Origin of the sequence: Bacillus sp. 123MFChir2 (genome assembly GCF_000383235.1) — a bacterium.
GTDB lineage: Bacteria > Bacillota > Bacilli > Bacillales > Bacillaceae_G > Bacillus_A.
In genome coordinates, this window is the sequence record NZ_KB910929.1 from 1 (window position 1) to 57,671 (window position 57,671).

Sequence of the window (57,671 nt, forward strand, 5' to 3'; positions counted from 1 at the left end):
GCTATTTGGCACAACATCAAATGCGGTGTTCAATCAGTTGTTCACAGCTATGATTGCCTACGTTTTACTAAAATTTCTTCACGTAAAAGGTAGTAAGAAAAAACATATCAAACCGTTGTCATTCGCAGGTTTCACACGCCTGTTTCTTTGTGATACTCTGCCGTTTGAGTGGAGAATTTGTTTGAAAGAAATACTGGCATTCCATCGGCAAATAAGTCAAATGGATACTGTATAATTTTGGTTAATCAACACGTGTGATAAAAGTATTATTTTGTTTTGAAATGTTAACGGTTCTTATAGTTTGTGTAAGAGGCTATGTCCGCTGGGAATGGCCTCTATACTTGTCTATTGGAGTGGGAGCTTTAGCAATCGTACTTCTCTATTATTTTCATTATCAATATGGAGAAAGCGAAGAAAGGACATCTGTCAAACGGTAGAATATCAATATGAAACGGAGGATTCTATATGAGCATTCGGTGGCATGAACCGAATTGTCGTCAAGATCATACGGTTTTTGACACGCTATGGGAAGCAGAAGAGTGGGGAAATTCTATCAGTAACGATATGTATGCAGGAGCTTTTGATGGATATACAACCCCAGATGAGAAGGTTGCCTATGTTTTGGCTTTTCGCTTGGCGAGTGTTGATCAGTTCCATGCTCATACGGATACAGTTTGGCTTGGAGATAAAATGGTGTATAAAGTGTGGGTTACTCCATCTATTTAAAATAGGGGGCCAGAGATATGGAAGATGGGGTGGCTTTATATAGTATTTTTTCAATATTAGGATTTGTTTTTTACGCTGTAGCAACAACCTTTGTAGTATGTGTTGTATTAATTGTATTAAAGAGAATGAGAGAACGAAATGCGTATTTAAAAGATATACGAGATGAACTTAGAAAGAGGAATAATACTTCGAACTAAGTTCATTTTTCATAATTAGGAGGTTTTCACATGAATAGAATAGGGATTATTCGTCACGGAAGTACACCGTGGAATAAAGAAGGAAGGGCACAGGGTAGTTCAGATATTTCCCTTGATCAAGCTGGAATAGCAGATGCATATAAACTAGCAGAGCGTTTGCGTAAGGAGAATTGGGATTTCATATATTCTAGTGATCTATTAAGAGCAAAGCAAACTGCGGATATTATTGGTAAAAAACTTCCGAATATCCCTCTTTATTTGGAACCTAGACTTCGTGAAGCTGGGGGAGGACAGATTGAAGGGACAACGGAAGAAGAGAGAATTTTAAAATGGGGCAAGAATTGGAGAGAGCTGGATTTAGGGATTGAAAGTGCTGATCGTGTGATAGCAAGAGGTCTTTCGGTCATTGAAGAGGTAGCATCTAAACATGAAAATAAGAATATATTAATTGTTAGTCATGGTGCATTTATTAGACACATGTTAAAGGAATTAGTGCCCCAGTTACATATGGCAGAATCCCCGAAAAATACGTCTTTAACGAAACTTATTCAATTAGATAATGGTTGGGGTTCAGAATTATATAATTGCACCCTGCATCTAGAATAGAGCGTTATATTTTATTCCGGAATAATAAAACAAAGTATATATTTCTGCATACAGGAACGTTTGGTGGTGCATTTACATGTAAAGAGTCATAATTAATACTTATTAAACATTATAATTAATCGATATTCGACTTATTGTATTTGGTACCATAAAATGAAAGAGTGTTTAGAAAACTTGAAAAGTATTGGTTGTAGGAGAAAAATAACACAAGTTCAATTGATAATGGGAGTGGATTTTATGATTCTTGGTTTACATCACGCTCAGATAACTATTCCAAAAGGTGCTGAACTAGAGGGAAAAAATTTTTATTGCGAAATTCTTGGTCTACCTGAGAAGGAAAAGCCCGAATCACTAAAAGGGCGTGGAGGATTTTGGGTAAAGGTGGGAGATAGAGATGTACATATAGGTACAGAAGATGGTTTTAACCGATTAAAAACAAAAGCCCATATAGCCTATCAAGTAGAGGATATATCGCATTGGAGAAATGTGTTAGAACAAAATAACATTCAGATAATTGAAGGAGTACCTATACCTGGTTTTGAACGTTTTGAGTTTAGAGACCCATTCGGAAACAGAGTGGAAATGATTCAAGAAATTTAGTAAAGATAAAGTAATCACTCAGTCACTCGATGAAAAACCACTTTCTTTTTAGGCTGGCGAGTGCATCTAGCCGCGTGTTGGAGCGGTCAGGGCCTATTCCTACCACGTGCAAAGTTTTAAAACAAAGACAGGTAGCAAGGTGTAGTTACATTTTTATCTTCATAACAGCAATTTATATGCTGGAAAATGAAAATAACTTTCTATAGATAATGGGACGTGTTTTCGCTGGAATCATACTCCTTACCAAATTTCTAAATGAAATGTATGCCGGAGTAGTTACTAAAAATGACCAAGAGCTTAGGGGGACTCCTAAGCTCTTGGTCTGTAATTTATACTGAGAAATGGTATGTTTTTAATCGTTTTGTATAACAAATGCGAACCCGCTAGAACAAAGTCTGGCGGGATTTCTTATTGTATTACACAATTTTTTTAGAGGCCTTATTATTTGAATAGAGACGATCCCAGAGTTCGTACATTTTGTTTCTCCCATTATCAATTTCAGGATTAAATTGAATCGCAGCTTGTTTACGAACGGTGCGGACATGCTGCGCTGCTTGCTGAAGTCTCTGATCAATTGTGCCGGGGCCCTTTCCAGCATGTTTGGCAATTGATACTCCTGCTGTTGTTCCTTGGGCCATGGCGATTTTTCCACTTTCGATACCGGTAATGTTACCGGCGACAAAGAGCCCATCAAGAGGAGTTTCCATCGTTTCTGAATGGTGAGGAACGTGGCCGCCAAGTTCAGGAATGTATTGAAACGGGCATCCGGCAACAGCAGCAAGCTCTGCTAGCGGATATAAGCCGCCGGCAATGCACACGAAATCTGCATCATAAACTGTTTCAGATCCCTGAATCATATTGCCATCTGCGTTAATATCAGCGATGCGCACTCCTTCCACTTGATCCTTGCCGATAATTTCGAGTGCTGCTTTCCGAAGTTGGAGAGGCGTACCATTTATTTTCATGCCGTTTTTCGGATAAAAGTTTAAGCCGATCCTTCTCATCCAGTCACTTTTCATAAAACGACTTCCCATACGTAACAGCGGCGATGGAGCGAGATGTGCTGCATGTAAGAGTGATTTCATAACTTCTTCAGGTTCTCCGGCGTGTTTACTAAGGGCACTTTTTTCCGGAAGGACAATGCGATCAACTGTAATGCCAGCTAATTGTAATTCATTTAAAATTGCAAATGATAAAATATTCGCTCCGATAATGATTCCTTTTTTGCCGACTTGGACGCGGTGCACATTTGTCATGACTTGCGCTGCGCCGATTGACATGACACCAGGAAGGGTCCAGCCCGGCAGCGGGATAGGGTACTCCGCGGCTCCGGTAGCCACTAGTACAAATGGTGCTTCAAGCGTACCGAAACTTGTATGCACATTCCATCGGTTATTTTCTTTCGTTAAGTTGTAAACAGATATGCCGCAACGAATATCGACCGCCAATTGCTGTGCTTTTTGATAAAGGCGTTCTGATTCTTTTATTCCATTCCACCACTCACCAGAAGGCTCTTGATGAAGTTGTCCGAGTAATCTGCCGCCTGGCTTTACAAATTCATCAATAACGGTCACTTTGAGACCAAATTCCGCACAAGCAATAGCTCCTGCTAATCCTGCCGGACCTGCTCCAATTACAAGTACGTCAATCATCGCTTTTCCACCATCCTTCTCACAATATTCGGATGCTGTTTCCCGCTTTCAACGACCATATCTTGCTGGGCGACTGTTAAGCAGGCTCTTACGTTTGGCTTTTGATTGACAGTTACACGGCATTCTAAGCAGTGACCAATGTTGCAATAAATTCCTCTAGGTGTCCCGGTATCTTCGTGAACGCGTAGTTTTCTTATTCCGTTTGCTAAAAGAGTAGCGGCAATCGTTTCATTTTCATATGCTTCATATTCAACTCCATCAAATTGAAAAGAAATGCGTTCTCTATCATTTAAATTCCCTAAAACGGGATGATTCATGATTCTAGTCATTGTTTTTCACCTACTGTTCCAAATGTCACCGGCCGAATTGGCGGCTGATATTTTAAAGGAATTTCACTAGGTGACACATTAGGGATGATGCTTTCAATAATGTTATCTAATGTTAGGCGGCACGTCCGGCCTCCACAAAAACCCATTCCCGCCCGGGTTCTTAATTTTAATTCTCTCGCTGTGCATTGATGTTGATTTGCTGTTTCATGAAGTTGTCCGTAAGTAACTTCTTCACAACGGCAAATTACAATGCTATCTTTGTTCCCCATTTGAATTCCTCCTCCATTGTCGTTCATAAAAATACTATGCAAAAAATGTGCCAACATAGAGGAGGAAGAGGGTTAATTTAAGCCAAGCCGCTTTAATCGATTATATAAAGTGGCTCTTGTGATACCAAGCTGTTTTGCACACTCTAATTTATTTCCATCTAATAGATGTAACGCTCTTTCAATCACTTTTTTTTCGTGCTGATTCATTTCTTCTTGCAATGGTAAGATGGTGCAATCATTTTCTAGCAGGACATGATTTGCAGACTGCACTGAACTTTCAAATCTAATACTTTTTGTATGGAAGGGTAAATACTCTCTTTTTATTACACCATCTGTTGCGAATACGATAAGCCGCTCTATGCTATTACGCAGTTCGCGAATATTACCAGGCCAATTATAATGAAGCAGTTCATGCATGACTTCTGGCGGGAATTCATGAATTGGCCGCTGATAACTCAAAGAAAAATCATGTAAAAAATAATGAGTTAATTCAATAATATCTTCTTGCCGCTCTCTTAAAGGAGGAATATGCAAACTAACTACATTTAGCCGGTAATATAAATCTTCACGGAACAGTCCTTGTTTCATTAATTCTTGTAAATCACGATTTGTGGCAGCGATGATACGAAAATTGATGTTGATTTCTTTTTCTCCGCCGACCCGATAATATTTTCGTTCCTGCAGCACGCGTAGAAGCTTTACTTGCATTTCGAGCGGCATTTCACCTATTTCATCAAGAAATAATGTTCCTCCTTTTGCTAGTTCTATTTTTCCTTTTTTTCCTTTACTGTCAGCACCGGAGAAGGCGCCCCGTTCATATCCGAATAACTCACTTTCGAATAAAGATGCTGGTATCGCACCGCAGTTAATCGAAATAAAAGGAGCTTTCGGTTCCTCGCTTGCTTCATGGATTGCTTTGGCAAACACCTCTTTTCCGACACCGCTTTCACCTAATATAAGAACAGTGGATTTCACAGAACATACTCTTCTAGCTAAATCCACTGTTCTTTGCAGGGCGGCACTTTTTCCTTTAATGGAATAAAAGGGATCAGATGAATCCTTATATTTTGCTACTTCTTGTTCTAAACGGTGTACTTCATTGGACATATTAAATAATTTCTCATTCAGTACAACTTGATTTGTAATATCTGTTTCTGAAACGACTGCACCGATAATCTGATCGTTAAAATAAACGGGGTTAGAGTTAATTAAGACAAATAAATCAGACTGAGGCTGATGGTGCTGCCTTGCAATGCGTTTACCTGTATGTAGAGATTGCAAGATTTCTAGATTTTTGTAATCAAAGAAATCCGTAATTGGTTGGCCGATTATGTCTTGCCGTTTGACTAAGAATATTTTTTCTGCTCCTTCTGTCCATGTACAAACACGCTCGTTATTATCAATGACCGTGACAGAAGAATCCGTCGTTTGAGTGACGGTTTCATAAAATACCTTTAATTGATTGTAAGAGTTATGAAGAAGATGAATGATTTGTGCTGCTGTGATACATCCTAATGGATTTTTGTTTGTATCAAGAATAATAGCTGTGGAATGATGATGAAATGCCTGAAGTAAGGTGAATAATGAATCGTCCTCGTATACGACTTTGCATGGAAGTTTAGGCATTTTTGGTGTTGAACGATAATAAAATTCTCCGTTTTTCTGCTCGATCTGCTGTGTATCTATTAGAAGATGTTTTATTATTTCCTTTATTGATGGCAATGAAAACATAATGATCCCCCTTCCGCACTGTAAAAAAATATTAACACTGTAAAGGGAATTATACACTTATTTGCAAAAAATTTAAAATGTTCCGTAATAAGGTAAGGCTTTCATCAGCGAGGAAAGAAATAATGATTCATTTTGCAAGTTTCACATTAATTGGCACACGAATTGCATTTTTAGGTAATGAGGCCATTTCATCGAGAGGAGGAATGCCATGTGAAACATTGTGACGTGTTAGTCATTGGCGGAGGAATTATTGGCTGTTCGATTGCTTATTATGCTTCTAAATACGGAAGAGACGTAACGATCATTGAAAAAGGAGAATTTGTTAGTGGCACGTCTTCACGATGTGACGGCAATATTTTGGCGATTGATAAAGAGCCAGGTTTTGATAGTCAGATGTCGTTGTTTAGTCAAAATTTAGTGGATGAATTAAGTAAAGAGTTAGAGCATTCATTTGAATATCGTGCTCCGGGAAGCATTCTCGTTTGTGAAACAGATGAGGAGATGGAAGCAGCGCAAAAATGGGTAGATCGTCAAAAAGCAGCTGGTTTACCATTTCGGATGCTGGACCGGCAGGATATTCGGCAGGAGTCTCCCTTTTTTGCAGATGATTTATTAGGGGGGCTAGAATGTGCCACTGATTCCACAGTGAACCCTTATCTTTTAGCTTTTTCACTTTTGGAGGAAGCAAAAAAACTAGGGGCCAAAGCGTTCAAACATACAGAGGTAAAACAAATGAAAAAAGAAGAAAGTGGTTCATTTATTGTAGAAACGACAAACGGAGTTTTTACTACGGATCATGTCGTTAATGCTGCTGGGGTATGGGCACCTAAAATAGGAAAGATGCTCGATCTTTCAATACCGATTGAGCCGAGAAAAGGGCATATTATCGTTGCTTCGCGGCAGCAGCATGTAGGGTCCAGGAAAGTTATGGAGTTTGGGTACTTAATTTCTAAGTTTGGCGGAAAGCGCATTGTTGATCCGTTAACCGAAAAGTATGGAGTCGCTCTCGTCTTTGAACCAACAGAAAGTCAAAACTTTTTAATTGGCAGCAGCAGAGAATTTGTTGGTTTTCAAACGGCAGTAAACAATGAAGTCATTAAATGTATTGCGAACCGAGCAATCAGATTTTATCCGAAAATGGCGGATATGATGGTCATTCGTTCATATACAGGGTTGCGTCCATGGACGGAAGATCATTTGCCAATCGTTTCACGCGTGGATATAATTCCAAATTATTATATTGCGGCGGGACATGAAGGGGACGGCATTAGCCTCGCAGCAGTAACAGGGAAAATAGTAGAAGAACTTATTAACGAAAAAGAAACGTCTATTCCCGTTGATTCGCTTAGCTTTAACCGATTTACAGAAAGGATGTTGAGCAGATGAGGGCACAAAGAGTCTTTACAACAATTGATACACATACAGGCGGGAATCCGACGAGAACATTAATTAGCGGACTTCCAAAACTAGTTGGGGAAACAATGGCAAAAAAAATGCTCCATATGAAAAAAGAATATGATTGGATTCGCAAACTATTAATGAATGAACCGCGCGGCCATGATGTCATGTCTGGTGCTTTATTGACGGATCCTTGTCATCCAGAAGCAGATATTGGCGTGATTTACATTGAGACAGGTGGATATTTACCGATGTGTGGACATGACACGATTGGTGTGTGTACAGCTCTAGTTGAGTCTGGATTGATTCCTATTCAGGAACCCGTTACTTCCTTAAAGTTAGATACGCCTGCTGGACTCGTTGAAGTAGATATTTCAATAGAAAATGGAAAAGCAAAAGAAGTATCTTTTTGCAATATTCCAGCATTTCTTTTAAAAAGTATTTCCGTTGATGTTGAGGGAATTGGCCGTGTAGATGCCGATATTGCGTATGGAGGGAATTTCTACGCAATCATTGAGGCAAAATCAGTTGGATTGGAGTTAATTCCAGAAAATGCTTCTCACATAATTGAAACTGCAATCGACATTAGAAACACCATTAATGAAAACGTTGAAATCGTTCATCCGCAATATTCGTTTATTAAAGGGCTAACCCATGTTGAGTTTTTTACGGAACCAACTCATGAGGAAGCGGATGTGAAAAACACAGTGATTGTTCCTCCAGGGGGAATCGATCGTTCTCCATGTGGAACAGGTACCTCTGCGAAATTAGCTGTCCTATATGCGAATCAAGAAATTTTAATTGGCGAAGAATTTGTTCATGAAAGCATTGTCGGTTCTTTATTTAGAGGACGCGTACTAGAAACGATGGATGTGGAAGGGGTTGAGGCTGTTGTAACTCAAATTACTGGCTCCGCTTGGCTAATGGGAATGCACCGATTCTTCTACAATGAGAAAGATCCACTTAAAGAAGGCTTTCTGCTCATTCCGCCAATGGAACATGAAACGGAGGACGTGAAATGAAAATTCAGAAGACGTATACAACGACAGATGTACACGTAGCTGGGGAAGCGTTTCGTGTTATTAAAGATGTCCCGTTCATTCATTATCAAAACTTAGAACAGTTAAATGAACGGTTTATGCATGTATTTGCAGATGAAATTTACCTTTTATTAAATGAGCCGCGCGGATTTGCTGGGTTGAATGGCTGTCTTGTTGTACGGGCGATTAACGAAGAAGCGGATGCCGCGGTATTATTTTTCAATCATGAAGGAACGGTTCCGATGCATTACGGCGGCATTGTTGCTGTTATTACAGCTTTATTGGAATGCGGTCATTTGCAGCCTAGAGCGTCAAATGAATATAAAATCGAAACGCTCAAAGGTGTGATTTCCGTTAGCGCTATGATGGAGAATGATGAAGTAGTTTCAGTGTTGATCGAAAGTAAACCGTGTCATGTAGTGGAAACAAACATTCCATTGTCTCATTCGAATGTCAATACACAGTTCGCTCTCGTAGAAGCCGATCAATTATATGCAGTGTTTGAGAAAGGTGATATTGCCACAGAGATTCGTATTGAGGAACTGCCTGAATTGAAAAGATGGGGACAAACGATGTATCAAGCTCTTAAGTCGAAATTTCCAGTAAGAGGTATCATTTTAATGGATGATTCGCATGTAAAAGAGGGCCGAATTAAAACAATCACGTTTCGTGAAGACCGGTATATCGTTCGCTCTCCCGGCTTTGAATCGACAACGGCGTGCTATACAAGTTTACTTGCTAAAGAGAGAGTGTACATGGAACCGCCATTTGTAAATGAAAGTATTTTCGGTAGTACTTTGACAGTACAAGTAGCGAAACAAACAGAGGATGGATACAAATTCACTTTAAAAAGCCGCGGTTTTATTACAGGAATGCAACTATTTGTATTAGATCCGACAGATCCGTTACCTGCTGGATTTTTACTAAAATAATAAAAAGGATTGTTTAACTTATCCCGCATTAACGGGCAGTAAGACCCCCACCTCAAGATTCAGAGAGAAGCAAAGAAGATAGGTGGGGGAAACTGCCCGTAAAAGCCCGATTGGTTCAACTAACCGTCAGTTGGGGATGAAGAAAACCCCCACTGACGGAAGTTTCACTTTATCTAAGGTTATTATGCCAGCTATATATACATTTTCATTTTTCGGCACATAAGTTGCTGTATGATTTCTCCTTTTGTTTTAAACGTTGCCTGTGGTAGGAAAAGGCCCTGACCGTTTCTATGCGCGGCTAGTTGCTCTCGTCCACCCAAAAAGAAAAGGGTTTTAATGACTTGTATATATAGTGAAAAATAGTAAGGGGGAAATACAAATGACAACAATTAGAGGAGCTTATCCAGTATTAATTACACCGATGACTGAGGCGCAAGAGATTGATTGGAGCGGTGTGAAAAATAATGTGAATTACTTCATAGATCAAGGCGTTGCAGGGATTGTAATTAACGGAAGTACTGGAGAGTTTGTAAGTTTATCGAAAGAAGAAAAGTTCCAAATGGTTGAAACTGTATTAAAAGAAGTGAATGGCCGTATTCCGGTTATTGTAGGAACAGCAGCTGAAACAACGAAAGAAACGATTGAATATACGAAACAGGCGGAAGCACATGGTGCAGATTGTGCGCTCATTATTAATTCTTATTACTGCAAACCGAAAGAAGAAGAAATTTATTTTCACTTTAAAGAAGTATCAAATGCCGTAAATATACCGATTATGCTGTACAACAATCCTTTTACATCAGGCGTTGATATGAGTACAGAGTTGATGATGAAAATCGGCAAAGAATGTGAAAGAGTTACCCACATTAAAGAATCAAGTGGAGATATACGCAAAGCAAGAGATCTTGTTAGACAAGGTAAAGGAGACATTGAAATTTTCTGTGGTTCAGAAGATTTAGTTATGGAGTCTTATTTAGTCGGGGCAACAGGTTGGATTTCTGTTGCAGGGAATATTGTACCAAAGCTTGTTACACAAATGTTTAATCATTTTCAAAAGGGTGAGTTAAAAGAAGCTTGGGAAATCAATGATCGTATTTTACCACTTTGTGAATTCCTTGAAGGATCAGGAAAATACGTGCAAATTGTAAAACGTGCGATGGAATTGAATGGACAGGCAGGAGGACCTTCACGCTATCCTCGTTTAGGATTGACACCTGAGGAAGATCAAAAGCTTAAGGATATTTTAGCAAGTTTAACTGTACAACGTGTATGAAAGGAAAAATTGATCCATAAGGGGGATTCACCCCCTATTTATGGTTAATTGCAGATTTTTTTTGGTTTCTCATACCACAAATAGCAGGATATAAAATGTAAAGGGGAGAGGAATATGTTAACAACACAAATCGAATTAAAGCCGAGGGTAAAAGCTTTTTTAGAAGGAAATATTGAACTCTTTATCGATGGGAAATTTGTACCAGCGGTAAGCGGCAAAACGTTTGAAACGTATAATCCAGCAACAGAAGAAGTACTTGCTTTCGTAAGTGAAGCCGAGGAAGAAGATATTGATTTAGCAGTAAAGGCTGCACGCAGAGCATTTGAAAAAGGAGCATGGCCTGACTTAAGTGCGGCTGAAAGAGCGCATTTCATTTACAAGTTGGCTGATTTAATTGACGAGCATAAAGAAGAACTAGCGCAATTGGAAGCGCTTGATAATGGAAAACCATATCAAGTAGCACTAGAGGACGATATTCCAGCAACAGTAGAGCATTATCGTTATTATGCTGGCTGGGCAACGAAAATACTTGGTCAAACAACGCCAATTTCAAAGGACTATTTAAACTATACACGCCATGAACCAATTGGAGTTGTCGGCCAAATTATTCCATGGAACTATCCGTTAGTGATGGCTGCCTGGAAAATGGGAGCAGCACTGGCAACAGGATGTACAATCGTTTTAAAACCTGCTGAGCAAACACCATTATCTCTGTTATATACAGCACAGCTTTTTAAAGAAGCTGGCTTCCCGGACGGCGTTGTCAATTTCGTTCCTGGATTTGGTCAAACAGCAGGAGCAGCAATTGTGAATCATCATGATATTGAAAAAGTCGCTTTTACAGGTTCGACTAATACTGGTAAATATATTATGCGCCAAGCAGCTGAAACAATTAAACATGTGACGTTAGAACTTGGAGGAAAATCACCAAATATTATTTTAGAAGATGCAAATATAGAAGAGGCAATTACTGGTGCCTTTAACGGTATTATGTACAACCATGGACAAAACTGTAGTGCAGGATCTCGCGTGTTCGTTCACCGAAAGCATTATGAAAAAGTAGTGGAAGAATTAGCGAAACGTGCGAACGCTGTAAAACTTGGTGCAGGAATGGAAACAGGTACGGAAATGGGACCACTTGTTTCGAAAAAGCAACAAGAGCGCGTGTTACATTATATCGAAAAGGGAAAAGAAGAAGGCGCAAGAATTGCAGCTGGCGGTGCGAAGGCATTTGAAAAAGGGTACTTTGTCAAGCCAACTATTTTTGCTGATGTTACAGATGATATGATTATTGCCAAAGAAGAAATTTTTGGTCCAGTAGTGGCAGTTCTGCCGTTCGATACGGTAGAAGAAGTAATTGAAAGAGCGAATAAAACACCATTTGGACTCGCTGCAGGTGTATGGACAGAAAATGTTAAAACTGCACACCAAGTAGCGAATCGCTTAAAAGCTGGTACAGTATGGATTAATGATTACAACTTAGAAGATGCAGCAGCGCCGTTTGGTGGGTATAAGCAATCAGGTATTGGCCGCGAAATGGGATCTTATGCGCTTGATAATTATACAGAAGTGAAGAGCATTTGGGTGAACTTGAAATAAAAATTGGGAAAATCCTTTCTTTTTAGGGTGGGCGAGAGGGTCTGGCCGTGTATGGTAGCGGTCAGGGCCTATTCCTGCCACATGCAAGGTTTAAAACAAAAACATAGAAAAGAAGGAGCGCATAGAGATTGAACTGTACCCCGAATCATGGACACTTTTTTTAAAAAGTCCATGATTCGGGGGTTTTGTGTATTAGACTATAAGTGTTGTCAAACGTTCCAATCCCTTCAATTGGTAATCGATACTTATTTATGAAGGAGTATAATTATGATCTTTATCAATGGACACTCAAAAGGATGGCTCCGGTACAATACCGGAACCATCTATTGAGTGCTTGATTTCTAAAGGTCTTTTTATTAAACTGTCTATTTTGTAGGGGCCAGTTCAATCCTCTTTTTTATGTGATGGAATGAATCATTATATATTAAAAGTAGTGGAAATCTCCTTATTTCACTTCAACTATTGGTACGTTTTCATGTTTAACGAAACACGCTGCAAGTAAGCCTAGACCGAGTATGGCTGCAAGTAGAATAAACGTCGCAGTGAAACTGAAAGCCTTCATAAACGTAAAAGAGATAATTGGACCAAAACTTGTTCCAGTAAATAAAATGACTGTGTACATTGATATTGCAATACTACGAGCTTTACCTCCTAATTGACCAACAAGGGAAACTAAAGAAGGTACGGAGAGTGCAATGCCACTTACAAAGACTATACTCATTACTGTTGAAAAGAATATGTTTGTAAGAAAGCCCATGGAAGCTAGAGCAAAAATGGAGAGAAGTAGCGCCCACCGAAGTACAAACAGAACGCTAAAACGTTTTGCTAATTTACCTGCTAGTGGAGACAATATCATTCCTAGGACCCCAAATGAACGAATATACAGAAGTTCGTGATTGTTCATTTGGAAAGGTAGATTAGTTAAATATTGTCCTAAGGTGGTGTACATACTAACGAAAGACATGAGTAGAACAAACGCTATTACGTAACTAAATATTAGATTTTTATTAGTAAAGACAATACCGAGTTGCTTCATTGGCTCCCAAATATTTTTCTTGTGATCATGACTTATACCTTTTGGAAGTAACCAGAACACTATTGCTGCAGTAAGAATATAAACTGCAGAAAGAGAGTGAAAAACAAATTGCCAATGAAATTGTTGGCTTACGTAAGCACTGAATACTTGACCGACGATTCCGGCAACGAGGAATCCTGTACTAATAAAACCAACAGCACCAACCTTTCTTTCGTTAGGGAATACTTCTAGTGTGTATGCTAACGCTACTGGTGAAAACGTTGCAGCAGCTAAACCTTGTAGACCTCTTAATGCAACAATATATGAGAAAGAATGAACCATTCCAAGCAGTAATGAAATGACACTTAAAGAAATTAGTCCAAGACATATAATGTTTTTGCGGCCATATTTTTCAGAAATCGCACCGTAAATAAAACATCCACTAGCAAAACCTATTGAAAATATACTAGAAGTTGTAGCTGCTTGCGATAGAGAAACATGAAAATTATCACTAAACATGGTAATGAGTGGGATACTTACATATAAACTGGACATAACAACCATTCCAGTCCAGCATAATATGAGTGTCATAAGATTATAGTTGTGCTGTTTTTCAAAATCGATCGCGATCATAAAATCACCTTCACCTTTATTTTAATTATATTAGATTATAGTTAGGTAACCTAATTAAATGGATGGAAAAGAGCTACTATCGTTTTGGATAGGTAGCTGTTAATTGTTATTTATCGCCCAACGCCAAGTCGTACTTGCATATTTTCATTTAATTTCTTGATGATTTTCTCAAATACTCGGCGTTCAGTAGGATCTAATTCATCAAAAATAGAGGCACAAACGGACCAATATGTTGGCAATACTTTTTCAACAAACGTACGGCCTTCTTCGGTAATACTGACATGGATTTTTCTACGATCAAACGAGCTGTGTTTTCGTGTAACAAGGTTTCTTTTTTCCAACCAATCAATCATAGAAGTTGCAGATGCCCGCCTAATTCCTAAACGTTCAGCTATTGCTGAAGGAGTTATCACTTTGTTATCATGCAGAGTTATTAAGATTAGCAAATCAAGTTTGCTTTCTGTAATCCCGAAGTGAGCTAACTCTTGATCCATTACATCTAAGATATTATCGCTTAACCATAACATGATTAAGCCCATAGAGGCATCATTACGGTTTGTGCTTGCTGCTGCTGAGTGATTAATAAGCTCTAAATAAGGGTGAATACCCAATTTTGGTAAGGTATCATCTGAATATGTTCCTTTTCCATTCTTACGCATTTTCTTTATGTCTACTCCTTTTAATTAGATTACCTAACTATAATTTATTCTAACTATAAGAAAGGAATTACGCAAGAGGGATTTCAGGGAAATTTATGTTTTTTCTGAATTTACTAATTTTTTGTGATATAATATGGATGGAATTTGTTGGGAGGCGGATGGGATGCGTGAGACTTTACAACAACGCTGGAGTTTGGAAGAGATTTTTCCTGGAGGAAGTGATTCTACTGACTTCAAATATTTTCTTATGAAACTAGGAGAAGATATTTCTAAAGAAATAGCGACAACGATGGAAATTGAGGAACTGGAATCAATAAGTGGATACGAAGAATGGATCAAACGAATGAATCGAATCCAAGAATTATCTATTCGCTTGCTTGAAGCAACTCACTTTGTGGAATGTTTGAAATCAGAAAATGTGGAAGATGAGCAGGCTATTATGTTAAGTGAAAAAGTAAGGAATATCTCATCACAATTTGAGATTGTCGTAAGCGACGTTGAACGAACATTGGTGCATATACCAGACGATACTTGGGAGCAGTTATTACAGCTAGAACAGATCAAACCGATTGCTTATCCACTTCAAGAAAAAAGAGAAGAGGCGAGAGGGAAATTACCAGCAGCACAGGAACAGTTGATTCAAGATCTTTCTATTAATGGCTATCATGCATGGGTTAATTTACATAACTCTGTCATTGGAAAAACAAGGATTGTTCTTGAGGAAGACGGACAAAGGGAATACCTTAATTTTGGACAAGCATATAATCGATTACATTCATCTATCAATCACCATAGTAGGAGGAATCTCGTAAATGCTTTACATAAGGAAAGTGAAAAAATAGCTGAGACATGCGCAGCAGCTCTAAATAACATTGCCGGTTTTCGATTACAGGTGTATAAACACCGAGGAATAGATTCCATTATAACAGAACCGCTCCGTTACAATAGAATGTCACAAACAACGATTGATTCTATGTGGGAAGCTGTTAATCAAAGTAAGCCTATCATAACTTCGTATTTAACAAGAAAGGCACATTTACTAGGGTTAGAAAAAATGGATTGGTTCGATATATATGCGCCTATAGGCGAAGTAACGAAGACTTATACATATGAAGAAGCTGCTGACATAATCCTTACTGGGTTTCATTCTTTTAGCCCTAAATTAGCGGATTATACAAAAAGAGCATTTCAAGAAAGCTGGATTGATTCTGAAAACAGGAACACAAAAGCAAGTGGAGGATTTTCAGCTAGATTTCCGCTAACGAAACAAGCTCGCATCTTTATGAATTTTCAAGGAACACATAATAATCTTGCTATACTTGCCCATGAATTAGGACATTCTTTTCATCAAGGTATTATTTCAAATGATGTTCCACCATTTGCCCAGCAGTATACGATGGCTGTTAGTGAAACAGCTTCTACCTTTGCTGAAACGATTATTTTAAATAAGGTCATTCAAGAGACTTCAAATGAACATGAGAAATTGCTCCTTCTAGAGGCAAAAATACAAAGTGCGCTTAGTTATTTAATCGGAGTACAGGGAAAGTATAGATTCGAAAAAGACTTTTATGAAATCCGAAAAGAGCGGATTGTAGGGGTCGATGAATTGAACCATTTGACGGAGAAGGCTCAGCGGTATGCATTCAATGATTCTCTTGCTTCTTATCATAATTTTTCGTGGGTTTGGAGTCGGCATTTCTATTTCACAGATAAACCTTTTTATAATTTCCCGTATACATTTGGCTTTCTATTTAGCCAAGGCATCTATGCAAATGCCCTTCAAGAAGGACATTCATTTGAAGAGAAATATATAGATTTGCTTCGCGATACTGGCAGAATGACTGCTGAGCAATTAGCATTTCACCATCTTGGCTTTGACTTAACAAAACAAGAATTTTGGGAGAAAGCAATGCAAATTGTTTTACAAGATATAAAAGATTTTCTTGCTTTAACAGAAAAGCCCTTGAGAGAGGAGGGAATGAAATGCTAAATGTAGCATCAAAAACAGAAGAGTTAAGAACGAAATTACAAAACATATTAACGAGAGAATATAAAGAGTTAGGGATTGGAAGCTTAGAAGTAGCAGGAAGCGGCGTCCAAAATATTGTGTTTCGAGGGGATTCTGAAACAAGTTCCTTTGCTTTTCGTGTACCATGGGAGCGTGAAGTTGCTAATATAAATGAAAATTCATTTAGCAGTCGCCTTTCATTGCAAAAGGAAGCAAAGCTCTCTGCGTTTTGTCATTCTCAAGGAATTGCTGTGCCAGCTGTTCATGGACTGCACCTTTCTGAGGAACTTGATTTTTTAATTTCGGATTATATAGTTACTGACGCTACTTCGATTTCTTCTTACAAAATTGGAGAATTAACCAATACGCTTCATCATATGTCGATTGAAGGTCTAAATTACGAAAATGAAAATAGAAGATCAACAGAAAATCATATAGCCGAGCGCCTCGTTAAAAGACTACAATCATTTAACGAAATTACTTCTTTACGTATCTCATTTCCAAAAGCAGAAGAAATTGAAGCGATTTTAAAGGAGGGAGAACAGGTAAAGAGGCTGCTCCATATGGATATTCGACCTGCCAATATAATTGGCCAAGGCGGAGAAATTCAGGCAATTGTCGACTGGGATAATGCTCTCATTGGTCATCCGCTTCTCGAACTAATGAGAATAGCAGAAGTAAATGAAGTGAATTGGAGCGAATTTAAAGCCGGGTATAAAAATGAGCATATTTTTGATTCTCTTCCTAAAATTATTTGTCTGTTTTACAGGCTTGATACGGCAGTGATGCTTGCAAATCTTTTTATTGCTCAGCTTAAACTAAAAGATAAAGGCCTTTATTATAAAGAACGTGTTGAAGCAATTAGTAACGAAATACATAAAATTTTATAAAGTGAAGTTTTATAAAAATAGAAATTTGAAAACCGAAATAAAAAGCATCTTTTTTTAGGTGGGCGAGAGCATCTGGCATGCGTAGAAGCGGTCAGTGCCTATTTCTGCCACGTGCGAAATTTAAAACAAAGGGAGAAAGCTAGTAGAGATTATGCTGTGTCTTCCATAGCAGAGATTTGTATGTTAGTAAATATATATAATGATTGCTTCTATGAAGGGAGAGGGAATCGTGAAACAAGAAAATCTAAAAGTGTATGATCAGAGATATCAACTAATTTATGAATCAGGGATACAATTTTGGAATCAGCATGAACCGCCTCCTCAATTATTGCAACTTGTTGAAGAGCTAGCAGAAGGAGATAAATGTATTGAATTTGGTTGCGGGGAAGGACATGAATCTCGGATGTTAGCTTCAAAAGGGTTTCATGTAACGGCGATAGACTTATCCCCTACAGTTATTAAACATGCTATTAACAATACACATAAAGATTTAGATGTTAAGTATTTAGTTGGTGATGTTACAGATCTTACTAATCTTGGGATAGCAAGTCATACATACGAATTAGCCGTTAATGTAGGATGCTTACATATGATGGCAGAAGATGAAGATCGAATTGCACACTTAAAGGAAGTGAAACGAGTTCTGAAAAGTGGTGGATTATTCTTTTTACAAAATGGATTAGCTTTAGATAGTGTGGTGCCTAAATCAACCGAAGAGGAACATATATTAGAAGAGTTACGATCATTTCACAAACACCAACCTAATCCTGGTGAATTAATAAGTATGCAGGTCTCTACTCCTGAAGGTATAAAAGAGGTTGAAGTGCCTCTATGTCCTGCCGGAAGAACATTATCAATACAAGAATATGTAACAGAATTAGAGGCGGTTGGATTCTCTATCGTATTTGCAGAACAAGGCGGCGGAGCAAATATGCCTTTTGAAGCTATTATTGTAGCGAAATCCTAGATTAAGACATTTTATATGGAATATATACTATAGCTAGGAGAAAAAAACATGGATGTCAATTTAGAAATTGAAAAAGTAAAACTAGAGGATAAAACAGTTTTAAAGAATTTGACGGAACTATATAAATACGATTTTAGCGAATTTGATCCGGAAGATGTGAATGAGCATGGTTTATATGAATATATGTACGTAGATCATTATTTTACAGAGGAAGGTCGCTTTCCGTTTTTTATAAAAGTGAATGGAAAGTATGCAGGATTCGCGCTGATCCGAGAGGTTGAGGAAAATGGCCGGACATACTATTCGATGTCAGAATTTTTTGTTATGAAAAAGTATCGTAAAAGTGGTGTAGGAAGACACGCAGCCTTACAATTGTTTTCTAAATTCCATGGGGAATGGGAAGTCGCAGAGATGGAAGAAAATGTTCCAGCTCAAGCATTTTGGAGGAAAGTCATTTCTTTATACACAAATAATGAGTATCGGGAGATTAGGAAAGCAGATTGGGACGGACCGATTCAAGTGTTTGATTCGAGAGGGAGTATGTAAGCGTTGTAAAGTTATTTAAATTCGATATGGAAATATAAGAGCCTTGCTATATTTTCTTGTAGTAAGACTCTTTAAAGTTGTTTAATTCTTATTGTACTAAAGCACCCGTTACTCTATTTAGTTAGATAAGTTATTTATTAGAAAAATTATCAATCGCTTGAATAGCTAGTTTCAACGCTTTTATTCTTCTTTCTAAAAGCGTTCTTTGGGGACTACCAGCCTTTGACTTATCATAAATGTTCTCAATTGATGGAAGCAAACCAGTAAGAACATTGCGAGCTGCTGTTAAATCTTCATGAGTGTAATGATGGGGTCTTTGATTCCAAACGTTTTCTAGCATTGCTAAGCCGATGCAAACAGCTTTGAGTCGTTTCTTTACTAAGGTAGTATTTGCGCCTTTCTGAGTCATCTGTGACAAGGCATTTTCGCGTTTACTGATTGTCGATTGTAAAGATTTTATTGATTCCAATTTATCTACATTTGATATGTTTTCCATGTTAGTACTGTCCCTTCTTCATTTTTGAATTATTTTTCTTGATACTTGATAAAATCGTTAAGAATCTAATTTCACTCGCAATATTTTAACATAAATAACCAACTTTATTTGAGATGGATTCTCAATAATTTGGTCCAATTGTTGAACACAAGTTAATTAACACTCTTCAACTAACCTGCCTGTTAGTCCAATAAGAATTAAACAACTTTATTATTTTTTTAACAACTTTTTTGCCACTTAACAAGTGTTTCTATACATTATGGAGGGGATATCATGGTACTGCAAAGAGTAAGCTTAATAACAATTGGTGCGTTTAACTTACCGGTTCTTCGCACGTTTTATAAAAGCTTAGGATGGGAAGAGACAGAAATAAGTTCAGATACTTACGCTGCGTTTAAAACGGCGGGTGTTATTCTTTCGATTTTTCCTATTGAGGAGTTAGCAAAGGATGCTGGTGTTTCCATTACTCAAAATATAGAAACTTTTCGCGGTGTAACGTTTGCGATTAACGTAGATCACCCTGAACAAGTTGATACTACAATCGAGGAAATTCGCAAAGTAGGCGGAAGAATTTTCCGTGAGCCAAGCGATGCTTTCTGGGGAGGACGAACAGCTTATTTTGCTGATCCTGAAAACAATCTTTGGGAGATTGCTTGGAATCCTGATTCTGTATTTGATGAAAGAGGAGCTATGCTTGCGTTTTAATTATTAGAAAGGGAATTTTATATGAATATGAAAACTTATCCTGTAACATCAGATGATTTGAAGTTAATTTAGGAAGCGACGACGAAAATTAAGACCTTATATAAAGAAAATTGTCATCATGTGGGTGCAGCATTGCGTACTATATCTGGTGAAATTGTATCAGCTGTTCATATTGAAGCGTATGTAGGGCGAGTTACGGTTTGTGCGGAAGCAATCGCAATTGGTAGTGCAATATCAAATGGTCATAAAGGGTTTGGTACCATTGTGGCTGTTCGTCATCCCTATTCAGATGAACCGAATCAAGAAATTACAGTAGTAAGTCCGTGTGGCATGTGCAGAGAACTTATTTCAGATTATGCGCCTCATTGTTTTGTACTTTTAGAGGTTGGCAATGAAATTATTAAAACGACAGTTGATGAATTAATTCCTTATAAGTATAAAAGAAAGTCAACTTAATAAATGTAGTCTATATATGTATGACGAGAGCATCTGGCCGTGCATAGAAACGGTCAGTGTTTTTTCATGCATTTAGAATGTTGAACATTGTCGAAGTGTCTTTATTTCTTGTCGAAGCGCCGATATATTGAGAAAAGTGGTCGATATATTCGAAAACTCCTTCTTATATATTAGTAAACATATAAGAAGGAGTTGATCAAAGAGATATCTACATCTTTTTGATCAACTCCTTTGTCTATCTTATTTCAAGTTCTCAGGGTTTAATGCTTCTAATTCAGGTACAACGAAGCGGCCGTCTTTACGGATTAATACGTCGTCGAAGTAAATTTCACCGCCGCCGTATTCAGGGCGCTGGATGCATACTAAATCCCAGTGGATGTTAGAGTTGTTGCCATTCCATGCATCGTCATATGCTTGTCCAGGTGTGAAGTGGAAGCTGCCGTCGATTTTCTCATCGAATAGAATATCGCCCATTGGATGTAAAATGTATGGGTTTACGCCGATTGCGAATTCACCAACGTAGCGTGCACCTTCGTCTGTATCGAAAATTTTGTTAATGCGCTCTGTATCGTTTGCAGTTGCTTCAACGATTTGACCGTCTTTAAATGTAAGTTTTACATTTTCGAACATGTAACCGTTGTAAGGAGATGGTGTGTTGTAAGAAACTGTACCGTTAACAGAATCGCGAACAGGCGCAGAGTATACTTCGCCGTCTGGAATATTTAAGTGACCAGCACATTTAACTGCCGGGATGTCTTTAATAGAGAATGTTAAGTCAGTGCCAGGTCCAACAAGACGCACTTTATCTGTTTTGTTCATGAACTCAACAAGGTTGTCCATCGCTTTATCCATTTTCGCGTAGTCTAAGTTACATACGTCAAAGTAGAAGTCTTCAAATCCTTCTGTGCTCATTTTTGCAAGCTGTGCCATTGCAGCATTTGGATAGCGCAGTACAACCCATCTTGTTTTTGGAACACGAATGTCTCTATGTACTTTTTTGCCTACTGTGTTACCGTAAACTTTCATGCGCTCACTTGGAACGTCCGCTTGTTCATTTACGTTATCACCAGAGCGAAGTCCGATATAAGCATCCATATCTTTCATTACGCTTGCTTCATATGCAGCGATTTGCTCGAAATGTTCTTCTGTTGCGCCCATCATTAAAGAGCGGTCTACTTGATGATCTTTTAATAGTACGAATGGATAACCACCAGCTTCATATGCAGCTTTTACAAGTGCTGTTACTAGCTCTTTTTGTAAGCCGAAGTTTTCGATTAATACTTTTTCGCCTTTTTGTAAACGAATAGAGTAATTAATTAAATTTTTTGCTAATGTTTCAATACGTGGGTCTTTCATATGTAAAACCTCCCTTATATATGTATCCTTCCTTATTGTAACCTACTTATCTAAATTTGTTTAATGATTTATCGAAATATTGGCAAGAAAATTATAAATGTACAACGTAAAATTCATAGCCAAATATGGAACAATTAGAATGAAACGGAAAATGATTGTATAATAGAAAAAAGCATAAAAATATAAAGGAGTGATTCGGATGCAAATTCTTTTATACGTCAGTGTAGCCATTATCGCAATTGCGTTTGCTGTATTAGTTGTTTATGTATGTCGAACATTACTATCTGTTCAAAAGACGTTAGAAAATGTCGCAAGTACGATGGAAGGCCTGGAAAAACAAATGCAAGGCATTACAGTGGAAACAGAGCAACTTCTTCATAAAACAAATGCATTAGCAGATGATATTCAACAAAAATCACAGTCATTAAATAAAGTGATGGAAGGTGTGGAGGGAATCGGAACAACGATTCATTCCTTAAACACACGATTACGCGGCGTTTCTGACTCTGTTGCCCATCAAGTAGAAAATAATGCTGATAAAGTAGCACAAGTTGTGCAATGGAGTAATGCAGTCATTGATGTGTATAATCGTTTCCGGGCAAGAAAGAAAGAAGAGGAAGTAGAGCAGTTTGAAAGAACAGAGAAAAAGCCGAAAAAAGAGAAGAAATTACCGCGACTTCCGATTCGAATGAGAGGCGAATAATATGAGCATGACAAAAATTGAAACAATGGAACAGTTTGAAGAAATCATAGCAAGTAAAGAGCCATATATCTTGTTTAAACATAGCACAACATGTCCGATTAGCCACGGTGGTTTCACAGCGTTTCAAGAATACCTTGATGAAGAGCAAGCTGTGCCAGCCTATTATTTATATGTACAAGATGCACGTCCAGTTTCTAACAAAATCGCGGAGTGCTTTGGAATTAGACATGAATCGCCGCAAGTATTATACATAAAAGGTGGAAAAGTGCTCTGGCATGCATCGCATTGGAACATTACGAAGCAAGCGTTAAAAGAAAATATTAAGTAAGGTAAAGCAAGCAAATGCGCTTGCTTTTTTGTTTGCTGAAAATAGTATTGATGGTCTATATTTCTTTACGGTTAAATGAAGGGAAAATAACAATTCCACACGCAGTCTCATGCGATGTGTATGAAGTGACATCTGCATATGTATCATATATAATAAGTTATCTTATGAATGATATTTATATTTGTTAGTATACATATAACACTTGAAAGAGGTGGCTTTATTATGGCATCACAGGAGTTTGATCGGTTACGTTCTCAAATTGATGAAATGAATTTACAAATTTTAAAATTATTAAATGACCGCGGTCGTCTCGTACAAGAAGTTGGCAAGTTAAAAGAAGGACAAGGTGTGAAACGGTTTGATCCAGTACGTGAACGCAAAATGCTCGATTTAATTGCGGAAAATAACGATGGACCATTTGAAACATCAACGCTTCAACATTTATTTAAACAAATTTTTAAAACAGGTTTAGAACTACAAGAAGATGATCATCGTAAAGCTCTTCTTGTATCACGTAAGAAAAAGTCAGAAGATACGATTGTTGACATTAAAGGTGAAAAAATTGGTGACGGCAATGCGCATTTCATTATGGGACCATGTGCAGTTGAAAGCTATGAGCAAGTTCGTCAAGTAGCTGCCGCAATGAAAGAACAAGGCTTAAAGCTGATGCGCGGCGGAGCATTTAAACCGCGTACATCACCATATGATTTCCAAGGTCTTGGCGTTGAAGGGTTGAAGATTTTACGCCAAGTAGCAGATGAGTATGATTTAGCTGTTATTAGTGAAATTTTAAATCCGAATGATATTGAAATGGCGCTTGATTATGTAGATGTTATTCAAATTGGTGCACGTAATATGCAAAACTTCGAGCTGTTAAAAGCGGCTGGTTCTGTGAAAAAACCGGTATTATTAAAACGAGGATTATCGGCAACAATTGAAGAGTTTATGCATGCGGCAGAATATATTATTGCACAAGGAAATGGCGATATTATTTTATGCGAGCGGGGTATTCGTACGTATGAGAAAGCGACGCGAAATACGTTAGATATTTCTGCTGTACCAATTTTAAAGAAAGAAACGCATTTGCCAGTTGTTGTGGATGTAACACATTCAACAGGGCGTCGTGATTTATTGTTGCCAACTGCAAAAGCCGCAATGGCAATTGGTGCAGATGCGGTTATGGCAGAAGTACATCCAGATCCAGCTGTTGCACTTTCTGATTCAGCACAGCAAATGGACATTCCAGAGTTCAATGCATTTATGAGTGAATTAAAAGCATTTCGTATGAGATAGGGTGAAACTTTAATCAGTGGGGTTTTTTTCATCCCCCACTGATTATTAGCCCTCACCAATCGGGCTTTTATGGGCAGTTTATCTCCCACCTAACTTCTTTAGAAAAGCGGAAGCGGCTCGCTCAGAATCGCAGGACGTTGGAGCCCCTGACAGAGAGGTGTTCTCTGCCTCGTCCGAGGGGGCGAAACGACCGGAGATTCTAGCCGCTGGAGAGCTGGACTTTGTTTTTGCTGAATTTTGAGGTGGGGGGTATTACTGCCCACGAATAGCGGGATAGATCAGGATAAAGGCTTCAAAAATCTATGTAGCTGTGTGCTGCATAGATTTTTTTCTTAAAAATGGGTATTTTTCTATTAAAAATATGAAAATATAAGAAAAGGAACGAATTTTTTCGAAACTTTTGCGGGAAAATATTGTCTCAATCCTTAGTTGTGTCGTATCATTAGTGAAAGGGCTCGGAAGTGACATCTTTAAGTAGAGTGGATGTCTTTTTTTCATTCAAGTTAACTGATACATATTATATAGATGAATTTTATAAAGGAGTGTGTGAAAAGATGAACGTAACAATATATGATGTAGCGCGCGAAGCGAATGTCTCAATGGCAACAGTATCACGTGTTGTGAATGGCAACCCAAATGTAAAACCAACAACAAGAAAGAAAGTATTAGAGGCAATTGAGCACCTTGGTTATCGTCCAAATGCAGTAGCACGTGGATTAGCAAGTAAGAAAACAACGACAGTTGGGGTTATTATTCCAGATATTTCGAACACGTTTTATGCAGAACTAGCACGTGGTATTGAAGATATCGCAACAATGTACAAATATAATATTATTTTAAGTAACTCTGACCAAAACAAAGAGAAAGAATTCCATTTATTAAATACAATGCTTGGGAAACAAGTAGATGGTATCGTATTTATGGGAGAAGATATTACAGAGGCTCACGTAGAAGAATTTAAAAAATCTCCTGTACCAATCGTACTTGCGGCATCGTTTGATGATCAAAATATTACACCATCTGTAAATATCGATTACACACAAGCAGCGTATGATGCGATGAAGCATTTCTTAGAGCAAGGTCATACAAGAGTTGGTTTCGTATCTGGACCTTACGTTGATAAAGCAGGCAGTGCGAAAAAATTACAAGGTTACAAGCGAGCATTAGAAGAAGCTGGCATTGCTTACGACGAAGAGCTTGTTGTGGATGGCGACTATACATACGATTCTGGTATGGAAGCGTTAGACAAACTATTGGAACTTGCTGAAAAACCAACAGCGGTATTTGTGTCTTCTGATGAAATGGCATTAGGTGTCATCCATGCAGCACAAGATAAAGGTTTAAACGTACCAAATGATCTAGAAGTACTTGGTTTTGACAATACGCGCCTTGCCCTTATGGTACGCCCGCAGCTTTCAACAGTTGTCCAACCAATGTATGACATCGGAGCAGTTGCAATGCGTTTATTAACAAAATACATGAACAAAGAAACGGTAGAAGATCATACAGTTATTTTACCGCACCGCATTCAGTTTAGAAATTCAACGAAGTAATAAGATGAAAACTCGTGGAAATATTACCACGAGTTTTTTTCTTTTGAACAGAGAGAGTTGTTTTGAAAGGGAAGTTTCACTTTACTACTATTTCTAATGTATAATGGTACTAAAGGCTATGTGAGGGGGAGATGAAATTGATCATTCTTTGGGGGATTACACTTTGCGTGACGGCTCTATTTGCTTATATGACATTAAAACAGAGTGGTATGAGACGCTTTATTCCTGGTAGTACTTTGGCAGGAATAGCCCTAATCACATATATTACTTCCATTTTTTTAGAAAGCGCTGGAGAACAAGTACATGAGAAATTTGTGTTTTTTTCTACTACATTATTTGTAGGCGCTATCATTATTTTACTTGTTGCAGGAATTATTTTGTTTATTCATACAAACTCAGAAACATTATAAAAAAGAGAGCAGGCATACAATACCTGCTCTCTTTATCTATGTTATTATGCATTATCTCGTGATGCATTTTGTTGTTTTAATAAATCGCGAATTTCTGTAAGAAGTATTTCTTCTTTTGATGGTGCTGGTACTTCTTCTTTCTTTTCTTCTTCTTTTTTGAATGTTAGCTTATTAAATAGTTTAATAAATAAGAAGATAGAGAATGCGATGATGAAGAAGTCAACTACAGTTTGAATGAAGGCACCGTATTTTAAAGTATCTTTACCAAGCGGATAAGCTAGTTTTGAAAAATTAATGCCACCAAGTAATAATCCAAGTAATGGAATAATAATATCATTTACTAATGAAGAAACAATTTTACCAAACGCGCCGCCAATTACAACCCCGACAGCTAAGTCCAAAACGTTTCCTTTCAAAGCGAACTTTTTAAACTCGTTCCACATCTATAATTCCACCCTTTCCACGATTCACTATGAAGTTTATAATTCCTATCAACATATTCTATACAAAGTTTAGATAGAAATAAAGGGCAGAAGAGAATGAAAATAAATTCGGAAAACTAAACGAGTTTTCCTTTTTTGTTGTTATTTTCCAATAATATATAAATACAAGTTGACTTTTTAACATATAAGTCGCTGCTATGCAGAACAAAACATGGCCGCTGCTTGCTTTCTACCTTTGTTTTAAACTTTGCACGTGGCAGGAAAAGGACCTGACCGCTTCTATGCATGGCCAGTTGCTCTCGCCCACCGAAAAAGAAAAGGGTTTTTATATTAGTTTTTTAATTCGCATATATATATAACAAAATAGATTCCAAGATGTACTTAGTGATTCCTTTTTCATAAGCGAAGAAACTTCTTAATAGCTAGCGCATATGCTTCTGTTTCTTCAATATCTGGAAAATGAGCGCTATGCTCAAAGAATACAAAGGAAGCGTTCGGCATATTGTTAGCGAGCCCTTTCGCCATTTCTGCTCCTGTATTCCGGTCATGTTTTCCGACGAGGAAAAGGGATGGAATAGTAATTTCGGATGTACGCTCTTTCAAAGGAATAGCAGGCGGAGATTGGGATAAGACTTTCGCCATCACACCTGGATTTGTTAATCCGCTTTCTTCCCAAAGTGAACGATTATGTTTTGCGTATTGTTCATTATGAAAAAGTAGGCAATCGACTGTTGTTGTATCAACAATACTCCACACCATATCGTATTTTTCCTTTAAAGATATCGGGATTTGTTGAATATGCTGAATCTGTTGTTTCATGTCTTGATGGGCAATCTTTTCAAATCCAGTAAGCTGAATATGATACGTATGTTCATAGTCACCGGAAGAAGGAGCTTGTAGAAGTAATGTTTCGACTCGATTTGGATAAGTTAACGCATATTCTAGACTAAGTTGTCCGCCAAAAGAATAACCAAGTAGATGGAATTTTGGAATCTGTAATGTCGCCCTTAGTTTTTCTAGATCATCGACTAGAATACCGATAGAGTAATCTTTTTCATTTTCGGGAGCATCAGAACGCCCGCACCCGCGTTGTTCATAATAAATGACAGTCGCAAATTCTTCTAGTTTTGGACCAATTGTTCGTTCAAATGTATAATGGTTTCCGCCTGGACCACCGTGAACGACGACAATTGGTATTGTTTTATGTCCTGCACCGGCAATTTTACACCAATGGCGTATGCAATTCACTGTTATGTAAGTCGTTCCATTTTGCAGCATTATAAATGTTCACTGCCTTCCTTCAAAGAATGATAGAATGTTGTAATCACAGATGCAAATTTCTTTTCCTCTTCTAAAAATGGATAATGATTGCTGTTTTCGAAAGGAATGAACGAAGAACCTTGTATACCTTGGTGTATTTGTAATGAGGAGGCAATTGGGCATTGCACATCGTGTTTTCCACAAATGATTAACGTTTTTGTTGTTATGTTAGTAAGTTGTTCGCTTACATCAAAGCTGCGAAATTCTTTGGCAAAATAGTTCATACGGCTTGTGGCCATCGTTTTATAGATTGCTTTTGAGAAGTATGTTTCATATTGCTCTGGCTTGTATAAGGATAACTTTGTACGCTCGGTTGATAAAGTAATTCTTTCTTCTTTTGTAAGCTGCGGCAATTTCAAATCTTCAATAAGCTGCTGCATATAGGAAAACTGCGGATGTTCTAGATGATAAATGCAGTCTTTTGTTTTTGTATAATCACTAGCAGCAGCGCCAATGACTACTAACGATTGTAAGGACTTTGGATAATTTATAGCATATAAAAGTCCAAGCATGCCGCCAGTAGAATGCCCTGCAAAATGCCATGACGAAATGTGCAGTGCTTCTCGAATTGCTTCTAAATCTTGAATTGTTTCTTTCATACTTAATTCATCTTCTTCAGAAGCAGTTACTGAATTTCCTGCATCTTTTAAGTTAATTAATATAACTTTATATAAAGATGTGAAGCTATTGGCAAAATAATCGCCCGTCTCATTGAATTGTGAGTAAAGGTGTGTAATGCAAATCGGCTCTCCGTGTCCTTTTGTAAATAGTTCAAAAGTTCCACGGTCTGTATGGATAAATTGTTGTTTCCACATAAGCGTATCTCCTTTGTATATAAAGTAAAACTGAGATCTTACTGGACGTAAATGCGGGATAAAATTCAACATAAAAGACAGCTACGCAGACAAAACATGCCATCTACTTGCTTGTTCTTTTTGTTTTAAACACGGCAAGTGGAAGAAAAAGGCCCTGACCGCTACTACACACGGCCAGATGCTCTTGTCCCCCTTAAAAAGAAAGAGGTTTTTATCTTTAATACAAAACCTTTTTCATATTATTCCGAATTATCTCCAGACACTTCGCTACAGTTAATTCGTTTTTCTCTTCTATTTCTTGTTTGCGTGGAATCGGGTTATACATGTCGCCCTGGTCTTCCCATGTGAGCGGGAGATCTGTCTTAGCTTGTCCTTTCCAAGCTTCAATCCATTCTGGTGGGAGATGCCCTGAGATGTTTTGGATGTTGTTCATTTCGAGCCAAATGAGTGCCCAAGCTCTTGGAACGACGCGCCAAATATCATAGCCGCCGCCACCGACTGCAATCCAGCGGCCGTTGCAATATTTATGGGCAATTTCATGAGCGATCTTCGGAATTTCACGGTAAATTTGTATTGTTGAACAAAGGTGTGTGAGAGGATCGTAATAATGAGCATCAGCTCCGTTTTGCGTTAAAATAATATCTGGTTTGAAATAGTCAGCGACTTCCCTGATAACGGTCCGATATGCATGTAGAAATGAATCATCTTCTGTAAAGGCATCGAGAGGAACGTTAAAAGAATAGCTGTATCCATTGCCTTGTCCACGCTCATTTACGGCCCCTGTTCCTGGAAATAAATAACGGCCTGTTTCATGCAATGAAATTGTACATACGTTAGGATCGTCATAAAAGGACCACTGCACGCCATCACCGTGATGAGCGTCTGTATCGATGTATAAAACACGAAGACCGTATTTTTGTTGTATATATTTAATGGCAATCGAGCTGTCATTATAAATACAAAATCCAGAGGCTTTCCCGCGAAAGCCATGATGTAATCCGCCGCCGAGATTGAGAGCATGTTCTGCTTTTCCTTCAAGAATGGCATCGACCGCAGTTAAGGTGCCGCCAACGAGAAGGGCACTTGCTTCATGCATGTTTGGAAATATGGGTGTATCGTCTGTTCCAAGCCCATAGGATATGGCAAGTGATTGTTCTAATGTTCCTTTTCCAGCACGTTTTACTGCATTTATGTACTCTTCTGTATGAATCAAAGCAATTTCTTCATCCGTTGCCATTCGTGGTGGAATAACTTGTGAAGGGTGGATAAAGCCTCCTTTTTGCAGCAAATCATAGGTCAGTTTTACCCGAAGCTGATTGAAAGGATGATCAGGGCTAAAGGAATAGCCCTGATAATCTTCTGAGTAAATGAATACATTTTTCATGATTCCATCCCCGCAATATTTGGCCATAAAACATGGTAGCCTTTTTGTTCTAACTCTTCAATTGCTTTAAGAGGATTCATTGTTTGAATACGGAAAACAAGAACTTTGTCGCTCTCTTCTTTTGCTGGATAGACGAGAACGCTCACAATGTTAATTTTCAATTCGCTGAAAACAGCAACAACTTTTCCGAGAATACCAGGTTCATTTTTCACTTGAATTTCAATTTGTGAACTTGGTTGATGAGCACCTGTTAGTTTGACAAGTGTATGTAATACTGTTGATTCCGAAATAATGCCGACAAGCTTACCGCTTTTTGTGACAGGAAGACAACCAATTTTATTTTCAAAAAATAACGTGGCAATTTCTTCAACGAAATCAAGAGGATGACATGTCATAACGGGATGCTTCATAATACGTTCAATCGGCTCTTGAAGAGCATCCCTTGAAACGTGTTCATCAAGAATGGACGGACTTGCATCGCGAACGTCACGGTCGGAAATAATGCCGACAACTTCGTATTGTTCATTTACAACTGGAATGTGCCGAATACTATGTGCTGCTAATGTTCTTAAAGCTGTTTCAATCGTGTCGGTTGGGCGCAGCGTTGTTACATTTTGATTCATGATTTCTTCAACGATCATGATGTAATCCCCCTTTTAGTACATGAAACGATTTTGGAAGCGTAAGCGGTCAAATTGTTGGATAGATGATGTATCAACTCGTTTTCCAATGCGGACCATTAAGCAGTTTGCTGGATGTGAACAAATTTCTGGATCATCTGTGGCCATCCATTCCAGCCCACCAGCATTCATCATTTTCTCCATTACTTTTCGATATTCCCAGACATTGAGTCCGGTTTGTTTTAAATCCCAGTGCCAGTAATATTCAGTTGTTAAAATAATGTAGTCTTCCATATGATCATCCATCATAGAAACTTCTAATAAGTTCTTTCCAACAGCACAGCCGCGAAAATCAGGGGCAACTTCAATTGCGCCAAGCTCAATTAAATTGTTCATTTTTCCTTCAGACCATCGTTCAAGAGGGTCTGGGTATAAATATGTTGCATAGCCAACAATTGTATGTTCATGACGAGCAATAATAATTCGAGCTTCTGGTAGTTTAGAAATCTCGACAATTGCTTTATATTGCTGAGCCGCAGGTCGAAAGGCAACTAAATCAGGATGAAACTCATATGTTTCTAAATTATGCGTCTGGACAGGGCCTTCAATAATTAAGGTTCCTTTTGGTGCTTTTAAATTTCTTACATTGTAAACTTTACTATGAATCAATTTTAGGCTCACCACCTTCAGAACTTTGTGAATCTACTATCTATTTTATACTACTGTACTCAGTATGCGATGTGAATCGAAATTTGTCAGTAAAAATTTGTCTGAAATTCTTAAAAAATACTGAAAATTATAAAATATATATTTATAATAGATTTATATGGTACATAGAAGGGGGATGTAAAGAATGAAAGTAGAAACACTTCCAGTTATTCAAGGGGAAAATAATTTGTTAAATTATGATGAAATATATCAAAATTTTAATTGGGAAGAGGTTAATCAAAATTTTTCTTGGCATGAAACTGGGCGAGTAAATATGGCTTATGAGGCCATTGATCGACATGCCCAATCCCACCGTAAAAATAAAGTAGCATTGTATTATCAAGATGGTGCGAGAAAAGAGAAATATACGTTTAAAGAAATGAAAGAATTGTCGAATAAAGCAGGAAATGTTTTGAAAAATTATGGGGATGTCGAAAAAGGCGATCGGGTCTTTATTTTTATGCCTCGTTCACCGGAATTGTATTTTACTTTACTTGGTGCCACAAAGCTTGGAGCAATCGTTGGCCCATTATTTGAAGCTTTCATGGAAGCGGCTGTATGTGACCGCCTGGTGGATAGTGAAGCAAAGGTGCTTGTAACAACACCAGAATTGTTAGCACGTATACCTTTTAATGATTTACCAGCATTAAAAACAGTATTTGTTGTTGGAGAAGGTGTAGAAGATGGCGGTAAGGTTGTAGCATTTAATCCACTTTTTGAACAAGCCTCTAATAAGCTGAAAATGGAATGGCTTGGAAGAGAAGATGGGCTCATTTTACATTATACATCTGGCTCAACAGGGAAACCAAAAGGTGTGCTGCATGTTCAAAATGCAATGGTGCAGCATTATCAAACAGCAAAATGGGTGCTCGATTTAAAAGAAGATGATGTGTATTGGTGCACAGCAGATCCAGGCTGGGTAACAGGAACATCCTATGGTATTTTTGCGCCTTGGTTAGTTGGAGCTTCTAACGTCGTGTTAGGCGGACGCTTTAGCCCGGATGCTTGGTATGAAACGCTTCAAGATTACGGTGTAACAGTTTGGTATAGCGCTCCGACAGCATTTCGTATGTTAATGGGTGCTGGTGACGATACGCTAAAAAAATATGATTTATCAGCTCTTCGTCATATTTTAAGTGTTGGGGAACCGTTAAACCCAGAAGTAATTCGCTGGGCGATGAAAGTGTTCCATCTTCGTATTCATGATACGTGGTGGATGACGGAAACAGGCGGACAAGTTATCTGTAACTACCCTTGTATGGAAATTCGTCCAGGATCAATGGGAAAACCAATTCCTGGCGTGAAGGCAGCGATCGTTGATAATGAAGGGAATGAATTGCCGCCATACACAATGGGGAACTTAGCAATTGGAAAAGGATGGCCATCGATGATGCGTGCTGTTTGGAATAACCCGCAAAAATATGAGTCTTATTTTATGCCAGGAGACTGGTATGTGTCAGGTGACTCGGCATATATGGATGAAGATGGCTACTTCTGGTTCCAAGGGCGTATTGACGATGTGATTATGACGTCTGGTGAACGTGTTGGTCCGTTTGAAGTAGAAAGTAAATTAATTGAGCATACAGCAGTTGCAGAAGCTGGTGTTATCGGGATTCCAGATCCTGTACGCGGAGAAATTATTAAAGCGTTCATTGCACTGCGCGCAGGTTATGAGCCATCTGAAGAACTAAAAGAAGATATTCGTCAATTTGTGAAAAAAGGACTAGCTGCTCATGCAGCGCCGAGACAAATTGAATTCCGTGATAAATTACCGAAAACGAGAAGCGGTAAAATTATGCGCCGTGTATTAAAGGCATGGGAGTTAAACTTACCAACAGGAGACTTGTCTACGATGGAAGATTAAACAAGAAAGGTCTGAACATTCTTCGTTCAGGCCTTTCTTGTTTAGCGTATAATGAAATTATGCAGCGTTACAGATAAATATATAAATACAAATTGAAAAACTAACATAAAAACCCTTTTCTTTTTCGGTGGGCGAGAGTAACTGGCCATGCATAGCAGCGACTTAGATGTTAAAAAGTCAACTTGTATTTATATATGTAATGTATAAAATGCAGCAGAGCATGCAAGAAGGGTAATACAATGGTATAAAGTGAAACTTTAATCAGTAGGACTGATTATTAGTTGAACCAATCGGGCTTTTACGGGCAGTTTATCTCCCGCCTAACTTCTTTGCTTTCGCTGAATTTTGAGGTGGGAGTATTACTGCCCGTTAATGCGGGATAAAGAAAAGATTTAATCTTTTGGAGGGATGTTAGTGACGCAATATTATCTTTTTGTTACGATGTCAATTTTTCTTATTATTTTGCCAGGACCTGATACGGGATTAGTAACGCAGAATACAATACTGCAGGGGAAACAAGGCGGAATGAAAACTGTTTTTGGTATTTTATGTGGTTTAAGTATCCATACATTAGCATCTGTACTTGGGATTTCGACAATTCTTGTTAAATCGGCATTTTTATTTTCTATTTTTAAGTATATTGGTGCTATTTATCTTATTTATTTAGGATGTGTCTCATTATGGTCTTTACGGAAGAAAGGAAAACAAACAGAGGATCTTACAGTTGAAAATAAGTATCGAGGTGCTTCTTGCTTTAGGCAAGGTTTTCTTACCAATTTGTTAAATCCCAAAGTAGCTATTTTCTTTCTAACGTTTTTACCGCAATTTATACAGCATAATGGAAATGCGTTTTTTCAACTTTGCATTATGGGAATGACATATACAGTTTTAACCCTTTTGTGGTTTATACTCTACATTTATTTAATCAATGCAATTCGGACGTGGATGAAAAAGCCGTCTACAGAGCGGGCAATTCAAGGCATAAGCGGTTTTGTGCTTGTGGCATTTGGTATTAAATTAGCGCTGGAAAAACGACCGTAATCATGAAAGAAATATAGTAAAACTTCCCTTAGTGGGGGAGATTCATTCTCTTCGCTTTCTTTGAATCGTGAGGTTATGGTATTTCTGCCCAAAAGTAGCGGGATAAAAAAATAAAATGTTTTTTGAACCAATTGCTCCCATCATTTGTATAAGTTTATGAAAAGTAAATTAGGGGGGCACTTTAAATGTCGAATAAATGGATGCTTTCATTCGTTTTGATCAGTATTATAATCGTAATTGCTTTAGGGACACTTTTGCCTATAGCGATAGGATTTAAAGTTTCAATGATTACGTTAGCGTGTATGATGCTTATTATATTTTCAATTCTTATCCCATTTGATAAGAAATATATCGTACGAAAAGCCGGGAATAAAATCGATTTTACAAAAACAAAAGTATACTTTCGCTGGAATGTATTTGATACCATATCTGTCTGTATTGCGGTGTACGCTTGTATATGCGTATATGTGTTATTTTTCTTAGTTTCAAGCGGATTAACAGTTCAAAATCCATATGTGCAATTTTTTGCGAATCAAGCGCTGGTTTGGACATTAGTCGCAAGTATGTATTTAATTAGCCGCATCTCTTTAACATTAAAGGGGATAAAGGAGATTAAAAAACATGGCGCAGATTGGGATTGAGGAGGAGTTGATGCTCTCCTATCAAAAAGGAGATGAACAAGCCGGGGAACGATTATATGTTTTAATCAAACCTGCGTTATATACTTTTTTATATCGTTTTAATCGTGATGAACAGTTGAGTCAAGATCTCGTTCAAGATACGTTCCTTACATTAGAACGTAAGAAGCAAATGTATGATGTTGAAAAGGGGAAAGTGAAAACGTATTTGTTTCAAGTTGCATATCGGTTAATGATCAATAAGCTTAATCGTAGAAAAAAATGGCGTTCGCTTCTTCCTTTTTTTATTTCGATTGAAGAGAAGGGGATTTCAAAAGAAGACCGTTTTACGATTCGAGAAGCTATTTTAAAAGTTCCAGAAGAGCAGCGAGCTGTGCTGATTCTTTCGTATTATCATGATATGCCTCATAAGGAAATTGCTGATGTATTATGTATTCCGATCGGGACGGTTAAATCAAGATTGCATCATGGAATAAAAAAATTGAAGCAATTGTTGGAGGTGGATGATATTGAACGAAAATCCCTTTGATAAAGAATATAGATTGAAACAGCATTTAGAAAGTGATTATGTGGAAGTTCCTGATTTTCCGCAAAAAGTGAATAGGGGAGATCGATTTTTACGCTTTCTTGCGTCTCCGGCTAAAGATCCTATTGAATCGACAATTGGGAATGATTTATCAATTGTGTTTCACGTCTCTCTATTAGCAGGTGTGCCGATTCTTTCTATACTAACGATACTCATTGCCAGCTAGTAAGTATAAGAGAAAAAACTGTATTTGACAGGCATATACAAATGATGTTATAAAGAAAAGTATATAAATAAACGAGCGTGGAAAGGGAACAGTAGTGATCATTTCCCTGTTTTAGAGAGCTGATGGTCGGTGAAAATCAGCACATAAATGATCGCGAATTACGACCCTGGAGCATCTTTCTTCGATTGGATTTCATCTAAGAGGGGAAAGACGGTGATGAGCCGTTATGTGAATGAGGTGGCAGGTTTTTTTACCTGCAACTAGGGTGGTAACGCGATGATTAAAATCGTCCCTTATTGAAGGGGCGATTTTTTTATGTTTTTAAATTCCGCGCACAAGTTATTTTTAAAGGAGTGAATATGATGAACATTTTACAAGATCTTGAGTTTCGTGGTCTAATTAACCAACAAACGGATGCAGAAGGTTTGCAAGAACTATTAGAGAAAGAAAGTGTGAAATTATACTGCGGTTTTGATCCAACAGCTGATAGTTTACATATTGGTCATATGCTACCAATTTTAATATTACGTCGTTTTCAACAAGCAGGGCACCAGCCGATCGCACTTGTTGGCGGAGCTACAGGTTTAATTGGTGACCCAAGTGGTAAGAAAGCAGAGCGTACATTAAATGAGAAAGAAACAGTTGCCTTTTTCAGTGAGCGTATTAAAGAGCAGCTTTCTAACTTCCTAGACTTCAATAAAGAAGGTAATCCAGCAACGATTGCAAACAACTACGATTGGATTGGTTCTTTAGATTTAATTACATTCTTACGCGATATCGGTAAAAACTTTGGTTTAAACTACATGTTAGCGAAAGACACAGTTGCATCTCGTTTAGAAACGGGTATCTCATTCACTGAGTTTAGCTACATGATTTTACAATCATACGATTTCTTAAACTTGTACCAAACGCACGGTTGTAAATTACAAATTGGTGGTAGTGACCAATGGGGGAACATTACAGCTGGTTTAGAATTAATCCGTAAGTCAGAAGAAGATGCGAAAGCATTCGGCTTAACTGTACCGCTTGTAACGAAATCTGATGGTACGAAGTTTGGGAAAACAGAAGGCGGCGCGGTTTGGCTAGACCCAGAAAAAACAACGCCGTACGAGTTCTACCAATTCTGGATTAATACAGATGATCGCGATGTTGTGAAATACTTAAAATACTTTACATTCTTATCTCATGAAGAGATCCTTGAGTTAGAAAAACAAGTTGCAGAAGCACCTGAAAAGCGTGAAGCACAAAAAGCATTAGCTTCTGAAATGACAAAACTTGTTCACGGCGCTGAAGCGTTAGAGCAAGCAATTAAAATTTCAGCAGCATTATTTAGCGGTTCTGTTGCAGAATTAACAGCAGCGGAAATCGAGCAAGGTTTTAAAGATGTACCATCTGTAGAGCGTAGTACAGAAGATACATTATTAGTAGATGTACTTGTAGAAAGTAAAATTTCACCGTCAAAACGTCAAGCACGCGAAGATATTACAAATGGTGCGGTTTATGTAAATGGTGAGCGTACACAAGAGTTAGACTACACGGTAACAGAAAAAGACCGCATTGAAGGTAAATTTACAATCATTCGCCGCGGGAAGAAAAAATATTTCTTAATTCGTTACTAACATGCCAAAAAGCGTAAGAATTCTTACGCTTTTTGCATTTTAAAGGAGAGGAGTTAACATTTTGGATATTCAGAAAATTGTAGATGAGTATATTTTAAATCCGGAAAAATTAATTAGCTTTGGGGAAACCATCCTAAAAATTATTATTATTTTTATTGCGGCAAAAGTGATTATTCGCGTAGCTTCTGTAGGGATTGAACAAATATTTAAGATGAGCAGTAAAGCGCCTGTACGTACAAATGAAAGACGTGAAGCGACATTAACGAAGCTTTGTCAAAATATTGTTCATTATGTTGTGTATTTCATGGTCATTATGACGGTTTTAGAAACAGTAGGAATCGATATTAAAGCGCTTCTTGCTGGGGTGAGTGTTGCCGGTTTAGCAATTGGGTTTGGAGCACAAAACTTAGTAAAAGACGTTGTAACAGGATTCTTTATTATTTTTGAAGATCAATTTTCAGTTGGCGATAAAGTGAAAATTAATGATATTGACGGTATCATCGAAGAAGTAGGGCTTCGTACAACGCAGCTCGTTGCAGAAACCGGTGAGATTTACTTCGTTGCGAACAGTTCAATTACAAAAGTTGCGAACTACTCTTTAGGTGAAAAACGTAAAGAGATAGCGTAAGGGAATATGGTTGAAAAAGGACTTCGGTGATGCCGGAGTCTTTTAAAATAGAGAATAAAATGTGTATGAGGACTTTCTTATACCAGAAGATACGGAAGGGATATTTTGTGAAAAATATAGTGGGAAAACAAGACAAAATTGTCTTGTTTTTTTGTTTTTAGGTACTTAAATAGGGTGCATTTTAATTTATCAAAATAATTCTCATTTTTCTGTTATTTATAACGTATTCAAAACTTCTAAAAATCCCCCTTTTATTTATCTAGTGTTAATTAAAAATTTAGGAATAAAAAATAAAAAAAATAAAAAAAAATTCATTTTAATAATATTAGTGTCGATTTTTGTCTTGTTTTTAATATTTAAAATAAAATTTAATGCGTATAAACTTCTAACTGTAATATTTATGCAAAAAAGGTAAAAGTATTTTTGGGGTTAATATGGGTGTTTTTCTGTGATTACATGACGTCAATAAAGAGATGGTGATTGTGAAAGAATCTAATCATTTCTTTCATCATGAACAAAGGAGGAGATTTATTGTTTAGCACTTCAATATTTACAAATTTAGAGAAAACGACAGATTTTATCCCGAGGAAAGATAAACAAATAAAGCAATTAGGACAACTAAATAAAGTTGTATCTTTTGCTAACGAACAATCGCGATTTTATCAGGAATTATATGAAAATGTAAATGTGAATGTAAGCAATCTTAGAGAGTATGAAGAAATTCCTATGATTAGTTCTCGGGATATTATGAAAGAAATTCCGCCAAAGCATATGCTGACCAGTTCTCTTCACAATTCTTACGTATTTACAAGTGGGGGAACAACGGGAGAACCTAAACTGATTTATTTAACAGCAGATGAGTTAAAAGAAAATATATTTTTTCATGGTAAAGGTTATGCAATGGCTGGAATTAATAAAAGTGATACAGTTGCTACTTTTGGAGTACCTGGATTTTTAACATCTGAGTTTACTGTTTATCTAGGACTTGAAAGAACAGGATGTACAATTGTTCCTATAGGGATGAGTTCGGATCTTGAAAGGTTATCTAAGTATATCAAAATGTTTAATGTTACGACTCTTTTAGTCATGCCTTCGGATGTAATACCATTAGCACAATATATAGAAAAAAACAAAAGTCAACTTTCAATAAATCGAATTGTTTATGGTGGAGAAAAAATGTATTCTTCTACCAAGAATTATTTAGAATCTGCTTTAGGAGTGAAAGATTTTAAATCAGTATTTCAAAGTATGGATGTTGGGACTATTGGTTTTCAATGTGATTACTGTGAAGCAGGTACGTACCATATACATGATCAATTGCAGTATGTTGAGATCTTGAATGAAAAAGGCCACCCTGTACAAGATGGAGAAGTTGGTGAACTTGTCATTACAAATTTAAAAAGAAAGTTGATGCCAGTTATTCGATATCAAACAAATGATTTGGTATTAAAAATAGATTCTTTGTGCCTGTGTGGGAGAACGAATCAAAGGATTAAATTAATTGGAAGAAAAGGAGAAATTATTAAATTAGGTGGTGAACAAATCTTTCCACAAATTTTTGCCCAGGCATGCAGTCATTTAGACGAGTTGACTGGAGAATTTCAATTAGTAGTAGAAAAACAGGGGAATAGAGATATGATTCACGTTTTTTTTGAAGTATCAGGAAAATCTATGGATAAAGAAATTGAAGAAAATTTAATAAACAGAATTAGAGAGCGGATTTTAACTTATACACCGAAACTTAAGCAGATGATTCAATTACAGGTAATCGCCCCTTTAATAATCAGTTTAGTAGGAAGAGAGAATCTTAAGGTTTCTGAAAGTTCAGGAAAAGTCATTCGAGTTATAGATCAAAGAAAATAAACGGAGGGATTTTATATGTTATTTAAACAAATTGGAGAAGAATTTCATAATTTAGCAGAAACAAATGAAAGAGGCTTTAAAGAGACTTTAAAAGAGGTAGATCAAATCATTCAACAAGAAGGATTAATATTCAAAGAAAAGGCGCTCCCTTTTTCTATTCAACCTTTAGCTATTACAGAAGAAGAAAATAAGTATTTTCAGAGAGCTTCTGAAACACTTTCTGATGCATTGGAAATAGTGCTAGAAGCATATGAGAAAGATGAAGAGATTAAGGAGTTTTTTTCATACTACAATAAATACACAAGATTAATTAACATTAATCCAAGGTATAAGCGCAAAATTAGAATTTCAAGATTTGATTGTATATGGAATGGAGGAGAAGGATTTAAAGTTGTTGAACCAAATGCATGCTGCCCAGGAGGGGTTGTTGTATTAGGTAAATTGAAAGAAAGATGGGTTAATCTACCATTTATCAAAGGGATTACAAGTTCTTATGAACAGGAACAATTTTTGTGTGATACACCTAATGGATTTATTAGTGAATTATTAAATGCTTATAAAGAAATGGGAGGTAATATTGATAAACCTCAAATTGCTCTTGTAAATTATGCTGGTAACTATTCATACGAATTGGAGCACATACAAAAATATGGTCGTGAAATGGGACATAACATTGTTATTTGTGATTTGCGAGATCTAAAATTAGATTCACAAAGGCAGCAACTTATGTATAACGAATGTCCCATCGACATTATTTATAATAAAGTTGATCAATTAGAACTAGGTAATAAAGATATGGAGGATGTAATTGAAGCATGTGAGAAAGGGCTAGTTTGTAATGTTAACTCATATCCTTCCATGTTTATCGGAGAGAGTAAAATGACTTTAGCCTTACTTACAGATGCGAGATTTCAAGAAAAATATTTATCTTATGAACAAGTCGAGATGGTTAATAAACATATTTTATGGACAAGAAAGTTAGAAGAAACTACAACTTCTTTTAAAGGAGAAATAATAAATTTAATTGAATATGTTATTGATAATAAAGAACGCTTTGTTTTAAAAATTGATAATTCTACACGAGGGGAAAATGTATTTCTAGGTAAAGATGCAGATACAGAGGTATGGGCTAAAATCGTAAATAATAATAAAAATACAAATTGGATTGTTCAGGAATATAATGAAATCCCAAGTGTAAGTATATTAGAACACAAAGATGGAAAAATTGTTAAAAAAAGTAAAAAATTCGGAATTGATATGTTTATGTTTGGTGGAAAGTATGCCGGAGTCGTATCACGTATTTCGGATAAAGCTGTTATTAATCTTGGGCAAGGCGGATATGAGCAACCTGTAATTGTATTAAAAGATGTGAAAGAAAAGGTAATGAGTGTATGAAGACACATGTTGATGATTTTAACGTGAGTGTACGAGAGAATTCTCAATTAGCCATCAGCTCATTTAAACAATTACAAAATAAAATGGTTAAAGAGAGAGTTCTTCAGTATTATTCTGATAAAGAAACTATGATAATTCCAAAGCCTGGATTGTTAAGCGAGGAAAAATTGGAGATTCTCAGTAGGGATACCAAGGCATTATTAGATATTATTGTATCTTTACCAGAACGTATATTTTCAGGGGATATCCTAAAAATGTGTACAGTTCTAGGTTTTTCAGAAAAACAATATCAATTAATGATGTCAACGTATCAAAATAAGAATTTGATAGCTCGCGGCGATATGTATTTTACAAAAGACGGATATAAATTTTTGGAGTTTAATGTAGATAGCAGTGTTGGAGGACTAGATATAGGATACTTAAATAAAAGCATGCGTTCTTTTGAGTTTTATAAAATGCTAAAGGGATCTGAAAAATGGGACTATGTTGATCCTATGGATGTATTAATAGAAAATATAAATAAACTAGCTATAAATATTGGGAAAAACTATAATGACATAACTATAGCCATTATGGATTGGGATGAATATCTTGATAGTTACTATGGTACCTTAAATTATATGAAATTAAGGCTAAAAGAAGCTGGATATAATGCGATTATATGTTCTCAAAAAGAAGCAGAATTTCAGGATAATATGCTCAAGGTAAATGGAAAGAAAATTGATATTCTATATCGTACATTTTTATGTGATGATGCGCTTCATAACCCAGAAGAAGTACAAGCGATTGTCCAAGCTTTTCAAGCTGGTAATTTGGAATTATTAGCAGGATTTCATACTGAACTTTATGGAAATAAAGGAAATCTTGTATTTCTTTCAGATCCTTATTATAGTCATCTATTTACAAATGAAGAATTAGATTTAGTAAAAAGGTGCATTCCTTGGACTCGCTTTTTAAAAGACATGGTAACGTCAGAAAATAATCTAGATGTTGAGGGAATGGAGTATATTTTAAAGAATAAAGATAAACTTGTGATTAAGGCAACGATTGGTTATGGCGGAAATGAAGTATTTTTAGGCTGGAAGTACAATGAGAATGATTGGGAAAAAACGGTTTTAAATTTATTAAATTCTGATATTGTACATATTGTCCAGGAAAGGGTATATCCACATGAAGAAGAAATTCCTTTTGTAATAGAGGGAAATATTGACTTAAAGAAAGCCATCATGTGTTGGGGGGTATACATCATTAATGGAGGATTCGCAGGAGCGATGTTAAGGGGATTACCCTGTGAGCAAAGTGATGTGGTGAATCTTGCAAATGGTGCAGCTGTAACATGTCTTTTTTATAGGAGTTATACATGAATAGGTATAAGGAAATTTTGAAAATAACAATTCCAACTATCATTGAAATGAGTTCAACTAATTTAATGGGAGTAGTAAATCTTATAATTATTGGACACTTAGGTTATGAAGCAATTGCTGCAGTAGGTATTACAAACGTAGTTATATTAAATTTGTTTGCACTATTTAGTGGCATTGGCTTCGCTGTAAACTTTTTAGTATCACAATCTTATGGAGCTAGAGATTTTAAAAAATGTGTTACATACACGTATACAGGACTATATTCTGTTATAGCTCTATTTCCTTTTTTCTTATTATTCTCAACTTTTGCACCTTCATGGTTTTTTGGGATTATGGGGGTTTCGAAAAGTATTGCATTGATTGGAGTAGGTTATTTAGGATTAAGAATTATTTCATTTACACTGAACATGTTTCGGGTAGTATTAAATGGATTTTTTAGAGGGATAGGAAATACAAAGACTCCAATGTATTTTTCAATTTTAGGTAATACTTTAAATGTAATATTAGCACTATTGTTGGTAAATGGATTTTTGTTCTTTCCTAAATTAGGCGTATTAGGTGCAGGTTGGGCATTTATTGTTTCAGAAATTGTTCAACTTACAGGATTGCTAGTTTGCTATTTTAGGGAAAATAATGTATTTCCAACAAGAAAGCTTATAAGTTTTAAAGAAGGAGAGTTTAAACTAGTTAATATAGAGGGATTAAAGATCGGTTTAGAAGAACTAGGAATGAGCGGTGCAATGCTTGTATTTACTATATTCATTTCTAGAGTTGGTGATATAGAATTAGCTGCTACAGAAATTGTTTTAAATGTAATATCACTTGCATATTTGCCGGGGATAGGATTTGGAGTTACGGCAACGATTTTACTTGGACAACAACTTGGAAAAAGAAGACCTCTCATTGCTAAAAAAATTGGATTTGATGTTATGAAAGTAGGACTTTACTTCATTGTTCCATTTACAATCATTTATTTTTTGGGTGCAGAATATATAGCAAAACTATTTACTACAGAAGAAGTGGTACTTTCACTAACTGCTGAAGTTTTACGTTTTGCTTCATTGTTCGTTATTTTTGATGGACTTCAATTAATTTTAGCTGGTGGTTTACGTGGTATCGGTGATAATTCTTATACAATGAAAGTAGCCTTATTATTAGGATGGCTCATGTTTATTCCAATATCCTTTATTTTTACCTTTGTGTGGGAATTAGGGGTTTATGGTCCGTGGGTTGGGTTTTACATTTATATTTTAGGACTATTTGTTGCATTTGGATATAGATATTTGAAGATAGATTGGTCAAGTGTAGAAATGAAAGATACGACAGCGAGTGAAGAGTGTGTTTAAATTAGAAGGCATTTAAATTGAAATATTGTTACAGTAACAAATTTCATTATTATGTCATGTTGAATTTTTGTTTAAAAATTTTCCGTATGTTCACTTCAAGTTCATAACAGGCATGTATGCTGTAAATATCAAAAGTGATAGAAAAGAGGGAGTTATCTATATGTCACTAGAAGCATTAATTATTTTTTCACTGCTAAATGCAGGACAGCTAGCAGAAAACGAAACAAGTCAATTACAAAAAAATAATAGTGAGCAACATGTTTATGTGGAGAAACAAGAAGAGAATAAAACGATGAATATAAAAGTGAAATAAAGTGAAACTACGAAATAAATATGTTTATATAACGAAAAAAGCCAACCCAAAAGGATTGGCTTTTCGTCATTAACGAGAGTAGAACTCTACGATTAACGCTTCGTTGATTTCAGCAGCTAACTCAGCGCGCTCTGGTAAGCGAGTGAAAGTAGCTTCTAATTTGTCAGCATCGAAAGTTAAGTACTCAGGTACGAAGTTGTTAACTTCAACTGCTTCTTTAACAACAGCTAGGTTCTGAGATTTTTCGCGAAGGCCGATTGTTTGGCCTGGTTTAACGCGGTAAGATGGGATATCTACGCGAGCACCATCTACCATGATGTGACCGTGGTTTACTAATTGACGAGCAGCGCGACGAGTGCGAGCTAAGCCCATGCGGTAAACTAGGTTGTCAAGGCGAGCTTCAAGAAGGATCATGAAGTTTTCACCGTGTTTACCCATCATTTTACCAGCTTGGTCAAATGTGCGACGGAATTGACGCTCAGTCATGCCGTACATGTGACGAAGTTTTTGTTTTTCTTGTAATTGTAAACCGTATTCTGAAAGTTTCTTACGTTGGTTAGGACCGTGTGGACCTGGTGCGTAAGGGCGTTTTTCTAATTCTTTACCTGTGCCGCTTAGAGATACTCCAAGACGACGAGAAAGTTTCCAAGATGGACCTGTATAACGAGCCATGAATGACTCCTCCTTTAAAATGTTTTTATTTTTGTAAAATAAAAACAGACGTAATTGACATTTATGCGTATTTCATTTTCATGTATCCTCGCTCCAGCAGCAGGGAGTTACACGATACACCTCATCATGAGGAACAAAATACAAACAATAAACTCACATTACAAGGCTGCCTTTTTATTTTACACAAAGGCTATTATATCTGTTTATTAGGAGAGAGTCAAGAATATCAAATTTCATTTTATACATTCAAATTTTGGGAAAATGCAAGAAGGAATTTTGTAAATGCTCATGGAAAGGATAGCAACAGACAGAAAGCGCTTACATACAATGAGATATAAGGGGGATATTTGTATGAAAAAGAAACATATCGAAACGACGTTAATTCATCATGGGTATGATGCGGCCGAGCATAAAGGAAGTTTAACACCGCCGTTATTTCAAACATCTACGTATACATTTGAAACAGCGCAGCAAGGGGAAGAAAGCTTTGCTGGGTATGACTCAGCTTATATTTATTCTAGACTTGGAAATCCGACAGTTGAGTTATTTGAGGAAAGAATGGCGGCATTAGAAGAAGGAGAAGCGGCACTTGCGTTTGGTTCCGGTATGGCAGCTATTTCAGGAACACTTTTTGCCTTTTTAAAGGCTGGAGACCATATTGTTTGTTCAAATGGCTTATACGGTTGTACGTATGGCTTTTTAGAAGTGTTGGAAGAGAAATTTGCAATTACGCATACATTATGCGAGATGGAAACAGCAGAGGAAATTGAAAATAGTATTGGGCCGAATACAAAAATCATTTTTGTAGAAACACCAATTAATCCAACGATGAAATTAATTGACTTAGAACTTGTCGTCAAAGTAGCTAAGCAGCATGGATTGCTCGTTATTGTGGATAATACATTTTGTTCACCGTACTTGCAAAGACCGCTTACAGTAGGCTGCGATATTGTCTTGCATAGTGCGACAAAATATATCGGCGGTCACGGTGATGTTGTGGCTGGTGTTACAATTTGTAAAACGAAAGATATTGCAGAAAAAATTCGTCCGATTCGTAAAGATGTTGGCGGGATTATGGCACCGTTTGATGCATGGCTACTTTTACGAGGTTTAAAAACATTAGCAGTGCGAATGGATCGCCATTCTGATAATGCAGAAAAAATTGCTGCTTTTCTCCGAAATCATGAACTAGTGGAAGATGTTTGGTATCCGGAAGGACTGCTTGCAAATAAACAAATGAAGCGCGGGGGCGGTGTACTGTCGTTTACGGTAAAAGGAGGAAAAGCAGAGGCGCAAGCTGTAATGGATAACTTAAAATTAATTGCCATTGCAGTGAGTCTTGGTGATACAGAAACGTTAATTCAGCACCCGGCAACGATGACACATGCGGTCATTCCAAAACATGTTCGTGAGCAGATGGGGATTTCTGATAATTTATTACGCTTATCTGCAGGGCTTGAGTCCTGGGAAGATATTGTAAGGGACTTAGCGCACGCACTACAAAAAGAAAAAACAGCTTTATCGTAAGAAAAATGATGTCTATCCAATATATCGACCGTTTGACAATGCTTGACGTTCTGGACTGCCGTGCGAAAAAGGAGCTGATCTAAAGTCAGCGCCTTTGCATTATATATGTTTCAATAAAGTTGCGACAAATTTCTCTAAATAGGTTTGATCAATCTCATCAAAGCGCCCTTTGTTTGGCTGTCGATGTCTAACACGCCAATGACTTCATCGTTTTTGATTAGCGGTACAACGATTTCTGAATTAGACGCTACATCGCAGGCGATATGACCAGGAAACTTGTGGACATCAGCGACAAGTTGTGTCGTTTTCGTTTCTGCTGCTACGCCGCATACACCGCGGCCAAATGGAATACGAACGCAAGCTGGTAATCCTTGGAACGGACCGAGTACAAGTTGATTTCCTTCTGTTACATAAAAACCTACCCAGTTAATATCTTGTAAAAACACATTGAGTAAAGCGGATGCATTTGCTAAGTTAGCCACGCTATTTGACTCGCCTGTTAATAGAGCATCGAGTTGTTTTATCACTGTGCTGTATTGCTCCTCGCGTGTACCAGTATATTCTTCTCCTGTGAACATGGAAACGCCGCCCTTTCTGTAGGTAAGTGTAAAGTTATTGCAAAATAAGCTATAATTCGCAAGACTTTGTCGATAGAAAAATAAAGGAATTTGTCTTAAAAGTCAAGAAATTTACATCAAGTTCAATTAATCGTGTTTTATTGTCCACAAGTAGCGGGAGGAGTGAGTGTATGACACTGGCGAGACAGAAGATCATCGACGCGGCAACTTCACTATTTTATGCGAAAGGCTATAATGGTACATCAGTGCGTGACATAGCGAAACAAGCAGATGTCAATGTTGCAAATATCTCCTATTATTTTTCTGGAAAACAAGGATTACTGGAACAGTTGGTAACAGACTTTTTAGAGGGCTATTTACGTATTATTGAAATGAAATTTGAACAACGAAATTTTTTGTCTGCAAAAGAAGTAATATTTCAGATGGTGAGAAATATTTTACAATATCAGTTTGAACGAAGAGAACTTACTCGTTTTTTCTACAGAGAACTGTCGTTAGATAGCACATTAATTCGCGAAATCATGACAATTTACTTTTCAAAAGAGAGATACTATATGGAGCAACTCATTAGACAAGGACAAGAAAATAAAGAATTTCAAAATGTATCATTTACAATGTTTATGACGCAGTTAAAGGGAATGATCAGTATGCCGTATTTATATCCACAATATATATCAGAAGTGCTGCATTCCTTTCCGTCAGAAATCTTTTTTATTGAAATGTATATGAAGGAAGTAGAGCAGTGGATGGAGCAAACTCTTGGTACAGAGCATCTACAATATCCTCTGCCGAGAGCGGCATATGTATAAAGAAACCAAAAAAACGTAAAGCAGCTTGTTGCCAATATGTATGGGAATAAGCTGTTTTTATTTGGTTTTCATAAAGTGATATCTTCTTTTTAAAATTATTATATAGTAGTATAGCTATAATACGATAATAATGTTTTTGTTTCGAAAGAAAATATAGACTTTAAGTCATTATAATTTTGGAGTTTGAGGTGTGTACGGAATTGACTTGGAAATAGTAAATTCTTTCATGAAATTTTTCGAAAAACTAGGCCAAAAACATATAATTACATGGTATGATTAATACACTGCTAGTTGTTAAATATGGGGGATTTCCCTTTTCTTACATAACGCCTTCCATTTTAAAAAACGGAACGGACAAAAAACAGATAAATAGGAGGCATTTTGAATGGATTCAATCTTAACGATCGTTATCATCATCGTGAGTGCCATCTTGCTCTTCCTCATCGTAGAGCTTGTGATGAGAAATCGTTTATATAAAGATATTGAAGCACTAGGGCAATGGCAAAAAGAAATTAAAGATAAGCCTGTAGCGGATGAACTGAAGCGAGTGAAAGAGCTAAAAATGACTGGGCAAACAGAAGAGCTGTTTGAAAAATGGCGTAATGAATGGGATGAAATTGTTGCTAATATTCTTCCGAAAGCAGAAAAAGAACTAGAAAGCGCCCAAAAATTTGCCGCGCAATTTTCCTTCCGAAAAGCAAAACATGCAATTAATGAATCCATTAGTAGTTTAGATGAAGCAGATCATCGAATTATGGATATTTTAAATGAGCTGCAAGAATTGTTGGAAAGCTATGAGAAAAACAATTCAGAAATTGAGCAGTTACGTGATACATATCGCAATTTGAAAAAAGGCGTGCTTGCTCATCGTCATATGTTTGGCAAAGCCGAGAAGAAAATTGAAGGGCTGCTTGATGACCAGTCAAATAAATTTCAAACGTTTGAAGAAGCAACACAAAATGGAGATTACTTAAAAGCGCGTGAAATTGTGGCGAGTTTAGAAGAAGGACTAGCACATTTGGAAGTGATTGTTCATGAAATACCAGAATCATTAGTAGAATGTCAAGCGACACTACCGGTGCAATTAGAAGATTTATTACAAGGTCACGATGATATGAAAAAACAAGGCTATGTACTAAATCATTTGGAAATCCCAAAAGAAGTAAGAGAGATGGACAAACAACTGCAAATGTGCCTTGCTGATTTAGAATCTCTACACGTAGTAGAAGCGCAAGCAAAAATGGAAGTTTTAAAAGGAAATCTTGATACGTTATATGAACAATTAGAGTTAGAAGTAAGAGCTAAACATTATGTTGAACAGCAGACGGTAACTGTATACGAAGATTTAGAGACAATTCGGGAAGAAGCACTGGAAACGAAAGCAGAAACACAGTTTGTGAAACAAAGTTATCAATTACAGGATAGAGATATTGAATCTCAAAAAGTGGTTGAAAAACAGATGCACATTTTAATGAAGCGTTTTGAAGTGTTGCAGCTTCGTATTGCAGAGCAAGATATCGCATTTTCTGTCATTCGAGAAGAGTTAGAAGAAATTTATGAGCAATGTGAAACGTTAAAAGTACTTCATGCTGAGTACAAAGACATGTTGCAAATGATGCGTAAAGATGAGTTTGAAGCGCGTGAGGCGTTAAAGGAAATGCGCCATACACTGATGGAATCAAAGCGTATGATGCAAAAATCAAATTTACCAGGTTTGCCAGGTAGTATCGTAGCGGAATTGCAAAACGGACAACAAGCAATGCATAGTGTGTATGAGCAGCTTGAATTAAAACCGCTTGATATGGGTGCAGTGAATCGCACACTAGAAGAAGCGGTAGTAATTGTAAATGGTGTTCACGAAGCAACGCAAGAGTTAATTGAACAAGCATATTTAGTAGAAAAATTAATTCAGTATGGTAATCGTTATCGTAGTAACGATGATATGCTGGCGAAAAGTTTAGATAACGCTGAGCAACTGTTTCGTGAATATGAATATGATGCAGCTCTAGAACAAGCTGCTTCTGTATTAGAGCAAATTGAACCAGGGATTGTGCAAAAGATTGCTGAATTTGTTGATTTAGAACAAACTCCTTAATTGATTAAGGGGTTTGTTTTTTGTGCAAATAACTTTTGTATGCATTATGGTGTAATATTGCTATAATGAATAGCGGAATATGGAGCGTTTTTTTCGTTGAAAGCAGAAAAGCATACTTCCGCTCTAATGACGGAAACTATGAGCAAGTTTAGCGGAAACGCATGGATGTATGATATGATTATCCCGCTACGAAGGTCTTTCTTGTAAAGAAGTTTCACTTTCTGGGATTTCGATATCGGCGAAAGGGGAATAACGATGATTTACTTTGATAATAGTGCGACGACAAAGCCGTACCCGGAAGCCTTGCAATCTTATGTGACAGTTGCAGGAAAGTATTTTGGAAATCCTTCTTCTATTCATTCCCTAGGAGGAGAATCAGAGCGTTTATTAACACAATCACGTACGATTGCAGCTCAGCTTCTTCGCGCAAAGCCTTCAGAAATTGTCTTTACGTCTGGAGGAACAGAAGGAAATAACCTTGCAATTAAGGGGATTGCGATGAGAAATCGCTCCCGTGGTAAGCATATGATTACAACAAACATTGAACACGCTTCTGTGTTTGAAGCATACAAGCAGTTAGAAAATCTTGGTTTTGACGTTACATATTTGCCGGTAAATGAAACCGGTGTTGTATCAGTAGAAGATGTGAAACGTGCTCTTCGAGATGATACCATTCTTGTTTCCATGATTCACGTCAATAACGAAACAGGTGCGATTCAGCCTGTTGGTGAAGTTGGAAAGTTATTAGCGAACTATCCGAAAGTACGATTCCATGTCGATCATGTACAAGGAATTGGAAAAGTGCCGCTTGATTTGTATGAAAGTCATATTGATCTTTGCACAATTTCGGGACATAAGTTCCATAGTGTAAAAGGAACAGGACTTCTATATGTTCGTGATGGTGTAAGGCTCGATCCAGTTTTATCGGGTGGTGGACAAGAGTTGCGTTACCGTTCTGGTACAGAAAACTTACCAGGAATTGTTGCGATGATCAAAGCTTTGCGAATGACTTTAGAAAAACAGTCCGAAAATATGGGGCATCTTCGCGAGTTAAAAGAAGAACTGATCCGTATGTTTAAGGCTATGAAGGATGTTACAATTAATACGCCGAAAGAACATACGGCACCGCATATTTTAAACGTATCATTTGTGGGATTAAAGCCAGAAATTGTTGTGCATGCTTTGGAAGAACGTGATGTGTATGTGTCAACAAAATCCGCTTGTTCTTCAAGAGCAAACGAAGTAAGCCACGTTTTACTAGCAATGGGCTTGTCGCATACGGTAGCAGAAAGTGCGATTCGTATCAGTCTAACTGCGGAAAATACGCTGGAAGAAGTAAAACAATTCGAAGGAATTATAAAAGAAACATTGCCAAAATTATATGAAGTGATGAGGTAAGGAAAGATGATGACATACGAGTATATTTTAGTTCGCTACGGCGAAATGACAACAAAAGGAAAGAACCGTTCTAAGTTTGTAAGCACGTTAAAAGATAATGTGAAACATAAATTAAAGAAATTTACAAACTTAAAAATTGATGCGACGCATGACCGCATGTATATTCAGTTAAATGGTGAAGATCATGAAGCTGTTGCGGAAAGATTGAAAGATGTGTTTGGTATTCACAAGTTTAACTTAGCAATGAAAGTACCAACGGATTTAGAAGAAATTAAAAAAGGTGCACTTGCTGCTTTTCTGCAAGTAAAACGTGATGTGAAAACATTTAAAATTACTGTTCATCGTTCTTATAAGCATTTTCCGATGCAAACGATGGAATTACTTCCGGAAATCGGAGGGCATATTTTACAAAATACAGAAGACATTACCGTAGATGTTCATAATCCGGATGTAAATGTTCGCGTTGAAATTCGAAGCGGTTATAGCTATATTATGTGTGATGAGCGCATGGGAGCTGGCGGCCTACCAGTTGGTGTTGGCGGAAAAGTAATGATTCTTCTTTCCGGCGGTATCGATAGCCCAGTTGCAGCATACTTAACAATGAAGCGCGGCGTGTCAGTGGAAGCTGTTCATTTCCATAGTCCTCCGTTTACAAGTGAGCGTGCAAAACAAAAAGTAATTGATTTAGCGCAGGAGCTAACGAAGTATTGTAAACGTGTGACACTTCACCTTGTACCGTTTACAGAAGTGCAAAAAACAATTAATAAAGAAATTCCATCTAGCTATTCGATGACAATTATGCGCCGTATGATGATGCGTATTGCAGAGCGTATTGCCGAAGAGCGTAACGCGCTTGCTCTTGCGACAGGTGAAAGTCTTGGACAAGTAGCGAGTCAAACGTTAGATAGTATGCACACGATTAACGAAGTGACAAATTATCCAATTATCCGTCCGCTAATTGCGATGGATAAGCTAGAAATTATTAAAATTGCTAATGAAATTGGTACGTATGACACTTCCATTCGTCCGTATGAAGATTGCTGTACAGTCTTTACACCAGCAAGTCCGGCAACAAAACCGAAGCGTGAAAAAGCGAATAAATTTGAATCACACTATGATTTTACACTGCTTATTGAATCAGCTGTTGCCAATACAGAAAAAATGGTATTGCAAACAGTTGAAGTAGCAGAAGAAGAACAATTCGAAGATTTATTTTAAAACCATAAATTACCATTAAAAGATATGTATGAAGTCCTATGGTTTATCACACTCTATACTCACAAGGAGGTGATACCATATGGCAAACAATAATTCAAATAACTTAGTAGTTCCTGGTGCAGAAGCTGCTTTAGATCAAATGAAGTATGAAATCGCTCAAGAGTTCGGTGTACAACTTGGACCAGATTCAACATCTCGTGCTAACGGATCTGTTGGTGGCGAAATTACAAAACGTTTAGTTGCAATGGCTGAACAACAATTAGGCGGTTTTCAACGATAACAACTATAATATAATGGCTTAGAGAGAGCGGGATTTCCCGCTCTTTCTTTTTGGCGTTTTATGTCAAAATATAAGAGAAAACATCTACTATTGTAGCCAATTGGTCAAAATATAAACTAATTTGTCAAAAGAAGATAGTTTAAAATTGTCGGAAAATTCTTTATTATTAAAGGGAGAGTGGACATAATAAAGGGGGAAGAGTATGAACCGGGAAGAGCTATTAGCGCCGCCAATGTATAATTTAGTCGAAGAGATGGAGCGTTATGCCCATGAACCAAATAAGCTTGCACTTATTTGGCAAGATGACCAAGGGAATAAAAGGGAAGTCACATACGGAGAATTGTTACAAGGAGCGAATAAAATTGGAAACGCTTTTATAAAAAGCGGTCTTCAAAAAGGGGACAAGCTTCTTATTGTGATGCCGCGTCTTATTGAAACATATATGACGTATATTGCCGCAATCAAAGCGGGATTCGTCGTTATTCCAAGTTCAGAAATGCTGCGCAAAAAAGATATTGAATACCGAATCGAGCATGGCGAAGTAAAAGCGATAGTAAGTTATGAACCGTATGTAGGACAATTCGACGGAATCGATGCAGTGCATGCCCTTCATAAATTTGTATTAAGCGAAAAACCATTAGAAGGCTGGAACAATATACGAGAAGCACTTAAAACAGAGAGTGCTGTATTAGAAATGGCAGAGACAAAATGTGATGATATGGTTTTCTTATCGTATACATCTGGAACAACAGGCAATCCAAAGGGCGTTGTACATACACATGCCTGGGCATATGCTCATCTTCGTACAAGCGCTGCAAATTGGTTAGCAATTGAAGAGAATGATGTTGTATGGGCAACAGCAAGTCCAGGGTGGCAAAAGTGGGTGTGGAGTCCATTTCTTGCGACGCTTGGTTCAGGGGCAACGGGATTTGTGTATCACGGGAAATTTGGTCCGGAAACATATTTACAGTTATTAAGTGATAACAAAGTAAATGTACTATGCTGCACGCCAACTGAATATCGGTTAATGGCGAAAGTGGAGACCTTACAACAATATGACCTCTCTTCCTTGCATAGTGCGGTTTCGGCAGGAGAGCCATTGAACAGAGAGGTTATCAATACGTTTCGAAATTATTTTCAAGTAACGGTTCGTGATGGATATGGTCAAACAGAAAATACATTACTTGTTGGCGTATTAAAAGGAATGGAAATAAAACCTGGTTCGATGGGAAAACCGACGCCGGGTAATCAAGTTGATATTGTCGATGAAGATGGTAAGCCAGTCCTTCCGGGAGAAGTAGGGGATATTGCCGTGCACGTGAAAACACCGGCATTATTTAAACAGTACTATAAAGATCCGGAGCGTACAGCTATGCAATTTCGCGGCGATTATTACATTACAGGTGATCAGGCCAAAAAGGATGAAGATGGCTACTTTTGGTTTGAAGGACGAGGTGATGATATTATTATTAGTTCCGGCTATACAATCGGACCGTTCGAGGTGGAAGATGCACTAGTCAAACATCCGTACGTCAGAGAATGTGCGGTTGTGGCAAGTCCAGATGAAATACGAGGAAATATTGTAAAAGCCTTTATCGTGTTAAAAGAAAATATCGATGAGCAAGACAGCACGTTAATTCCGCTTCTGCAAGACCATGTAAAGGAATTAACGGCGCCTTATAAATACCCACGTAAAATTGAATTTGTGAAAGAATTGCCAAAAACAATTTCCGGTAAAATTCGCCGCGTAGAGCTGCGAAAACGTGAAATGGAGTTGGCTTCCAAATAACCTTGCACACTTTTCCTGATTCTAGTTGAATAGAATTGGGTTTTTTTGTTTAAAAGGAGGGAGTGTTTTATAATGGTATTATAAGAAAATTAAGACAATAAGGTGTGATGTTTTTGGGGGGAGAAAATGTACGGTGTAATTGCTTTGTTCGATGAAACAACAGAAAAAGAACTACATGCAGTATGGAATGAGTTGTGTGGAAGCGGGATTTCTTATTATTCTAAAGAAGCTCCTAATAGAAGACCTCGTATTACAATTGCTAGTTATCAAAACATTGAGCTAAAATCTTTTATAGAAGACATGAATCAAGTTTTACAAGAGACGAGTAACATTCCTATAACGCTAAGTACATTGGGAACATTTTTAGCGTCTAAAACAGTATTTTTGTCGCCTGTACCTACAAAAACGTTATTTGATTTTCATCGTAATTTTCATGAGCAAATGAAAAAATATAGCGACAATCCATCTTCATTATACCTTCCTAATAATTGGGTTCCGCATTGTACAATTGCCAATCATTTAACGGAAGAAAAGTTTCATGAAGCTTTTCATTATTGTACAAATAGAATAGAGAAAATACATACGGTTATTCGTGAAATTGCTCTTATTAAAGTTGAGTATAAAAATGAAAAATGTGTGGATGCACCTATTATTTTTTCTAAAAAATTAACAGATGTCACAAACAATGTTCATAGCTAATCAAAACGGGGGAGAAAAAATGGGAGAACTTTGGTACGGCGGAAATATTTATACGATGGAAGAAGAAGGCGCATTCGTAGAAGCGGTTTACGTAGAAAACGGTAAAGTTATTGCTGTTGGAAAGAAAGAAGAACTAGATCAGCGGTATAAACCGAAACGGTTCTTTAATTTAGAAGGAAAAACAATGCTTCCTGGCCTTGTCGATAGCCACATGCATCTTATTGGACACGGAGAACGATTACTTCGCTTAGATTTATCGGCATGCACATCTTACCAGGAAGTACTGAACCTTGTTGCGGAGCGAGTGAAGACAACGAAGCGAGGAGAATGGATTGTTGGCGAGGGCTGGAATGAAAATAATTTTACAGATCGAAAAGATGTACATAAACGTGATTTAGATGCTTTATCAATTCATCACCCGATTGTATTGAAACGCGTTTGCCGTCACGTAACGTTGGTGAATTCTTACATTCTTGAGAAAGCTGAGATTATGCAAAGTAAAGAGGACCCGAAAGGCGGGAAAATTGGCCGCGATCAACACGGGGAACTGACAGGTTTATTGTATGAACAAGCACAAGGTTTGGTCGTTCCTCTTCTACCAGAAATCGATACAGCTTATTTAACGAAGGCGCTGCAAACTGCAATTCAAGATTGTTGGCAATACGGACTCGTTGGTGGTCATACAGAAGACTTAAACTACTATGGTGGTTTTCAAAAAACATACAATGCCTTTACGGAAGTCGTTCGAAATTTGTCGTTTAAAGCGCATCTTCTTGTTCATCATGAAGTAGCACACGAACGTGAGCAATATGAGAATACACATTATATTGAGCTTGGGGCAATGAAAATTTTTTCAGACGGTTCCTTTGGTGGGCGAACAGCGCTACTTAGTGAAGCATACGAAGATGCAAAGGAAACGAATGGCGTTGCGATTTTTTCTCGCGAAGAGCTTGCGGAACTCGTCAAACAAGCAAGAGAATTCCATATGCCTGTTGCTATTCATACAATTGGTGATCTATCGCTTGAATATGTGATTGATGCGCTTGAAATGCATCTGCCAAAAGAAGGGCAGCGTGATCGTATTATTCACTGTCAGCTTGCGAGTGAAGAGTTAATCCAGCGCATGAAGAAGCTCCCGGCAATTTTAGATATTCAGCCTGTCTTCGTTTCTTCTGATTTTCCATCTGTTATTGAAAAATTAGGTGAAGAGCGCCTTCGGTATGCATATGCATGGAAAACACTCCTTTCTGCTGGATTACACTGTGCGGGCGGTTCGGATGCACCAATCGAGCAAGTGAACCCGCTTTTAGGTATATGCAGCGCTGTAACAAGAAAGAGCTTTGTGGATGGAAACTGTTACATGCCAGAAGAAAGATTATCCGTATTTGAAGCTGTGTCACTGTTTACAACAGGAAGCGCATATGCGATTGGAAAAGAAGAGAGTCGCGGAAAAATTGCAGCGGGATATGAAGCAGACTTCACTATATTGGATAAAGATATTTTTAACGTGCAAGAAGAGGAAATAAAAGAGATAGACGTTATGATGACGGTTGTGGATGGTGAAGTTGTATATAAGAAATAACGGCGGCATATGCCGCCGTTATTTCTTATAAAAACGTTCTCTGTACTTTTTCCCAGAACGAGTTATTTTTTAGTTTTACTGTTTTGATTTGTTTATCGCTTAACCGAACAACTGCTTTTTCGACTTGCTTAATACTAAGTGCTTCGTTATCCATACCCATGACAGGATAATCTTTATTATTATGAGTTAATTTTAATGTTAACGTACGATTGTTGCTTAAGATAAATGGAGAACCAAGGGTACGGTACGTATTGTTATTTAAGGAAGCAAACTCACTTACTTGAAAACATGGAATTAATGGATCCACGACAGCGCCGCTTAGTGATTTATTATAAGCAGTGCTTCCTGTTGGGGTAGAAACGACTAAGCCATCCCCCCTGAATGTTTCAAAATATAAATCATCGATATACACATCTAATACAAATGTTTTAATCACGCTAGAGCGCAGTGTAAATTCATTTAAACAATAAAACGATGTGTCATGATCGACAGTTACTTGAATTGTTGGGTATCTTCTTACTTCAATTTCATTTTTGGTGAT

The 57,671-nt window shown here is 37.3% G+C and carries 58 protein-coding genes, 2 pseudogenes and 1 other annotated feature (1 of these 61 running past the window's edge); of the genes and pseudogenes, 43 read left to right on the plus strand and 17 right to left on the minus strand.

What is annotated here, in order from left to right; all coding sequences use genetic code 11:
* From H280_RS26335 to H280_RS0105355, 5 genes and pseudogenes are all read left to right on the plus strand, one after another.
* Positions 1-235: pseudogene (locus tag H280_RS26335) on the plus strand (IS4 family transposase); the annotation flags it as partial.
* Between the two features lie 230 nt (positions 236-465).
* Complete coding sequence (locus tag H280_RS0105340; RefSeq protein WP_020060086.1) at positions 466-726, plus strand: hypothetical protein; 261 nt, start codon at positions 466-468, stop codon at positions 724-726.
* Between the two features lie 17 nt (positions 727-743).
* Positions 744-923 carry a hypothetical protein gene (locus tag H280_RS23065; RefSeq protein ID WP_020060087.1) on the plus strand — a complete coding sequence of 60 codons (180 nt, stop codon included), beginning with the start codon at positions 744-746 and terminating at the stop codon, positions 921-923.
* Between the two features lie 30 nt (positions 924-953).
* A complete protein-coding gene (locus H280_RS0105350) occupies positions 954-1,529 on the plus strand; it encodes a histidine phosphatase family protein (RefSeq protein WP_020060088.1) in 576 nt (191 codons plus the stop codon).
* A gap of 237 nt (positions 1,530-1,766) precedes the next feature.
* The gene (locus H280_RS0105355) at positions 1,767-2,129 is read left to right on the plus strand and encodes a VOC family protein (protein ID WP_028411110.1); all 363 of its coding nucleotides are present in this window, start codon (positions 1,767-1,769) and stop codon (positions 2,127-2,129) included.
* A gap of 416 nt (positions 2,130-2,545) precedes the next feature.
* Here H280_RS0105355 and H280_RS0105360 read toward each other — a convergent pair whose 3' ends face one another.
* The 4 genes from H280_RS0105360 to H280_RS0105375 form a co-directional block, all read right to left on the minus strand.
* Entirely contained in the window at positions 2,546-3,781 is a 1,236-nt protein-coding gene (locus H280_RS0105360) for an NAD(P)/FAD-dependent oxidoreductase (protein ID WP_020060090.1), read from the minus strand.
* Positions 3,778-4,110 carry a (2Fe-2S)-binding protein gene (locus H280_RS0105365; protein WP_020060091.1) on the minus strand — a complete coding sequence of 111 codons (333 nt, stop codon included), beginning with the start codon at positions 4,108-4,110 and terminating at the stop codon, positions 3,778-3,780. Before H280_RS0105365 ends, H280_RS0105360 begins: the two co-directional genes overlap by 4 nt.
* Complete coding sequence (locus H280_RS0105370; RefSeq protein ID WP_020060092.1) at positions 4,107-4,379, minus strand: (2Fe-2S)-binding protein; 273 nt, start codon at positions 4,377-4,379, stop codon at positions 4,107-4,109. The genes H280_RS0105365 and H280_RS0105370 overlap by 4 nt, the downstream gene beginning before the upstream one ends.
* A gap of 72 nt (positions 4,380-4,451) precedes the next feature.
* A complete protein-coding gene (locus H280_RS0105375; protein WP_028411111.1) occupies positions 4,452-6,113 on the minus strand; it encodes a sigma-54 interaction domain-containing protein in 1,662 nt (553 codons plus the stop codon).
* A gap of 207 nt (positions 6,114-6,320) precedes the next feature.
* On the opposite strand from H280_RS0105375, the gene H280_RS0105385 reads away from it, so the two are divergent.
* The 6 genes from H280_RS0105385 to H280_RS26935 all read left to right on the plus strand — a co-directional run bounded on the left by H280_RS0105385 (position 6,321) and on the right by H280_RS26935 (position 12,690).
* Positions 6,321-7,496 (plus strand): NAD(P)/FAD-dependent oxidoreductase, encoded by a 1,176-nt coding sequence (locus H280_RS0105385; RefSeq protein ID WP_020060095.1) that lies wholly within the window; start codon positions 6,321-6,323, stop codon positions 7,494-7,496.
* Complete coding sequence (locus H280_RS0105390; RefSeq protein ID WP_020060096.1) at positions 7,493-8,530, plus strand: proline racemase family protein; 1,038 nt, start codon at positions 7,493-7,495, stop codon at positions 8,528-8,530. The genes H280_RS0105385 and H280_RS0105390 overlap by 4 nt, the downstream gene beginning before the upstream one ends.
* Positions 8,527-9,480, plus strand: a complete 954-nt coding sequence (locus tag H280_RS0105395) for a proline racemase family protein (protein WP_020060097.1) — start codon at positions 8,527-8,529, stop codon at positions 9,478-9,480. The genes H280_RS0105390 and H280_RS0105395 overlap by 4 nt, the downstream gene beginning before the upstream one ends.
* A 379-nt stretch (positions 9,481-9,859) precedes the next feature.
* A complete protein-coding gene (gene dapA, locus H280_RS0105400; RefSeq protein ID WP_020060098.1) occupies positions 9,860-10,753 on the plus strand; it encodes a 4-hydroxy-tetrahydrodipicolinate synthase in 894 nt (297 codons plus the stop codon).
* Between the two features lie 114 nt (positions 10,754-10,867).
* Positions 10,868-12,352 (plus strand): aldehyde dehydrogenase family protein, encoded by a 1,485-nt coding sequence (locus tag H280_RS0105405; protein WP_020060099.1) that lies wholly within the window; start codon positions 10,868-10,870, stop codon positions 12,350-12,352.
* Positions 12,353-12,603: 251 nt separating this feature from the next.
* A complete protein-coding gene (locus H280_RS26935) occupies positions 12,604-12,690 on the plus strand; it encodes an IS3 family transposase (protein WP_442852814.1) in 87 nt (28 codons plus the stop codon).
* Positions 12,691-12,797: 107 nt separating this feature from the next.
* Here H280_RS26935 and H280_RS0105410 read toward each other — a convergent pair whose 3' ends face one another.
* Complete coding sequence (locus H280_RS0105410) at positions 12,798-14,000, minus strand: MFS transporter (protein ID WP_020060100.1); 1,203 nt, start codon at positions 13,998-14,000, stop codon at positions 12,798-12,800.
* A 110-nt stretch (positions 14,001-14,110) separates the two neighbouring features.
* A complete protein-coding gene (locus H280_RS0105415) occupies positions 14,111-14,659 on the minus strand; it encodes a MarR family winged helix-turn-helix transcriptional regulator (protein WP_020060101.1) in 549 nt (182 codons plus the stop codon).
* 163 nt (positions 14,660-14,822) lie between these two features.
* Between H280_RS0105415 and H280_RS0105420 the strand changes: the two genes are divergently transcribed.
* The 4 genes from H280_RS0105420 (at position 14,823) to H280_RS0105435 (ending at position 19,070) form a co-directional block, all read left to right on the plus strand.
* Entirely contained in the window at positions 14,823-16,649 is a 1,827-nt protein-coding gene (locus H280_RS0105420; RefSeq protein ID WP_020060102.1) for a M3 family oligoendopeptidase, read from the plus strand.
* Positions 16,643-17,557, plus strand: a complete 915-nt coding sequence (locus H280_RS0105425) for a phosphotransferase family protein (RefSeq protein WP_020060103.1) — start codon at positions 16,643-16,645, stop codon at positions 17,555-17,557. Before H280_RS0105420 ends, H280_RS0105425 begins: the two co-directional genes overlap by 7 nt.
* Before the next feature lie 229 nt (positions 17,558-17,786).
* Entirely contained in the window at positions 17,787-18,524 is a 738-nt protein-coding gene (locus H280_RS0105430) for a class I SAM-dependent methyltransferase (RefSeq protein ID WP_020060104.1), read from the plus strand.
* 48 nt (positions 18,525-18,572) lie between these two features.
* Positions 18,573-19,070, plus strand: coding sequence for a GNAT family N-acetyltransferase (locus tag H280_RS0105435; protein WP_020060105.1), 498 nt, complete (start codon positions 18,573-18,575; stop codon positions 19,068-19,070).
* 130 nt (positions 19,071-19,200) lie between these two features.
* On the opposite strand, the gene H280_RS0105440 is transcribed toward H280_RS0105435, so the two are convergent.
* Positions 19,201-19,566, minus strand: a complete 366-nt coding sequence (locus tag H280_RS0105440; protein ID WP_020060106.1) for a hypothetical protein — start codon at positions 19,564-19,566, stop codon at positions 19,201-19,203.
* Between the two features lie 273 nt (positions 19,567-19,839).
* On the opposite strand from H280_RS0105440, the gene H280_RS0105445 reads away from it, so the two are divergent.
* Complete coding sequence (locus tag H280_RS0105445; protein ID WP_020060107.1) at positions 19,840-20,271, plus strand: VOC family protein; 432 nt, start codon at positions 19,840-19,842, stop codon at positions 20,269-20,271.
* A gap of 87 nt (positions 20,272-20,358) precedes the next feature.
* Positions 20,359-20,727: a cytidine deaminase gene (locus tag H280_RS23070; protein WP_231401765.1), complete on the plus strand. Its 369-nt coding sequence runs from the start codon at positions 20,359-20,361 to the stop codon at positions 20,725-20,727.
* Between the two features lie 240 nt (positions 20,728-20,967).
* Here H280_RS23070 and H280_RS0105455 read toward each other — a convergent pair whose 3' ends face one another.
* Positions 20,968-22,083 (minus strand): aminopeptidase, encoded by a 1,116-nt coding sequence (locus H280_RS0105455; RefSeq protein ID WP_020060109.1) that lies wholly within the window; start codon positions 22,081-22,083, stop codon positions 20,968-20,970.
* A gap of 199 nt (positions 22,084-22,282) precedes the next feature.
* Between H280_RS0105455 and H280_RS0105460 the strand changes: the two genes are divergently transcribed.
* From H280_RS0105460 to H280_RS0105480, 5 genes are all read left to right on the plus strand, one after another.
* Complete coding sequence (locus tag H280_RS0105460) at positions 22,283-22,786, plus strand: DUF948 domain-containing protein (RefSeq protein WP_020060110.1); 504 nt, start codon at positions 22,283-22,285, stop codon at positions 22,784-22,786.
* A gap of 1 nt (position 22,787) precedes the next feature.
* A complete protein-coding gene (ytxJ, locus tag H280_RS0105465) occupies positions 22,788-23,114 on the plus strand; it encodes a bacillithiol system redox-active protein YtxJ (protein ID WP_020060111.1) in 327 nt (108 codons plus the stop codon).
* Positions 23,115-23,336: 222 nt separating this feature from the next.
* The gene (locus H280_RS0105470; RefSeq protein WP_020060112.1) at positions 23,337-24,407 is read left to right on the plus strand and encodes a bifunctional 3-deoxy-7-phosphoheptulonate synthase/chorismate mutase; all 1,071 of its coding nucleotides are present in this window, start codon (positions 23,337-23,339) and stop codon (positions 24,405-24,407) included.
* A 554-nt stretch (positions 24,408-24,961) separates the two neighbouring features.
* Positions 24,962-25,960, plus strand: coding sequence for a catabolite control protein A (gene ccpA, locus H280_RS0105475; protein WP_020060113.1), 999 nt, complete (start codon positions 24,962-24,964; stop codon positions 25,958-25,960).
* Between the two features lie 137 nt (positions 25,961-26,097).
* A complete protein-coding gene (locus tag H280_RS0105480; RefSeq protein ID WP_020060114.1) occupies positions 26,098-26,370 on the plus strand; it encodes a DUF3917 domain-containing protein in 273 nt (90 codons plus the stop codon).
* Positions 26,371-26,414: 44 nt separating this feature from the next.
* Here H280_RS0105480 and mscL read toward each other — a convergent pair whose 3' ends face one another.
* The 6 genes from mscL to H280_RS0105510 form a co-directional block, all read right to left on the minus strand.
* Positions 26,415-26,813: a large conductance mechanosensitive channel protein MscL gene (gene mscL / locus H280_RS0105485; RefSeq protein ID WP_020060115.1), complete on the minus strand. Its 399-nt coding sequence runs from the start codon at positions 26,811-26,813 to the stop codon at positions 26,415-26,417.
* Positions 26,814-27,209: 396 nt separating this feature from the next.
* Positions 27,210-28,091 carry an alpha/beta fold hydrolase gene (locus tag H280_RS0105490; RefSeq protein ID WP_020060116.1) on the minus strand — a complete coding sequence of 294 codons (882 nt, stop codon included), beginning with the start codon at positions 28,089-28,091 and terminating at the stop codon, positions 27,210-27,212.
* The gene (locus tag H280_RS0105495; protein WP_020060117.1) at positions 28,091-28,948 is read right to left on the minus strand and encodes an alpha/beta fold hydrolase; all 858 of its coding nucleotides are present in this window, start codon (positions 28,946-28,948) and stop codon (positions 28,091-28,093) included. Before H280_RS0105495 ends, H280_RS0105490 begins: the two co-directional genes overlap by 1 nt.
* Before the next feature lie 217 nt (positions 28,949-29,165).
* The gene (locus H280_RS0105500) at positions 29,166-30,332 is read right to left on the minus strand and encodes an acetoin utilization protein AcuC (protein WP_020060118.1); all 1,167 of its coding nucleotides are present in this window, start codon (positions 30,330-30,332) and stop codon (positions 29,166-29,168) included.
* Positions 30,329-30,973 carry an acetoin utilization AcuB family protein gene (locus H280_RS0105505; protein WP_020060119.1) on the minus strand — a complete coding sequence of 215 codons (645 nt, stop codon included), beginning with the start codon at positions 30,971-30,973 and terminating at the stop codon, positions 30,329-30,331. Before H280_RS0105505 ends, H280_RS0105500 begins: the two co-directional genes overlap by 4 nt.
* A 15-nt stretch (positions 30,974-30,988) precedes the next feature.
* Entirely contained in the window at positions 30,989-31,621 is a 633-nt protein-coding gene (locus H280_RS0105510) for a GNAT family N-acetyltransferase (protein WP_020060120.1), read from the minus strand.
* Positions 31,622-31,805: 184 nt separating this feature from the next.
* Between H280_RS0105510 and acsA the strand changes: the two genes are divergently transcribed.
* From acsA to H280_RS0105570, 12 genes are all read left to right on the plus strand, one after another.
* The gene (gene acsA / locus H280_RS0105515) at positions 31,806-33,524 is read left to right on the plus strand and encodes an acetate--CoA ligase (protein WP_020060121.1); all 1,719 of its coding nucleotides are present in this window, start codon (positions 31,806-31,808) and stop codon (positions 33,522-33,524) included.
* A gap of 408 nt (positions 33,525-33,932) precedes the next feature.
* On the plus strand, positions 33,933-34,565 hold the full coding sequence (locus tag H280_RS0105520) for a LysE family translocator (protein ID WP_034303428.1): 633 nt from the start codon (positions 33,933-33,935) through the stop codon (positions 34,563-34,565).
* A 185-nt stretch (positions 34,566-34,750) separates the two neighbouring features.
* Positions 34,751-35,206: a hypothetical protein gene (locus tag H280_RS0105525; protein WP_020060123.1), complete on the plus strand. Its 456-nt coding sequence runs from the start codon at positions 34,751-34,753 to the stop codon at positions 35,204-35,206.
* Positions 35,187-35,732: an RNA polymerase sigma factor gene (locus H280_RS0105530; protein WP_020060124.1), complete on the plus strand. Its 546-nt coding sequence runs from the start codon at positions 35,187-35,189 to the stop codon at positions 35,730-35,732. The genes H280_RS0105525 and H280_RS0105530 overlap by 20 nt, the downstream gene beginning before the upstream one ends.
* On the plus strand, positions 35,713-35,955 hold the full coding sequence (locus H280_RS0105535) for a hypothetical protein (protein WP_020060125.1): 243 nt from the start codon (positions 35,713-35,715) through the stop codon (positions 35,953-35,955). Before H280_RS0105530 ends, H280_RS0105535 begins: the two co-directional genes overlap by 20 nt.
* 69 nt (positions 35,956-36,024) lie before the next feature.
* Positions 36,025-36,252, plus strand: a binding site (T-box leader).
* A gap of 65 nt (positions 36,253-36,317) precedes the next feature.
* Complete coding sequence (gene tyrS, locus H280_RS0105540) at positions 36,318-37,574, plus strand: tyrosine--tRNA ligase (protein ID WP_020060126.1); 1,257 nt, start codon at positions 36,318-36,320, stop codon at positions 37,572-37,574.
* A gap of 61 nt (positions 37,575-37,635) precedes the next feature.
* Positions 37,636-38,202 (plus strand): mechanosensitive ion channel family protein, encoded by a 567-nt coding sequence (locus H280_RS23075; RefSeq protein WP_020060127.1) that lies wholly within the window; start codon positions 37,636-37,638, stop codon positions 38,200-38,202.
* A gap of 531 nt (positions 38,203-38,733) precedes the next feature.
* Entirely contained in the window at positions 38,734-40,065 is a 1,332-nt protein-coding gene (locus H280_RS0105550; protein WP_020060128.1) for a phenylacetate--CoA ligase family protein, read from the plus strand.
* Between the two features lie 15 nt (positions 40,066-40,080).
* The gene (locus H280_RS0105555) at positions 40,081-41,460 is read left to right on the plus strand and encodes a glutathionylspermidine synthase family protein (RefSeq protein ID WP_020060129.1); all 1,380 of its coding nucleotides are present in this window, start codon (positions 40,081-40,083) and stop codon (positions 41,458-41,460) included.
* On the plus strand, positions 41,457-42,824 hold the full coding sequence (locus H280_RS0105560) for a hypothetical protein (RefSeq protein WP_020060130.1): 1,368 nt from the start codon (positions 41,457-41,459) through the stop codon (positions 42,822-42,824). Before H280_RS0105555 ends, H280_RS0105560 begins: the two co-directional genes overlap by 4 nt.
* Positions 42,821-44,170 carry an MATE family efflux transporter gene (locus H280_RS0105565; protein ID WP_020060131.1) on the plus strand — a complete coding sequence of 450 codons (1,350 nt, stop codon included), beginning with the start codon at positions 42,821-42,823 and terminating at the stop codon, positions 44,168-44,170. The genes H280_RS0105560 and H280_RS0105565 overlap by 4 nt, the downstream gene beginning before the upstream one ends.
* 160 nt (positions 44,171-44,330) lie before the next feature.
* On the plus strand, positions 44,331-44,483 hold the full coding sequence (locus tag H280_RS0105570) for a hypothetical protein (RefSeq protein WP_020060132.1): 153 nt from the start codon (positions 44,331-44,333) through the stop codon (positions 44,481-44,483).
* 69 nt (positions 44,484-44,552) lie between these two features.
* Here H280_RS0105570 and rpsD read toward each other — a convergent pair whose 3' ends face one another.
* Positions 44,553-45,155 carry a 30S ribosomal protein S4 gene (gene rpsD, locus H280_RS0105575; protein WP_020060133.1) on the minus strand — a complete coding sequence of 201 codons (603 nt, stop codon included), beginning with the start codon at positions 45,153-45,155 and terminating at the stop codon, positions 44,553-44,555.
* A gap of 351 nt (positions 45,156-45,506) precedes the next feature.
* On the opposite strand from rpsD, the gene megL reads away from it, so the two are divergent.
* Positions 45,507-46,682, plus strand: coding sequence for a methionine gamma-lyase (gene megL, locus H280_RS0105580; protein ID WP_020060134.1), 1,176 nt, complete (start codon positions 45,507-45,509; stop codon positions 46,680-46,682).
* Between the two features lie 99 nt (positions 46,683-46,781).
* Here the strand turns inward: megL and H280_RS23085 are convergent.
* Positions 46,782-47,260 (minus strand): annotated as a pseudogene (locus H280_RS23085) (GAF domain-containing protein).
* Positions 47,261-47,430: 170 nt separating this feature from the next.
* Here H280_RS23085 and refZ point away from each other — a divergent pair.
* From refZ to H280_RS0105625, 8 genes are all read left to right on the plus strand, one after another.
* The gene (refZ, locus tag H280_RS0105590; protein ID WP_020060135.1) at positions 47,431-48,069 is read left to right on the plus strand and encodes a forespore capture DNA-binding protein RefZ; all 639 of its coding nucleotides are present in this window, start codon (positions 47,431-47,433) and stop codon (positions 48,067-48,069) included.
* Between the two features lie 385 nt (positions 48,070-48,454).
* Positions 48,455-50,164, plus strand: a complete 1,710-nt coding sequence (gene ezrA, locus H280_RS0105595; RefSeq protein ID WP_020060136.1) for a septation ring formation regulator EzrA — start codon at positions 48,455-48,457, stop codon at positions 50,162-50,164.
* Between the two features lie 255 nt (positions 50,165-50,419).
* A complete protein-coding gene (locus H280_RS0105600; RefSeq protein ID WP_020060137.1) occupies positions 50,420-51,562 on the plus strand; it encodes a cysteine desulfurase family protein in 1,143 nt (380 codons plus the stop codon).
* Positions 51,563-51,568: 6 nt separating this feature from the next.
* Positions 51,569-52,780, plus strand: a complete 1,212-nt coding sequence (gene thiI, locus H280_RS0105605) for a tRNA uracil 4-sulfurtransferase ThiI (protein ID WP_020060138.1) — start codon at positions 51,569-51,571, stop codon at positions 52,778-52,780.
* Between the two features lie 79 nt (positions 52,781-52,859).
* A complete protein-coding gene (locus H280_RS0105610; RefSeq protein WP_020060139.1) occupies positions 52,860-53,060 on the plus strand; it encodes an alpha/beta-type small acid-soluble spore protein in 201 nt (66 codons plus the stop codon).
* 202 nt (positions 53,061-53,262) lie between these two features.
* A complete protein-coding gene (gene mbcS, locus H280_RS0105615; protein ID WP_020060140.1) occupies positions 53,263-54,849 on the plus strand; it encodes an acyl-CoA synthetase MbcS in 1,587 nt (528 codons plus the stop codon).
* A 126-nt stretch (positions 54,850-54,975) separates the two neighbouring features.
* Positions 54,976-55,548, plus strand: a complete 573-nt coding sequence (locus H280_RS0105620; protein WP_020060141.1) for a 2'-5' RNA ligase family protein — start codon at positions 54,976-54,978, stop codon at positions 55,546-55,548.
* A 19-nt stretch (positions 55,549-55,567) separates the two neighbouring features.
* The gene (locus H280_RS0105625; RefSeq protein WP_020060142.1) at positions 55,568-57,130 is read left to right on the plus strand and encodes an amidohydrolase; all 1,563 of its coding nucleotides are present in this window, start codon (positions 55,568-55,570) and stop codon (positions 57,128-57,130) included.
* 25 nt (positions 57,131-57,155) lie between these two features.
* Here the strand turns inward: H280_RS0105625 and H280_RS0105630 are convergent, their stop codons facing one another.
* Positions 57,156-57,671 carry the 3' portion of an NAD kinase gene (locus H280_RS0105630; RefSeq protein ID WP_020060143.1) on the minus strand. The gene runs 288 nt beyond the window's last position, so only the last 516 of its 804 coding nucleotides appear in the window; its start codon lies off the right edge, out of view; it ends in the stop codon at positions 57,156-57,158.

Bases quoted from the DNA above. Each gene is read 5' to 3' on its own strand.
- H280_RS0105350 (WP_020060088.1), top strand. From the start codon at position 954: ATGAATAGAATAGGGATTATTCGTCACGGAAGTACACCGTGGAATAAA.
- H280_RS0105435 (WP_020060105.1), top strand. From the start codon at position 18,573: ATGGATGTCAATTTAGAAATTGAAAAAGTAAAACTAGAGGATAAAACA.
- mscL (WP_020060115.1), bottom strand. From the start codon at position 26,813: ATGTGGAACGAGTTTAAAAAGTTCGCTTTGAAAGGAAACGTTTTGGAC.
- H280_RS0105440 (WP_020060106.1), bottom strand. From the start codon at position 19,566: ATGGAAAACATATCAAATGTAGATAAATTGGAATCAATAAAATCTTTA.
- H280_RS0105505 (WP_020060119.1), bottom strand. From the start codon at position 30,973: ATGATCGTTGAAGAAATCATGAATCAAAATGTAACAACGCTGCGCCCA.
- H280_RS0105570 (WP_020060132.1), top strand. From the start codon at position 44,331: ATGTCACTAGAAGCATTAATTATTTTTTCACTGCTAAATGCAGGACAG.
- H280_RS0105600 (WP_020060137.1), top strand. From the start codon at position 50,420: ATGATTTACTTTGATAATAGTGCGACGACAAAGCCGTACCCGGAAGCC.
- mbcS (WP_020060140.1), top strand. From the start codon at position 53,263: ATGAACCGGGAAGAGCTATTAGCGCCGCCAATGTATAATTTAGTCGAA.
- H280_RS0105415 (WP_020060101.1), bottom strand. From the start codon at position 14,659: ATGCGTAAGAATGGAAAAGGAACATATTCAGATGATACCTTACCAAAA.
- H280_RS0105500 (WP_020060118.1), bottom strand. From the start codon at position 30,332: ATGAAAAATGTATTCATTTACTCAGAAGATTATCAGGGCTATTCCTTT.
- ccpA (WP_020060113.1), top strand. From the start codon at position 24,962: ATGAACGTAACAATATATGATGTAGCGCGCGAAGCGAATGTCTCAATG.
- H280_RS0105495 (WP_020060117.1), bottom strand. From the start codon at position 28,948: ATGTGGAAACAACAATTTATCCATACAGACCGTGGAACTTTTGAACTA.
- H280_RS0105525 (WP_020060123.1), top strand. From the start codon at position 34,751: ATGTCGAATAAATGGATGCTTTCATTCGTTTTGATCAGTATTATAATC.
- acsA (WP_020060121.1), top strand. From the start codon at position 31,806: ATGAAAGTAGAAACACTTCCAGTTATTCAAGGGGAAAATAATTTGTTA.
- ezrA (WP_020060136.1), top strand. From the start codon at position 48,455: ATGGATTCAATCTTAACGATCGTTATCATCATCGTGAGTGCCATCTTG.
- H280_RS0105625 (WP_020060142.1), top strand. From the start codon at position 55,568: ATGGGAGAACTTTGGTACGGCGGAAATATTTATACGATGGAAGAAGAA.
- H280_RS0105390 (WP_020060096.1), top strand. From the start codon at position 7,493: ATGAGGGCACAAAGAGTCTTTACAACAATTGATACACATACAGGCGGG.
- H280_RS0105530 (WP_020060124.1), top strand. From the start codon at position 35,187: ATGGCGCAGATTGGGATTGAGGAGGAGTTGATGCTCTCCTATCAAAAA.
- H280_RS0105410 (WP_020060100.1), bottom strand. From the start codon at position 14,000: ATGATCGCGATCGATTTTGAAAAACAGCACAACTATAATCTTATGACA.
- H280_RS0105395 (WP_020060097.1), top strand. From the start codon at position 8,527: ATGAAAATTCAGAAGACGTATACAACGACAGATGTACACGTAGCTGGG.
- H280_RS0105355 (WP_028411110.1), top strand. From the start codon at position 1,767: ATGATTCTTGGTTTACATCACGCTCAGATAACTATTCCAAAAGGTGCT.
- H280_RS0105455 (WP_020060109.1), bottom strand. From the start codon at position 22,083: ATGAAAGACCCACGTATTGAAACATTAGCAAAAAATTTAATTAATTAC.
- thiI (WP_020060138.1), top strand. From the start codon at position 51,569: ATGATGACATACGAGTATATTTTAGTTCGCTACGGCGAAATGACAACA.
- tyrS (WP_020060126.1), top strand. From the start codon at position 36,318: ATGAACATTTTACAAGATCTTGAGTTTCGTGGTCTAATTAACCAACAA.
- H280_RS0105420 (WP_020060102.1), top strand. From the start codon at position 14,823: ATGCGTGAGACTTTACAACAACGCTGGAGTTTGGAAGAGATTTTTCCT.
- H280_RS26935 (WP_442852814.1), top strand. From the start codon at position 12,604: ATGAAGGAGTATAATTATGATCTTTATCAATGGACACTCAAAAGGATG.
- H280_RS0105445 (WP_020060107.1), top strand. From the start codon at position 19,840: ATGGTACTGCAAAGAGTAAGCTTAATAACAATTGGTGCGTTTAACTTA.
- H280_RS0105460 (WP_020060110.1), top strand. From the start codon at position 22,283: ATGCAAATTCTTTTATACGTCAGTGTAGCCATTATCGCAATTGCGTTT.
- H280_RS0105520 (WP_034303428.1), top strand. From the start codon at position 33,933: ATGTTAGTGACGCAATATTATCTTTTTGTTACGATGTCAATTTTTCTT.
- H280_RS0105360 (WP_020060090.1), bottom strand. From the start codon at position 3,781: ATGATTGACGTACTTGTAATTGGAGCAGGTCCGGCAGGATTAGCAGGA.
- H280_RS0105365 (WP_020060091.1), bottom strand. From the start codon at position 4,110: ATGACTAGAATCATGAATCATCCCGTTTTAGGGAATTTAAATGATAGA.
- dapA (WP_020060098.1), top strand. From the start codon at position 9,860: ATGACAACAATTAGAGGAGCTTATCCAGTATTAATTACACCGATGACT.
- H280_RS0105565 (WP_020060131.1), top strand. From the start codon at position 42,821: ATGAATAGGTATAAGGAAATTTTGAAAATAACAATTCCAACTATCATT.
- H280_RS0105370 (WP_020060092.1), bottom strand. From the start codon at position 4,379: ATGGGGAACAAAGATAGCATTGTAATTTGCCGTTGTGAAGAAGTTACT.
- H280_RS0105610 (WP_020060139.1), top strand. From the start codon at position 52,860: ATGGCAAACAATAATTCAAATAACTTAGTAGTTCCTGGTGCAGAAGCT.
- H280_RS23065 (WP_020060087.1), top strand. From the start codon at position 744: ATGGAAGATGGGGTGGCTTTATATAGTATTTTTTCAATATTAGGATTT.
- H280_RS0105425 (WP_020060103.1), top strand. From the start codon at position 16,643: ATGCTAAATGTAGCATCAAAAACAGAAGAGTTAAGAACGAAATTACAA.
- H280_RS0105405 (WP_020060099.1), top strand. From the start codon at position 10,868: ATGTTAACAACACAAATCGAATTAAAGCCGAGGGTAAAAGCTTTTTTA.
- H280_RS0105560 (WP_020060130.1), top strand. From the start codon at position 41,457: ATGAAGACACATGTTGATGATTTTAACGTGAGTGTACGAGAGAATTCT.
- ytxJ (WP_020060111.1), top strand. From the start codon at position 22,788: ATGAGCATGACAAAAATTGAAACAATGGAACAGTTTGAAGAAATCATA.
- megL (WP_020060134.1), top strand. From the start codon at position 45,507: ATGAAAAAGAAACATATCGAAACGACGTTAATTCATCATGGGTATGAT.
- H280_RS0105490 (WP_020060116.1), bottom strand. From the start codon at position 28,091: ATGCTGCAAAATGGAACGACTTACATAACAGTGAATTGCATACGCCAT.
- H280_RS0105620 (WP_020060141.1), top strand. From the start codon at position 54,976: ATGTACGGTGTAATTGCTTTGTTCGATGAAACAACAGAAAAAGAACTA.
- refZ (WP_020060135.1), top strand. From the start codon at position 47,431: ATGACACTGGCGAGACAGAAGATCATCGACGCGGCAACTTCACTATTT.
- H280_RS0105340 (WP_020060086.1), top strand. From the start codon at position 466: ATGAGCATTCGGTGGCATGAACCGAATTGTCGTCAAGATCATACGGTT.
- H280_RS0105470 (WP_020060112.1), top strand. From the start codon at position 23,337: ATGGCATCACAGGAGTTTGATCGGTTACGTTCTCAAATTGATGAAATG.
- H280_RS0105555 (WP_020060129.1), top strand. From the start codon at position 40,081: ATGTTATTTAAACAAATTGGAGAAGAATTTCATAATTTAGCAGAAACA.
- rpsD (WP_020060133.1), bottom strand. From the start codon at position 45,155: ATGGCTCGTTATACAGGTCCATCTTGGAAACTTTCTCGTCGTCTTGGA.